Origin of the sequence: Atopostipes suicloacalis DSM 15692 (assembly GCF_900129085.1) — a bacterium.
Lineage (GTDB): Bacteria > Bacillota > Bacilli > Lactobacillales > Carnobacteriaceae_A > Atopostipes > Atopostipes suicloacalis.
Genome location: NZ_FQUF01000002.1, coordinates 1 through 42,585, shown reverse-complemented (window position 1 = coordinate 42,585; position 42,585 = coordinate 1). Strand labels below are relative to the sequence as shown.

General features: G+C 35.4%; 37 protein-coding genes and 1 pseudogene. 12 read left to right on the top strand and 26 right to left on the bottom strand.

Annotated elements, in window-relative coordinates; all coding sequences use genetic code 11:
- Window positions 1-335: 335 nt before the first annotated feature.
- On the top strand, window positions 336-971 hold the full coding sequence (locus BUB96_RS00195; RefSeq protein WP_073294385.1) for a YigZ family protein: 636 nt from the start codon (window positions 336-338) through the stop codon (window positions 969-971).
- Window positions 972-1,099: 128 nt separating this feature from the next.
- Window positions 1,100-2,176 (top strand): LCP family protein, encoded by a 1,077-nt coding sequence (locus BUB96_RS00190; protein ID WP_073294382.1) that lies wholly within the window; start codon window positions 1,100-1,102, stop codon window positions 2,174-2,176.
- A 176-nt stretch (window positions 2,177-2,352) separates the two neighbouring features.
- Here the strand turns inward: BUB96_RS00190 and BUB96_RS00185 are convergent, their stop codons facing one another.
- The 8 genes from BUB96_RS00185 to BUB96_RS00150 form a co-directional block, all read right to left on the bottom strand.
- The gene (locus BUB96_RS00185; protein ID WP_407639277.1) at window positions 2,353-3,069 is read right to left on the bottom strand and encodes a glucosamine-6-phosphate deaminase; all 717 of its coding nucleotides are present in this window, start codon (window positions 3,067-3,069) and stop codon (window positions 2,353-2,355) included.
- Window positions 3,056-4,192 carry an N-acetylglucosamine-6-phosphate deacetylase gene (gene nagA, locus BUB96_RS00180; RefSeq protein ID WP_073294378.1) on the bottom strand — a complete coding sequence of 379 codons (1,137 nt, stop codon included), beginning with the start codon at window positions 4,190-4,192 and terminating at the stop codon, window positions 3,056-3,058. The genes BUB96_RS00185 and nagA overlap by 14 nt, the downstream gene beginning before the upstream one ends.
- 12 nt (window positions 4,193-4,204) lie before the next feature.
- Window positions 4,205-5,035: an ammonia-dependent NAD(+) synthetase gene (gene nadE / locus BUB96_RS00175; RefSeq protein ID WP_073294375.1), complete on the bottom strand. Its 831-nt coding sequence runs from the start codon at window positions 5,033-5,035 to the stop codon at window positions 4,205-4,207.
- A 31-nt stretch (window positions 5,036-5,066) separates the two neighbouring features.
- Window positions 5,067-6,539, bottom strand: a complete 1,473-nt coding sequence (locus BUB96_RS00170) for a nicotinate phosphoribosyltransferase (protein WP_073294372.1) — start codon at window positions 6,537-6,539, stop codon at window positions 5,067-5,069.
- A gap of 183 nt (window positions 6,540-6,722) precedes the next feature.
- Window positions 6,723-7,169: a hypothetical protein gene (locus BUB96_RS00165; RefSeq protein WP_073294369.1), complete on the bottom strand. Its 447-nt coding sequence runs from the start codon at window positions 7,167-7,169 to the stop codon at window positions 6,723-6,725.
- 74 nt (window positions 7,170-7,243) lie between these two features.
- Complete coding sequence (locus tag BUB96_RS00160) at window positions 7,244-8,098, bottom strand: metallophosphoesterase (protein ID WP_073294365.1); 855 nt, start codon at window positions 8,096-8,098, stop codon at window positions 7,244-7,246.
- A 741-nt stretch (window positions 8,099-8,839) separates the two neighbouring features.
- A complete protein-coding gene (locus tag BUB96_RS00155; RefSeq protein WP_073294362.1) occupies window positions 8,840-10,045 on the bottom strand; it encodes an NAD(P)/FAD-dependent oxidoreductase in 1,206 nt (401 codons plus the stop codon).
- 18 nt (window positions 10,046-10,063) lie between these two features.
- Window positions 10,064-10,876 carry an SDR family NAD(P)-dependent oxidoreductase gene (locus BUB96_RS00150; protein ID WP_073294358.1) on the bottom strand — a complete coding sequence of 271 codons (813 nt, stop codon included), beginning with the start codon at window positions 10,874-10,876 and terminating at the stop codon, window positions 10,064-10,066.
- A gap of 325 nt (window positions 10,877-11,201) precedes the next feature.
- On the opposite strand from BUB96_RS00150, the gene BUB96_RS00145 reads away from it, so the two are divergent.
- Together BUB96_RS00145 and BUB96_RS00140 are read left to right on the top strand one after the other, a co-directional pair.
- A complete protein-coding gene (locus BUB96_RS00145; protein WP_073294354.1) occupies window positions 11,202-12,446 on the top strand; it encodes a quaternary amine ABC transporter ATP-binding protein in 1,245 nt (414 codons plus the stop codon).
- Window positions 12,439-14,202: pseudogene (locus tag BUB96_RS00140) on the top strand (ABC transporter permease/substrate binding protein). Before BUB96_RS00145 ends, BUB96_RS00140 begins: the two are co-directional and overlap by 8 nt.
- A gap of 180 nt (window positions 14,203-14,382) precedes the next feature.
- Here the strand turns inward: BUB96_RS00140 and BUB96_RS00135 are convergent.
- Window positions 14,383-15,252 (bottom strand): DegV family protein, encoded by an 870-nt coding sequence (locus BUB96_RS00135; protein ID WP_073294351.1) that lies wholly within the window; start codon window positions 15,250-15,252, stop codon window positions 14,383-14,385.
- A gap of 102 nt (window positions 15,253-15,354) precedes the next feature.
- Window positions 15,355-15,927, bottom strand: a complete 573-nt coding sequence (locus tag BUB96_RS00130) for a sugar O-acetyltransferase (protein WP_073294348.1) — start codon at window positions 15,925-15,927, stop codon at window positions 15,355-15,357.
- Window positions 15,928-16,159: 232 nt separating this feature from the next.
- Between BUB96_RS00130 and BUB96_RS00125 the strand changes: the two genes are divergently transcribed.
- The 4 genes from BUB96_RS00125 (at window position 16,160) to BUB96_RS00110 (ending at window position 20,055) form a co-directional block, all read left to right on the top strand.
- Complete coding sequence (locus tag BUB96_RS00125; RefSeq protein ID WP_073294344.1) at window positions 16,160-16,840, top strand: deoxynucleoside kinase; 681 nt, start codon at window positions 16,160-16,162, stop codon at window positions 16,838-16,840.
- Between the two features lie 232 nt (window positions 16,841-17,072).
- On the top strand, window positions 17,073-18,410 hold the full coding sequence (locus tag BUB96_RS00120) for a TrkH family potassium uptake protein (protein ID WP_073294341.1): 1,338 nt from the start codon (window positions 17,073-17,075) through the stop codon (window positions 18,408-18,410).
- 34 nt (window positions 18,411-18,444) lie between these two features.
- Window positions 18,445-19,101, top strand: coding sequence for a potassium channel family protein (locus BUB96_RS00115; protein ID WP_073294338.1), 657 nt, complete (start codon window positions 18,445-18,447; stop codon window positions 19,099-19,101).
- A gap of 102 nt (window positions 19,102-19,203) precedes the next feature.
- Window positions 19,204-20,055: a VOC family protein gene (locus BUB96_RS00110; RefSeq protein WP_073294334.1), complete on the top strand. Its 852-nt coding sequence runs from the start codon at window positions 19,204-19,206 to the stop codon at window positions 20,053-20,055.
- Window positions 20,056-20,134: 79 nt separating this feature from the next.
- Here BUB96_RS00110 and BUB96_RS00105 read toward each other — a convergent pair whose 3' ends face one another.
- Window positions 20,135-21,112 carry an aldo/keto reductase gene (locus BUB96_RS00105; RefSeq protein WP_073294331.1) on the bottom strand — a complete coding sequence of 326 codons (978 nt, stop codon included), beginning with the start codon at window positions 21,110-21,112 and terminating at the stop codon, window positions 20,135-20,137.
- A gap of 179 nt (window positions 21,113-21,291) precedes the next feature.
- On the opposite strand from BUB96_RS00105, the gene BUB96_RS00100 reads away from it, so the two are divergent.
- Window positions 21,292-22,254: a glutathione S-transferase family protein gene (locus BUB96_RS00100; protein WP_073294328.1), complete on the top strand. Its 963-nt coding sequence runs from the start codon at window positions 21,292-21,294 to the stop codon at window positions 22,252-22,254.
- Window positions 22,255-22,351: 97 nt separating this feature from the next.
- Here BUB96_RS00100 and BUB96_RS00095 read toward each other — a convergent pair whose 3' ends face one another.
- The 3 genes from BUB96_RS00095 to BUB96_RS00085 form a co-directional block, all read right to left on the bottom strand.
- A complete protein-coding gene (locus BUB96_RS00095) occupies window positions 22,352-22,597 on the bottom strand; it encodes a hypothetical protein (RefSeq protein WP_073294325.1) in 246 nt (81 codons plus the stop codon).
- A gap of 484 nt (window positions 22,598-23,081) precedes the next feature.
- Window positions 23,082-24,215 (bottom strand): ABC transporter ATP-binding protein, encoded by a 1,134-nt coding sequence (locus tag BUB96_RS00090; protein WP_073294322.1) that lies wholly within the window; start codon window positions 24,213-24,215, stop codon window positions 23,082-23,084.
- A 223-nt stretch (window positions 24,216-24,438) separates the two neighbouring features.
- Window positions 24,439-26,040 carry a Na/Pi cotransporter family protein gene (locus tag BUB96_RS00085; protein WP_073294319.1) on the bottom strand — a complete coding sequence of 534 codons (1,602 nt, stop codon included), beginning with the start codon at window positions 26,038-26,040 and terminating at the stop codon, window positions 24,439-24,441.
- Window positions 26,041-26,337: 297 nt separating this feature from the next.
- On the opposite strand from BUB96_RS00085, the gene BUB96_RS00080 reads away from it, so the two are divergent.
- Window positions 26,338-26,856, top strand: coding sequence for a thioredoxin domain-containing protein (locus BUB96_RS00080; protein ID WP_073294316.1), 519 nt, complete (start codon window positions 26,338-26,340; stop codon window positions 26,854-26,856).
- 60 nt (window positions 26,857-26,916) lie between these two features.
- On the opposite strand, the gene BUB96_RS00075 is transcribed toward BUB96_RS00080, so the two are convergent.
- The 9 genes from BUB96_RS00075 to xylB form a co-directional block, all read right to left on the bottom strand.
- Entirely contained in the window at window positions 26,917-27,105 is a 189-nt protein-coding gene (locus BUB96_RS00075; protein WP_073294313.1) for a YwbE family protein, read from the bottom strand.
- Window positions 27,106-27,311: 206 nt separating this feature from the next.
- Window positions 27,312-27,833: a cyclase family protein gene (locus tag BUB96_RS00070; RefSeq protein WP_073294310.1), complete on the bottom strand. Its 522-nt coding sequence runs from the start codon at window positions 27,831-27,833 to the stop codon at window positions 27,312-27,314.
- A gap of 130 nt (window positions 27,834-27,963) precedes the next feature.
- Window positions 27,964-29,097: an ABC transporter ATP-binding protein gene (locus tag BUB96_RS00065; RefSeq protein ID WP_073294307.1), complete on the bottom strand. Its 1,134-nt coding sequence runs from the start codon at window positions 29,095-29,097 to the stop codon at window positions 27,964-27,966.
- Between the two features lie 46 nt (window positions 29,098-29,143).
- On the bottom strand, window positions 29,144-29,983 hold the full coding sequence (locus BUB96_RS00060; RefSeq protein ID WP_073294304.1) for a carbohydrate ABC transporter permease: 840 nt from the start codon (window positions 29,981-29,983) through the stop codon (window positions 29,144-29,146).
- 6 nt (window positions 29,984-29,989) lie between these two features.
- Window positions 29,990-30,943 carry a carbohydrate ABC transporter permease gene (locus BUB96_RS00055; RefSeq protein WP_073294299.1) on the bottom strand — a complete coding sequence of 318 codons (954 nt, stop codon included), beginning with the start codon at window positions 30,941-30,943 and terminating at the stop codon, window positions 29,990-29,992.
- A gap of 77 nt (window positions 30,944-31,020) precedes the next feature.
- On the bottom strand, window positions 31,021-32,364 hold the full coding sequence (locus BUB96_RS00050) for an ABC transporter substrate-binding protein (RefSeq protein ID WP_073294296.1): 1,344 nt from the start codon (window positions 32,362-32,364) through the stop codon (window positions 31,021-31,023).
- Window positions 32,365-32,505: 141 nt separating this feature from the next.
- Window positions 32,506-34,110 carry a glycoside hydrolase family 43 protein gene (locus tag BUB96_RS00045; protein ID WP_073294293.1) on the bottom strand — a complete coding sequence of 535 codons (1,605 nt, stop codon included), beginning with the start codon at window positions 34,108-34,110 and terminating at the stop codon, window positions 32,506-32,508.
- A gap of 194 nt (window positions 34,111-34,304) precedes the next feature.
- On the bottom strand, window positions 34,305-35,630 hold the full coding sequence (gene xylA / locus BUB96_RS00040) for a xylose isomerase (protein WP_073294290.1): 1,326 nt from the start codon (window positions 35,628-35,630) through the stop codon (window positions 34,305-34,307).
- A gap of 19 nt (window positions 35,631-35,649) precedes the next feature.
- Window positions 35,650-37,146 carry a xylulokinase gene (gene xylB / locus BUB96_RS00035; protein WP_073294287.1) on the bottom strand — a complete coding sequence of 499 codons (1,497 nt, stop codon included), beginning with the start codon at window positions 37,144-37,146 and terminating at the stop codon, window positions 35,650-35,652.
- A 208-nt stretch (window positions 37,147-37,354) separates the two neighbouring features.
- Here xylB and BUB96_RS00030 point away from each other — a divergent pair, with 208 nt between their 5' ends.
- Together BUB96_RS00030 and proC are read left to right on the top strand one after the other, a co-directional pair.
- Window positions 37,355-38,506 carry an ROK family transcriptional regulator gene (locus BUB96_RS00030; RefSeq protein ID WP_073294284.1) on the top strand — a complete coding sequence of 384 codons (1,152 nt, stop codon included), beginning with the start codon at window positions 37,355-37,357 and terminating at the stop codon, window positions 38,504-38,506.
- A 49-nt stretch (window positions 38,507-38,555) separates the two neighbouring features.
- Window positions 38,556-39,353 (top strand): pyrroline-5-carboxylate reductase, encoded by a 798-nt coding sequence (proC, locus tag BUB96_RS00025; RefSeq protein WP_073294280.1) that lies wholly within the window; start codon window positions 38,556-38,558, stop codon window positions 39,351-39,353.
- A gap of 259 nt (window positions 39,354-39,612) precedes the next feature.
- Here proC and BUB96_RS00020 read toward each other — a convergent pair whose 3' ends face one another.
- The 3 genes from BUB96_RS00020 to BUB96_RS00010 form a co-directional block, all read right to left on the bottom strand.
- On the bottom strand, window positions 39,613-40,449 hold the full coding sequence (locus tag BUB96_RS00020; RefSeq protein WP_073294277.1) for an alpha/beta fold hydrolase: 837 nt from the start codon (window positions 40,447-40,449) through the stop codon (window positions 39,613-39,615).
- 123 nt (window positions 40,450-40,572) lie between these two features.
- On the bottom strand, window positions 40,573-41,361 hold the full coding sequence (locus tag BUB96_RS00015) for an MBL fold metallo-hydrolase (protein ID WP_073294274.1): 789 nt from the start codon (window positions 41,359-41,361) through the stop codon (window positions 40,573-40,575).
- Between the two features lie 93 nt (window positions 41,362-41,454).
- Complete coding sequence (locus tag BUB96_RS00010) at window positions 41,455-42,498, bottom strand: IS1595-like element ISBsp6 family transposase (RefSeq protein WP_076611814.1); 1,044 nt, start codon at window positions 42,496-42,498, stop codon at window positions 41,455-41,457.
- Between the last annotated feature and the right edge of the window lie 87 nt (window positions 42,499-42,585).

Here is a 42,585-nt window from a genome sequence, read left to right as displayed (position 1 = left end):
GCGGTAACTCAACTTGCGCGCACTTTTCGGAAATCTGTGGGCGGTAACTCAACTTGCGCGCATTTTCTGTGAATTTGTGGGCGGTAAACCAACTTGCGCGCACTTTTCGGGAATTTGTGGGCGGTAAATCAACTTGCGCGCACTTTCCGGAAATCTGTGAGCGGTAGCCTATCCAGCGCACACTTATTGGCAATTTATGCTTGGTAGAACACCTTCCTACATAAAGTCCAGACGATTCATCGTGTTAAGGATAGAAGAGGGCCGCTCTTAAAATGTTTAGAGATAGACAAAGCTAAGGAGTATCGCTATAATAAACCCAGAAAGTGTGATATGAGATGGAAGATTACCGGACAATACGAGAAAACGGGGTTCATGAGATTGAAATTAAAAAATCCCGATTCATCTGTCATTTGCGACGGGTGAAATCTGAAGAAGAGGCCCAATCTTTTATAGAAGAAATTAAGAAAGAACATTGGAAAGCAACCCATAATTGTTCTGCTTATACGATTGGTATGAATGATGAAATTCAACGGGCTCATGATGATGGGGAACCGAGCGGAACGGCTGGGGTTCCTATGTTAGAGATTTTTTTAAAGAGAGAATTAAAAAATGTGGCAGCGGTAGTTACGCGCTATTTTGGAGGGACAAAGCTCGGTGCTGGTGGTTTAATTCGGGCATATGGTGGAGCTGTAAATGATGCGGTTAATTATATTGGCGTGGTGGAGCGACAATTACAACAGCTTATTGACGTAACGGTCACTTATTCTCAAAGTGGAAGAGTAGAAAATGCTTTACGAGAAGCGAATTATATGATTCAAGATACTGTGTATACCGAAAATATTACCTATCAATGTGTGATCCCTTTAGAAAATAAAGAAAAATTTATTGAAGATGTTACTAATTGGACGAGTGCACAGGCGGAAATAGAGATCGGTCAACAAGCTTGGATTGAAATTCCTATCGATAAATAAGACTTTATTATGAATCTTATAAGCTTCATGGGATTTTCAATTGCAATTTAATTTGTTCTATAATACACTGTTTCCAGCGCTAATTTTTGCGGATTGGCTTAAACTCAATTAAAAGAAGAGATGATATAATGATGCGTTCCGAAAAATATATAGTAAAGAAGAAAAGAAAACGAAAAAAATTATATGAAACGATTTTAAGTCTTGTGCTTCTTCTTGCTATCTTTTTAGGTGCTGTGACCGGATATTATAGTAGTAAAATTATGAGCTTTTTAGACGGGATTAGTGCTGATAATAATGATAATGATATAGAAACACTTGAAAATTCGAAGCAACTGGAAGATTTGGAACCTTTTTCAGCCCTTATTTTGGGAATCGATATTGAAGAAGGTGGGGCTAGTCGAAGCGATACAATTATTGTAGCTACTGTTAATCCTAAATCCAAAGATATTAAAATGGTTTCTATTCCAAGAGATGCATTGGTTACTCTACCGAATGGCGTAGAAGAAAAAATTAACGCAGCTCATTCTGTTGGAGGTCCACTCCTTGCAAAAGAAATGATTGCTTCTTATCTAGATATCCCAATTCAATTTTATGCCACAATGGATTTTGACGGTTTGATTGAATTGGTTGATGCAGTTGGAGGGGTTGATGTTGATTCTGATTTAGCCTTTACCCAAGGGAATTATCGTACACCAAGTGAACCTGTTGAAATTACTGAAGGAGACCAACATTTAAATGGGGAAGAAGCTTTAGCTTATGCTCGTATGCGTAAAAAAGACCCTCGCGGAGACTTTGGTCGACAAGATCGTCAACAAGAAGTAATGATCAATATTTTAGAGAAATTAAGTTCATTTAATACGGTCACGAATTTAACTTCTATTCTAGATTCTATTGAGCCTTATCTGCATACGAATGCAACTGGCTCGCAAATGATTTCTGTAGCCTCTAACTATTCAATGACGATTACAAATATTGAACAATTAACACTGGATGGTTATGCTGAAACGAAATATTTCCCTCATTATGGGCTTGATGTGTACACATGGGAGCCTTACGAAGAGTCTTTAATCGAAGTCCAAGATGAATTAAAAACGCACTTAGGTTTAGAAACTTCTGACACGGAATCCATGCACCAACATGCCGATGAGTCTGAACATGCAGCTGAAAGTGAAATAACGATTGATGACGATACAAATGGATATTAAAGAGCCTTTAAAGAACAAAGATTAAAAGATCTAAATCAAACAAATCAAATATTTTTTCAGAGAGGACAGCTTGAAAGTTGACCTCTCTTTTTATAATCATTAGAATAAAAAAAGACTATGATCTCTTCTAGGATAAAGAGACCATAGTTTTTTCGTTCTAACTAAAAATTTAAAAATTATAGTTTGCTGGCAGCAGCTTCATCAACAATAAAAACAACATCTTTATGTTTTTGTAAAATACTTGCAGGGACCTCTTCTGTTACTGGTCCATTAACCGCATTTGCAACCGCTTCTGCTTTGTTTTCCCCATAAGCAAGCAACATGATTTTGTCAGCTGACATGATAGAAGCTAGGCCCATTGAGTAAGCATAACGAGGAACATCATCCGCAGATTCAAAGAATCGTTTGTTAGCTTCAATGGTCTCTTCTGTTAATTCAACTTTTCGAGTTAAGCTATCAAAAGAACTTCCCGGTTCATTAAAGCCGACATGCGCATTCGTCCCAATACCTAAGATTTGTAGATCAATCGGATGATCTTCAATGACTTTGTTGTAGCGAGCCGTCTCTTCTTCTTCAGAAGCTAAGCCATTTGGAATGTGTGTTTCTTTGAAAGGTTTTGCCTTAAATAGATTTTCATTCATAAAATATGAATAGCTTTGATCATGATCGCCAGGCAATCCAATATATTCATCCAAATTAATGGCTGTAACATTCGAAAAATCCAAATCACTATTGCGTAATTCAGTATACAGAGTTTCTGGTGTACTTCCTGTTGCCAACCCCATCACTTTCATACCTTCTTCTAAAGATTGCTTTACATATTCAAAAGCTTTCTTACCACCTTCTTGGGCATCTTTTACGACAACTACTTCAATATTTTTATTTGAATTCATGGACATTTCCTCCTAAAATCGTTTGTTCAACCGTTAGCTCATCATTTAAAACTAAAATATCGGCGTCTTTTCCAGTTTTTAATAAACCTTTTTCTTCTAAATTAAATTCTTTTGCTTGATTCACTGAACTCATCTTAACCGCTTCTTCAATGCTACAGCCAGAAAAACGAATCATGTTTTTAAAGGCATCATTAAAAGTCAGCACAGATCCTGCTAAAGAACCATTTTCTAAGCGTGCTTGCTTGTCTTTTACAAATACTTTTTGTCCACCTAACTCACTTTCACCTTCTGGAATTCCCTTCGCACGCATAGAGTCCGTGATTAAGACAATTCCATCCGCCCCTTTCGTTTTATAGGCGAATTTAACCATTGGTGGAACAATATGAAAACCATCAACAATTAATTCGACATGGACATCCTCTTTAAGTAAACCGAATCCAGCAACCCCAGCTTCTCGATGGTGGATACCTAATTGGCCATTAAATAAATGAGTAATATGTGATGCTTTTGATTCTTCCAATTGTTCATAAGTAGCGCCCGTGTGTCCCGCAGACAGAACAATCTCATGGTTTAAACAATATTCTTCAAACGCAGAAACATCTCCCATTTCAGGTGCATAAGTGACTAAACGAATATTTCCACCACTAATTTCATTCCAACGTTCAATCGTTTCAGCATCAGCTGCACGCATATACTTTTCAGGTTGAGCCCCTTTATATGCAGGCGAAACAAACGGCCCTTCTAAATGAATTCCTTGAATCATTGGGTTTGTTTTTTTTGCTTCTTTAATTCCTGCTAAGGCTTTTTCAATATTTTCATCGCTTTGGGTCATAGTAGTCGGAAAATAACTGGTTATCCCTTCCCGCAGCATTTTCTTGGCCATTTCATTAATCACTTCTGGATCAGCATCCATCGTATCCGATCCATAGCCTCCGTGACTATGAACCTCAATAAAGCCTGGGATAATCGTTTTTCCCGTCCCATCAATAACTTGTTCATCCTCTTTTTCTTCATAATGGTCCATGGAATCTACCACATTTACTTTTTCATCAAAGCGGATATATCCTTTTTCGAGAACCGTTTCTCCCGTATAAATTTTTGCATTCGTAATTACTTTACTCATTTTTACGTCCTCCTAAATTTTCCAAAAGCCATCAAATAGATTAATCGGTAAATGTCTTTTATGTTGTGACGTTAAATATAGTTGTTCAATTCGTTTTTTCGCAGACTCCGGAACTTCTTTTCCTTCTAAATAATCATCAATATGTTCATAATTCACACCCAGTTCCTCTTCGTCCGAAAGAGCAGGTCGATTATCTTGCAAATCAGCGGTAGGAATTTTTGTGTAAAAATGTTCAGGAGAATCTAGTTCCTTTAATAACTCAGCTCCCTGCCGCTTATTCAAACGAAACAAAGGCATAATATCTGCTGCGCCATCCCCAAATTTAGTATAAAAACCCGTCACCGACTCTGCCGCATGGTCCGAACCTAATACGACCCCTTGATTATCTCCAGCAATCGCATATTGAACAATCATTCGCTGGCGTGCCTTAATATTCCCTTTATTGAAATCCGACACAATCTGGCCTTGTTTTTCAAGTTCATTTACAACAGAATCGACCGCTCCCTTAATATTGACAACCATTTCTTGGTCAGGTTCAATCCATTCCATTACTTCTATGGCGTCCCGTTCGTCTCCTTGGACCCCATAGGGCAAACGAACCGCAATAAATTGATAGGTTTCATCCCCCGTATCCGCTCGGACCTCTTCAATCGCTAATTGGGCAAGTTTTCCAACCAATGTAGAATCCTGTCCACCTGAAATCCCAAGAACTAGCGTTTTTAAAAAAGGGAATTGCTTAAGATAATCTTTGATGAAATCAATCGATTTTCGAATTTCTTCCTGAGCATCAATTTGCGGTCGTGTACCCATTTCAGAAATAATTTTTTCTTGTAAAGTCGTCATTTATCTCTTCCTTTACTTTTAAAATATCGTCTTAACCTTCATTCATCCCCGCATCTATCGGCTTTTCCCGGTAATAATTAATCGTATCCACCTTTATGTCATAAAGCTCTTTGGATAAATCCACTGGATACTGTTCAGGGTTCAAAATACGACGATGTTCTTCATATTGTTCACTGAGTCGCTCTTTTGTATATTGTTTGATTTCTTCTAAACTTGGAAGATCTAAGACTTGCTTTCCATCGACAAAAACTTCTTTTAATAAAGGACGTGCAATAAAGTCCGTCACCGTCTTATTAATATATGTATATTGTGGATGAAACATAAATAATTCATCTTCTAAGTCAGGTCTTTCATGTTCTAACGTGACTAAATCGCCTTCTGGTTTTGTATCGTTATTTGAGCGAATACGCCAAATTTGTTTTTTACCAGGTGTTGATATTTTCGAAAGATTTGCGGTCAATTTTAAGGTTGGGTACATTTCTTCATCGTTGCCTTCAACGGAAACGATTTTGTAAACAGCCCCTAAAGCTGGCTGATCGTAAGCAGTGATTAATTTTGTCCCTACACCCCAAACGTCAATTTTAGCTCCTTGCATTTTTAAACTTTGAATGGTTGTGGCATCTAAGTCATTTGAAGCAAAGATTTTTGCCTCTGGATAACCGGCTTCATCTAGTTGTTCACGCACTCGTTTGGATTGGTAAGATAAATCGCCGGAGTCCAGACGAACGCCTACAAAATTTATCTTATCTCCAAGTTCATTCGCCACTCGAATCGCATTGGGTACACCAGAATTAATAGAGTCATAAGTATCCACTAAGAACACACAATCTTTATGGGTTTCACCATAGGCTTTAAAGGCTTTATATTCATCCCGATAAGCTTGAACTAAGGAGTGAGCATGCGTCCCTGAAGCAGGAATTCCAAAGACTTTGGATGCTCGAGTATTACTAGTTGATTCTACCCCACCAATATAAGCCGCACGTGCTCCCCAAAGAGAGGCGTCCATTTCTTGGGCTCTTCTCGCACCGAACTCCATTACTGTATCGCCTTCTGCAGCTGTTTTTACTTTTGAAGCTTTTGTTGCAATTAACGTTTGATAATTAATTACATTTAATAGAGCCGTTTCAATAATCTGACAATCTAAAATTGGCCCTTCCACCTGCATCAAAGGTTCTTCGGCAAACGCAATTTCTCCTTCATGCATGGAGCGAATCGTTCCTCTAAATTTCCAATGTCTTAAATACTCTAAAAATTCCTCTTCAAATCCGATTTCATTTTTTAAATACTCGAGATCTGAATCGGTAAACGTTAGGTTATTTATATAATCAACAATACGTTCTAACCCAGCAAATATGGTGTAGCCCATTCCAAAAGGATTCTCACGATAATAAACTTCAAAAACCGCTTTTTTATCTGCATTTCCTTTTTTCCAGTAGGTATAAGCCATATTGATCTCATACAAATCAGTATGAAGGGCTAAACTATCATCATCATATCTTATCATCTTAAACTCCCCATTTTGGTATAGTATGAATATATCTTCCCGTTTTTTACTTTAATTTTTTTATCACACTCTTGTATATTGTAGTACAAATTGCCTTATTGTTCCAGAATTTCCTAACGTGCTTGAAAATAAAATCCCCGACAGAAAAACTAAATAACTGTCGGGTTTTATTATATTTATGTTTTATTTTAAATTTAGTTCAATGATGGGTTGCCCATCTTCCGTATATGAATATTCCCTACACTTACTACTATCCCCAATCGCTTGAATTAAGCGATCGCGATAAGGCTCAGGTAATTCATCAAATATAAAGGCCGTCTCATCTAACTGATGCTTCGTCCGCAAGGCTTCAATTTCTCCTTTTGTTTTTACTTTATAAGCTCTTGAAGGTAGGGGATCATTGATTTCTCGACTTTCAATCCGATAATAATAATTGGCATCGCCATACAAAATCTCTAAAGCTCCTCGATTTGTACGTTCATAGGAAACATCTCGATTTTTTTGATTATGAATTTCCCACCAGGTTAATATCGCATCAATTGCTTCCTGTTCCGTTTCATAACTTCCGTGTTCTTTTTTTACATTATCACGCTCATTAATCCAATAATTCGTATATACTGTTTTTGCCATTCAACCTACACTCCTTATTTGATATGAAATTTATATATTCATTATAGCGTTTTCTTTTTCGGATGACTAATAAATCACTTTAAAAATAATGAGGAAGAATTAGTGATTTTATCCTCTAAATCCAAAATGACTAAGCTATTTTGGATTTCTTGATATAAATCCTTGCTTCGCCACTCTCTGCGATAACCTAAAGAATTAGTAATAAATTGTGTATCCTCTCTTGTTATCTTTTCTCGAAAATGAACATGACCCATTAATTGATGCGTAATCGGATATTTACGATGAATATTTTTCAAATCATCCGTGGCGATATACGCATTAAAAAAATCAAACACACGATGAGGCATAGGCATAGTATATTCTGGAATCGTCACAACATGCGTTTGTAAAATGATGCGGTCCGTTGTCACTTTTTCTAAATCTTTTTCAACAATCTTAGAAAAAGAACGTGAAACGTCTTGATCCGGCATTTTCCAATCTAGCCGCAACTTATCTTGCCAATACGCCCAACGGAATTTCCCATGCTCTACTTCCTCCGCTGTGAATTGTTCTTGATCATATACCGCATGATTATACCAAGCAGGATGACCTACCAAAGTATAGGTTTCATTTAGTTGTAAAGGATGCTCAATTAAACTCTGCGGATGATCTTTGTAGAGTTGGTAAATCCCTTGAGTATCTTTGGTGGCGTCTTGTTCTTCCCAGAAATCATGATTGCCTGGAATAAAAAATACTGGGATTTCTGCTTGATTTTGTAGTTCTTCGACGAAACGGATAGTTGTAGAGTAATGATTCGAAATATCCCCGCCAATCACAAGCATTCCTAGTTTTTGTTCTTTACTAATTTCAAGTAATGTTTTTAAATATTGAATAGACGAAACTTCTACGTTTCGATCAACATGTAAATCCGAAATAAACCCGACTCTCATCTATGAGCCCCTTTCTGTTTTTCAATGTCTTCTTTATTTTATCATTTTTTTCAAAAATAAAAACCCAAGAGGCTTTGCACCTTCTTGAGTTGATTTATAAGATTTTCTTTTATTTAGTTAAATGATCAAAAAGAAATTCTTAGTCTACATCTAAGCTACTTTCTACTACCCTTCCTTTTTATAATTTTTTAAGAAGATTTCTTTTTTGTAAAAAGTTTATCTTTCTTAGATGGTCTTAGCGTGTTGAAATTTGCGTGGCAAATTTCGTCCTTCTTGATTTAAGGGACAGATTTCGCATGGGGCGAAATCTGGACACCTTAGAGCTTACTTACTTAGTGTTTGTTAGTAAAATAAATCTGATTTTTATAAAGAACTGTTGATTTTTAGGAGCTCACACGCCGGCACTCTGCTCGGCGCGTGAGCTAGCTGCGCTCGCGTGCGGGCGATGTTCTCCGCACGTGAGCTCACGTGTTTTGGTGGAGCTCGCGTGCGGACGGCGTGCTCCACACGCGAGCTCAAAAAAATGGCTCACTTAGTTAGATTATCTTTGTATCTAACCAAGTAAGCCTAAAAAATATTCTCACTTGTCGCGATAGCTCCTATATCTGCCTAAGTAAACTTAAAAAACGACTCACTTAGACAGATTACTTTTTTATCTAAACAAGTGAACCTAAAAAACGACCTCACTTGGTTAGATTATTCACTCATTTCATCAATAAGCATTAACTTAGACTCTTTAAACTACTCCTCTTTTTGTTCTTTAAGTGCTCCGATTAAATCTTCTTTATTTGCGGGTGGTTGGTCAATGAGTTCTCGCACATCATCTAAGTCCACCTCGACATTCCAAAGAAGAATGCCTTTCAATTTATCTTCGTCTAAATAGAAGACAATCTCTCCATCCTCTCGATGATCAAAAAGGGTGTCCAGTGAAGGATCTAATGTCCCTACCGCTTCCCAATTTAATGAATAAAGCATAGAATATAAATAAGGGGTATGGGTATAAGCTTCTTTTGCTCCAGCCATATTTTTCCCTACTTGGCGACCAGAATGACGTGCATGATCCACATGTTCCAGACGTTGTCTTCCAAAAATAGCATCTGGATACGTAGCGATATCTGCTGCAGCCCAAATATTTTTATCGCTTGTCTGTAACCATTCGTTTACGACAACTCCTTCATCCGCCATTTCCAGACCACTCTCTTCTGCTAATTGGGTGCGTGGGGAAACACCTAATCCTATCACAATCGTGTCACCTTTCACTTCCGAATCATCATCTAGCGTCAAAACGACCTGTTCTCCTTCACGACGATAAGATTTTGCTTCCCGTCCATTGATTAACTCGACCCCGTGATCTTTAAACAATTGGTTGTATTCTTCTAATAATTCTTTAGGAAACATTTCCTCTCCCAAATGATTTTGAGGAAATACGATAGTTACTTTTGTGTTGTTTTGGGACAACGAAGCAGCCAACTCACTTCCAATATAACCGCCTCCGACTATAATGACTTCTTGATTTTCTCCCGAACGCTCCCTTAACTTTCGATAATCATCTAATTCGCGGAAAGTGAAAACCGCCTCATCTTCTGGACCATCAATACTCCTCGGTTCTCCACCGGTAGATAAGAGTAATTGGCCATAATCAACGACATCCCCATTTTCTAAAGTTACGGTTTTATCTTCTGGAGAAATTTTTGTAACTTCTCGTTCAAAAACAATCTCAACGTTTTCCTCTTCTGCACCAATTTTTGTATCATCTTCCTTAAACTCATCATCAATCCATAATTTTTTAGTTAAAGCGGGACGTTCATAAGGGACATGCGTCTCATTTGAAATAATTAAAATAGAACCGTCTTTATCCTGTTCGCGAATCCCTAATGTGGCAAAACCTGCACCCATACCGCCACCTACAAGGACATAGTCATATGTTTTATTGTTTAATTCTTTCATTCTATTCGCATCCTTTCATTAATTAATTGTCGCTACAGAGCCGCCATCAACCCGATAGTTTGCTCCATTGACAAAACTTGCTTTATCTGAACACAAAAAGGTAATCACAGCAGCAACTTCTTCCACTCTTCCACGTCGTTTAATGGCCATGAAAGGCTTCTTTTCATTGAGAAAGTTCTCAACAACTTCCTCTTTGCTTTTATCACTAGCTTTCATTTCTTTTTCAATCAACTCATCTGTCATCTCTGTCTTGATAAAAGCAGGAGAAACAGTATTTATAAGTAAACCTTCTTCTGCGTAAGTGTTGGATAGTCCCTTACTAAAAGCTAAAATAGCTGCTTTAGCCGCATCATAGGGTAACTCATCTTCATAAGGCTGAACAGCATTTTCTGAAGAGAGAAAAACGAGTCGCCCCCAGCCACCCGTTCGTAAATCTGATAAAAATTCTCGAACTAATCGAGTCGGTCCAAGCAAATCTGTTTGAATCGTCTTCAGCCAAACGTCATCTTCTAATTCATGAAATAATCCTTGTTCACCAGATATTCCCGCATTTTGTACTAAAATATCAATAACGCCAACTTCGCTGGTAATATAATCATGCATCTTCTTTAAATCCGATTGACTGACGATATCGGCCGGGTACGAATAGACTCTTCCCGAAAACCTTTCTATTTCATTTAACTTTTGTGCAGTCTCTTCCAATTGTTCTTTGTTTGTATCGTTTAATACGACAACAGCTTCTTCCTCGAGTAATTGTCGTGCAGTTGCTTCCCCAATCCCTGTTGCTGCTCCTGTTATTAATGCAATCTTTCCTTTAATCCCTAAATCCATGGGCTTCCTCCCTTTTTCGATTCTTTCCTTTGTCTATTATCTTTATAGAGTTCATCCAACCTTCTTCTATTGTTCTTCTCTACTTTAATATAGACAAAAAAATAAATACAACATTTTGCATAGGATTTCAAATTTAACTCATCTTGTTCTTCAAAGGGAAAAAATAATTTGATAATTTTTAAAAGGGATGATTCGAATACTTGTAAGCACAATCATTGCTAATACATGGATTTGTTAGAGTTTAATCATTTTACATGGCATGGGGTCTATGTTATTGTGGCTAGCGTGTGTTTTTTATAAAAACGACAGAAAGAGAGGAAATTCAGTGAGTAAATTACGAATTGAAAACTTAACAAAAATTTTTGGAAATAAACAAAAAGAAGCTTTAGATTTAATTGATGAAGGTAAAAATAAACGTGAAATTTTAGAAACAACAGGAGCAACTATCGGTGTCAAGCAAGCAACTTTTGATGTCGAAGAAGGAGAGATCTTTGTCATCATGGGGCTTTCCGGAAGTGGAAAATCTACATTGGTTCGGATGCTAAATCGCTTGATTGAACCGACAAGTGGAAACATCTATATTGATGAAGATAATATTTCTGTTATGGATACAAAAGCCTTACGCGAAGTTCGCCGTAAAAAGATCAGTATGGTCTTTCAAAACTTTGGGTTATTTCCCCATCGAACCATTTTAGAAAATACAGAATATGGATTAGAAGTCCAAGGAATCGATAAAAAAGAACGTCAGAAAAACGCAGAAGCAGCTTTAGAGAATGCCGGCCTTCTTCCTTATAAAGACCAATACCCTGATCAATTATCGGGAGGAATGCAACAACGAGTAGGTCTCGCTCGCGCTTTGGCGAATGACCCCGATATCTTATTAATGGATGAAGCTTTCTCCGCATTAGATCCCTTAATTCGTCGGGATATGCAGGATGAATTAATTGAAATGCAAAAAACGATGAATAAAACGATCATTTTTATTACCCATGATTTAAATGAATCTTTACGTCTAGGCGACCGAATTGCCATCATGAGAGACGGTGAGGTTGTACAAGTGGGTACAGGGCAAGAAATTTTAGCAAATCCTGCCAATGACTATGTGAAACGTTTTGTTGAAGATATTGACCGAACGAAAGTTTATACTGCTGAACACATCATGGAAAAACCAGCGGCTCTCTCGGGTGAAAGAGAAAAACCAGCCAATGTTCTTCGTATAATGAAAGAAAATAATATGAGCAATATTTTAGTCGTCGATAAAGAGGAACGTTTGCTTGGTTATGTTACGCGCGAAGATGTCGAACACTTATATGAAAAAGGTCATGAAAATATTTCTAAAATTATTAATAAAGATGTTCCTGAAATTGAACCTGATGTTTTAGTCGATGACATTTTCGATGTCGTCCATGAAACGGAAACACCCATTGTTATTACCAATGAACAAAGTGAAATCGAAGGAATTATCGTACGTAGTAACGTGATTGGTGCAATGACAACGGGCGTACAATACGATGCAATTGATCCAGATCAAAAAGCTAAAGAAACAAAGGAGGAGATAAATCATGAGTAGTTTATTAGATTTATTACCACAATTACCTGTCTCACATGGAGTGACAAAATTAATTGAGTGGATTACCGTTCATTTTAGTTTTTTATTTGATGCTTTAGAAAATGTGGGAACCAAATTTATGGAGTTTATGACGTCCTACCTTATGTTGATTCCACCTTTAATTTTTATTCTTCTAGTCATTGTCATTGCGTATTTTGTTAATGACAGAAGATATGGATTGCCCTTTTTTGCGGGAATTGGTTTATTGTATATTCAAAACCAAAATCTTTGGGGAAACATGATGAATACTTTAACCTTAATTATCGTCGCTAGTCTTATTTCTATTGTGATTGGGATTCCTTTAGGGATTTTGATGGCTAAAAGCTCCATTGCACAAAAGATTATTCAACCGATTCTAGACTTTATGCAAACAATGCCGGCCTTTGTTTACTTAATTCCAGCAGTATCTTTCTTTGGGATCGGTATGGTGCCGGGCGTATTTGCCTCCGTCATCTTTGCACTCCCGCCCATTGTCCGCTTCACAAACCTAGGTATTCGCCAAGTCCCTGAAGAATTAGTCGAAGCAGCGGATTCGTTTGGAAGTACCGGTTGGCAAAAATTATATAAAGTAGAATTACCAAATGCTCAATCCACCATTATGGCGGGCGTTAACCAAACGGTCCTTCTTGCTTTATCTATGGTCGTTACGGCTTCAATGATTGGAGCGCCAGGCTTAGGTACCAACGTACTAACCGCTCTACAACGTGGACAAGTGGGCTCTGGTTTTGTCTCTGGATTCGCTTTAGTGGTGCTTGCGATTATTATAGACCGTCTCTTACAAAGCGCGAATAAAAATCATAGGGAATAGATGGAAAGGGAAAATTAAATGAAGAAGAAAACTATTAATTGGATGATTGGATTCTTACTTGTTGTTTTATTCTTATCAGAAGCTATTTATAGTTTTAAACATACAAATTTTTCTGAACAACGATCCGGTGAAACCATTCAAATCGTTCATAATCCTTATGAAACAGAAATTGCTTCCTCTACTGTCTTAGGTTTAGTTCTTGAAGAAGCAGGATTTAATGTGCGGATGGTTTCCGTAGACAATGCTATTATGTATGAATCCATTGCAAATGGACAATCCGATGCAATGACGGCTGCTTGGTTACCTACAACTCATGGAACAACTTATGCTGAATATGAGGATAGTTTAGATAATCTTGGGCCTAACTTGGAAGGTGCTGAAGCTGGGTTGGCCGTTCCTGATTATATGGATGTTGATTCAATCGATGCGTTAGATGATGAAGCGGATCAGACAATCATGAGTATTGAGCCTGGAGCTGGAGTTACTGTTCAGACAGAAGAAGCGATGAAAATTTATGATAATCTTCACGGTTGGGAACTTGAAAGTCCATCCACAGGCGCAATGCTTGCTTCCGTTGAAAGTGCAGTACAAAATCACGAAGAAATCATAGTCAGTGCGTGGACACCTCATTGGATGTTTGATGAATATGGCTTGAAATTATTAGATGATCCAAAATTAGCCTATGGTGAAACTGAAAGTATTTATACGTTAGCACGAAAAGGCCTAAAAGAAGAACACCCTGAAGCTTATCAAATTATAGATAACTTTTATTGGGAAGCTGAAGATATGGATCGTGTCACTCACGCTATGGAAGCCGGAGCTGATGACCGCACTGCTGCTAAAAATTGGATTAATGAAAATCGAGAGAAAGTTGATTCATGGCTTGAAGGCGTCTTTGACGAAAAGTAAATATATATATAACAACGGAGAGGATACAGTTTATATGCTGTATTCTCTCTTTTTATTCAGCAACTATCCTTTATATCTATCTCAAGATATTTCGTGTTTTTGACCCTGATCTATTTCAGTTAAAAAAGACCCCTACATTTCTTTCAAAAGGTAAGGGGTCTTTTAATGGCTTATGTAAATTTAATAATCTGCAATTGGAATAGTTCCCATGCCTACTGTTCCAACGCCGGTATGTGTACCAATCACGGGACCTAATGTGCCCACTTCGTAGTCTAAATTTGGTAATTCTTTATGAACAACTTTAATCGCATCTTGTAATTTTTCTTTATCCACTGCATGCGCAAATTTTAACATCATTTGGCCATTAAATCGTTCAAAATCTTCGCACGCAATTTCAGCTAATCGTTGGTTTACCTTTTTATCGGTTCGGATTTTTTCTAAAAGTTCGACTTCCCCTTTTCCATTCACACATAGTAAGGGGCGGATTTTTAATAAACCACCGATTTTTGCGACAGCCTTATTGGCACGCCCACTTTTTGCTAAATTATCTAAATCGGAAACTGTTAAGTAAATGGTTCCATGTTTAGCGGACCATTCTGTTTTCTTACAAATATCTTCAAATGGAACTTCTTTTTCAATCATATCCAGTGCTTGTTCTACTAAGGCGCCAATAATTAATGAGACGCCTTTTGAATCAATCACGTGTGCCTGAATTTGGTTTTTATACTCACCAATCAGCATTTTAGCTGTTTGATAGGTTCCACTGAACGTTTGAGATAAATGGATACATAATAACTGGTCATACCCTTTTTCAATAATTTCTTCAATTAAAGCAATGTATTCTCCTAGTGCTGGCTGTGAAGTAGTCGGTATTTTATCTGACGTTTGTAATTTACTGTAAAAATCTTTTTGAACTTCAGGGTCTGTACTATCTAAAAACTGAGTGCCATCTTCAAATGTCGAGGTTAAAAATAACTCATAGACATCGGGATGGTTTCTTAATTCTTCATTTACATAAGCGGTGCTATCTATAATAATAGCTGTCTTCATCTGTCTATCTCCGTTTCAATCCGAAATAATCTTTTGATCTTCTAGTCTCATTCTAGTGAGTAATTGTGAATTTATTATAAATATAGTTGGAAATAATAGACATTAATCCAATGTTTCTTTCGTTTGGCGAATAACTCGGCAGGGATTGCCTACTGCCACTGAATGTTTGGGGATATTTTTGGTTACGACACTCCCCGCACCAATGACTGAGCCCTCTCCGATTGTAACCCCTGGCATGACCGAAACGTTTGCGCCAAGCCAGACATTCTTTTCAATAGTAATTGGAAGGGCTTTTTCTAATCCTTCGTTGCGCGATTGAATATTTTCTGGATGAGTATTCGTATAGAACCCACCATCTGGTCCAATAAACACATTATCTCCAATAGTAATATAATTTCCATCCATAAAATAAGAATTCGCATTGACAAAAACATTTTTCCCTAATTTTAAATGTTTACCATAGTCTACCCAAATAGGTGCGACCATCTCCACATTTTCTGGAACCTCTCCTAGAATCTGTTCTAATAATTCATTTCTTCTTTTTAAATCCGATGGTCGTGTTTGATTGTATTCAAAACATAAGTCTTGGACTTCTCTTCGAATCTTTATGAGGCGTTCATCATTATTCGCATCATACCATTTTTCTTTTAACATTCTTTCGTATTCATTTGTCATTATTTTTTATCCCTACCCTCTTAAATACACTTTGTCTTACCTAAATACACTTTATCATACCATAGAAGTCTCTTGTTTTGAAAGCTTATTATTACAACGTTTATAACCATATATAGTTTCTACCGAAAATTATAATACAATATATGGTGTTTTATGTTGAAGTTTATCGTCAATTTGAGTATGATAGACAAGCTGAATATTTAAAACGAAGCAAGTGAGAGGATAGGAGTGTATGAGTGTGATTGTAGTTGGTGGAATGATTGGGGCTGGGAAAACTTCAGTAGCCAAATTACTGGGTCAAGAATTGGGAAGTGATGTATTCTTTGAACAGGTAGATAATAATCCTTTATTGGAATTATTTTATACGGCCACTGAAGAAGAAGAACAAGAAAAACGTTACCCTTTTTTACTACAACTAACTTTTTTAAGTAGTCGTTTTCGCTCAATTAAAGAAGCATTAGTTGATAGAAATAATGTTCTTGATCGATCCATTTATGAAGATTGGTATTTCTGTAAAATAAATTACGATATTGGTCGTATTTCGGAATTAGAATTTAAAATTTATGAAGAATTATTAGAGAACATGATGGAAGAGTTGGATGAATTACCTAAAAAAGCCCCTGATTTAATGGTTTATTTACATGGTTCTTTTGAAGAAATTCTACGTCGGATTGGAACACGTGGGCGAGACTTTGAGCAAGATGAATCATTAATGGCTTACTACAAAACTTTATGGGAAGGTTATGATGATTGGGTGGACCATCATTATGACGCGTCGCAAGTTTTGAAAATTGATATTGATAAATATGACATTGTACATAATCCAAATGACGCTAAAGAAGTGGTAGATATGGTAAAAAAAGCCTTGGAAAAACGAGATGCACAGATGCTTGAAGAAAATCATTCCCTTTAGTAAAATACGACACACTCTTGTTTAAAGACTTGGGTGTGTTTTTGTTTTGCGATTTAGATGATATTTACTCTCCTTTCTTGTATATTTATAATAACCTTAAGTTTCTTTTATTTGGCTATTGCTTTATGATGACTTAAGGTATATTCTAATACGGTTCATTTATGTGGACAATTTTTCCCACAAAATATTGTGGCTTTACAACTAATTATTTTAAGGATTGTAGGGTGTTTTTATGTCAAATTTTCTAAAAAAATTATCTGTTGCACAGACCATTGTCATCGCTTATGCTTTTGTCATTACATGCGGTGCTCTTTTGCTTTGGTTTCCTTTTTCTTCAGCAAGTGGCGAGTGGACTTCTTTTATTGATGCGCTCTTTACGGCTACATCCGCTACTGCTGTTACTGGACAGGTAACGTTAAATACGGCAACCCATTGGAACTATTTTGGGAAGACGGTTATTATCACTTTAATTGAAATTGGTGGACTTGGGTTTATGACGATCTGGATGATCTTTTATTTTTATATTCTCAAGCATCGTCCAAATCTGAGACAGCGTCGTATTGCTTCAGAATCTTTATCGCTTAGCGCAGGAGATCAAATTCAACAAAAAGTCTTTTCAATTGTGCGCTTCGCCTTAACGGTGCAATTGCTTGGTGCGATTCTTTTAGGCTTTGTTTTTCTTCCTGAATTTGGAATTGGTAAAGGAATTTATTATTCTGTTTTCCATAGTATTTCTGCTTTTTGTAATGCTGGTTTTGATTTAATCGGAAATAGCTTAATTGATTATCAAAGCAACCCCTTTATTTTACTCGTTATTGCGAGTTTAATTATGGCGGGAGGTTTAGGTTTTATCGTTTGGGAAGATTTACTGAATTACCGCAAAACTCGTAAATTAAGTAATTATTCTAAAATCGTTTTGACAACCACTATTTCATTATGGATCTTAGGAACAATTCTTTTCTGGGTAACGGAACACAAAAATGGAACCTTTGCTCACTTATCATTGGGTGATCAATTAGCGAATTACTTTTTCCTATCTGTTACGCCACGTACAGCCGGTTACGCAAACGTTGATTATGCCAACTTAAGCTTGGGGAGTCTCTTTTTAACAACAGTCTTCATGTTTATTGGCGCTTCTTCCGGCTCTACAGGAGGCGGAATTAAAGTTACTACGTTATTTGTTATTGTCTTAGTCATTTATCGCTCGATCAATTATAACCATTCAAATGTTTTAAATCGTTCCATTTCATCAGACACAATTCGTCGTTCATTCTTTATCTTTTCATCTGGGATGTTGATTGCAAGTTTGGCGACTTTTATTCTATTAAACACCGAAACCATTCCCGATAGCTTTGGGATTGAATATATATTAATTGAAGTCTTTTCTTGTATCGGAACTGTAGGATTAACTATGGGCTTAACGCCTTCTTTAACCTTAATCGGTAAAATTATACTCATCGTGCTTATGCTCATCGGCCGTGTCGGCGTGATGACATTCTTATGGTCATTAACAAATGAAAAACGTGAATCCGGAATTATCTATCCAGAAATGAATTTACTTGTTGGTTAAAGATACAAACAATTATTATTAGAGGTGAAAAGTTATGTCAGTTTCAACAATTGGTGTATTAGGACTTGGGCTTTTTGGGAGTGCAGTTGCCCGTACACTTGCAGAAAATAATGTAGATGTTATTGCCATCGATAAAAACATGGACCATGTCGAAGAAGTTTTAGATGAAGTGCCCGTAGCTGTTCAGGGGGATTTCACAAAAATGGATCATTTGATGGAAGCAGGGTTTGCTGATTGTGATGAGGTGATTATTGCTACAGCAGAAAAGCTAGAAGATTCCATCATAGCAATTCTCAATTTAAAAAAATTAGGTGTCAATAAAATTACTGCGAAAACAAAAAATCAAGATTATCAAGAAGTCTTGCTCAAAGTGGGCGCTACACGTGTCATTTTACCTGAAGTTGAAATTGGTGTTCAATTAGGGATAATGCTCGCAAACCCAACCGTTCATGAGCTTTTGAAATTAGATAATCATTATAATGTAGTGGAATTTCCTTATCATCCAACATGGGTGGGTAAATCGATTGTTGATATCGATTTTCGTAACCAATACCAAACAAATATTATCGCCATTCAACCGGCAAAAACCAACGAATTTACAATTGAATTTGGCCCAGATTATATTGTTTCAAAAGGTGATATCTTTCTCGGTGTCACAACAGATGATTCTGTTAAAAAATTAGTCAATTAAATTTACTTCGTTCTATATAAACAACTAAAATAAGACGTTTTTCTTGAACTTACTTCGAATCCGAGTTATTATCCACTTGAATAATAACTAAAGGAGAACGATATGACAGTTACAGCTAAAAGTAAAACATCTATAGAAACAGAAAGGGTTCATTTAAATACTCAAAATCCTGAAAAGTTGGCCGATTTTTATCAAACAGCTCTTGGATTAAAAATACTAAATTCAACAAAAGACTCTTTTGCGTTAGGTACACCTAACGGGACAGTATTATTAGAAATTCACAGAACAGATCTTGCTCCTCGTGAAGATACGACGGGTCTTTATCATTTAGCTTTCTTAGTACCGACTTATAAAGATTTAGGAACAATTTTACGTCACTTAATCATAAATCAAATTCCAATAACCGGTGCAAGTGATCATGGATACAGTAACGCTCTTTATTTAAATGACACTGAAGGAAATGGCATTGAAATTTATTGGGATAAGCCAGAATCTGAATGGGATATTCGAAAAGACGGTTCTATTGCAGGAATTACAGAGCCAATGGATGCTGATTCAGCTTTAGAAGCTGCATCTACTTCATTTGATGGTATGCCTGATGGAACAACAATAGGCCATGTCCATTTACATGTGGATGACCTAGAAAGCTCTTTAGAATTCTATACTGATGTAATGGGACTTGGGCTAAAATATAAATTTGGTCCAGCAGCAATGTTTTTGGCAAGCGGTAATTACCATCATCATTTAGGAATTAACATTTGGAAATCTGGACAATTAATAAAACCTGATCGTTTAGCACCCGGGCTACGTACTGTTGAGTGGTCAGGTAATGAAGAGGATCTTAAATATATTGAAAATAAACTAAATGAAAAAAAGATCAAATACACAAACAATCATAATATTCTTATATTTAAAGATCCTGCAGGCATTGAGCACAGCATTTCAGCAAATTAATTCTTATAAAATAAAAAGCTCTCCTTCGTCTTTCTTAAAAAGACTGACAAAGGAGAGCTTTTTCAATACCTAAATTTATTTAATTGTGCCCCATTATTGCATGTGGAACGTAATGCTTTTCTAAAGCTTCGATATCTTCTTCATCTAATTTTACATCCAGCGCTCCTACAAAGTCGTCTAAGTATTTTTCTTTTGTAATGCCTACAATTGGAGCAACAACACCCTTTTCCCAAAGCCAAGCCGTTGCAATTTGAGCACGCGTTGCATCGTGTTTTTTAGCAACACGTCCAACTTCTTCAATAATTTTACGATCTGTTTCTTCTGTGCTATCATATTTCATTTTAGCCACTTTATCGGTTTTCATCCGCTCAGAGTCCGTATCCCATTCTCTGGCCAAACGCCCAGCTGCAAGTGGACTGTATGGCACTAATGCTACACCTGTTTCTTTTGTGTAAGGATTCATTTCACGTTCTTCTTCTCGATACACTAGATTATAATGATTTTGCATAGCCACAAACTTCGTCCATCCATTGATTTCGGCAACCTGCTGAGCTTTTTGGAACTGATAAGTATACATACTTGAAGCCCCAATGTAATGAACTTTCCCTGATCGCACTAAGTCATTTAACGCCTGCATCGTCTCTTCAATCGGTGTCTCGTAGTCCCAACGATGAATATATAAGATATCCACATAATCCATACCCAAACGTTCTAAGCTTGCTTCAACTTCGTGCAAAATGTGCTTTCTTGAAAGCCCCGCTCCATTCGGCCCTTCGTGCATTCGTCCATTTACTTTTGTAGAAATCACGACTTCTTCTCGATTTGCAAAATCCTTCATTGCACGACCAAGAAATTCTTCACTTACTCCAAGACTATAGATATTTGCCGTATCAAAAAAATTAATCCCTACATTCAATGCTTTTTTGATGGTTTTTCGAGATTCTTCTTCATCTAATAACCAATCATGCATCCATATATCTGGATCTCCAAAACTCATACAGCCTAAACAAATTTTTGAAACATCTAAACCAGTATTTCCTAATTTCTCATATTTCAAACGAATTCCTCCTCATTCTTTGAGAGCGTTCTATTTCTCATTATAGCAAATATTCTATGGATTGCTATTTCAAAAATTTCTTTCTTGGTCGTGTTTAACCGTAAACATTGAATAATTATGGATAAGCAAATATAATGAAGAGGAAGAAAAGACTAATTAGAGAAAGAAAGGAATGTGCTATGGGCTTATTAGTAGATGGAAAATGGTTTGATCGCTGGTATGACACTGAAGAGTCAGGAGGACGGTTTATTCGCTCAGATTCTCAATTTCGTAATTGGATAACACCGGATGGAAGTCCTGGTCCGACTGGAGATGGTGGATTTAAGGCCGAACCGCATCGATATCATTTGTATGTTTCGTATGCCTGTCCGTGGGCAAGTCGTGCTTTAATCATGCGGAGTTTGAAAGGACTCGAAGATATTATTTCAGTTTCTGTTGTGAATCCTTTAATGGCTGAGAATGGTTGGACTTTTGAACCTGTTGAAGGAGTGGTCGCAGATCCTATAATGAATGCGGACTATTTATATGAAATATATACAAAAGTTAAGCCAGATTATAGTGGACGTGTCACTGTACCCGTTCTTTATGATTTGAAAACAGACACAATTGTAAACAACGAATCTTCAGAAATCATGCGAATGTTTAATTCGGCTTTTCAAGGCTTAGGTGGTAGTGATTATGATTTCGCACCAGAAGAATTACTTCCAGAAATTGATGAGATGAATGAGCGTGTTTACGATTCTATTAATAATGGTGTCTACAAAGCAGGCTTTGCAACAAAACAAGACGTCTATGAAGAAGAAGTCACTAAGATTTTTGACGAACTAGATCGATTAGAAGAACATTTAGAAACAAATGAATACTTAGTTGCCAACAAAATCACGGAAGCTGATTGGCGATTATTTACTACGCTTGTGCGCTTTGATTCCGTTTATCATGGACACTTTAAATGTAACATAAAACAATTAATTGACTATCCAAATCTATGGCGCTATACTCGGGAGCTTTATAATTGGCCAGGGATAGCAAGTACTGTAAATTTTGACCATATTAAAGAACATTATTATCGAAGTCATGAAACTATTAATCCAAACGGCATCGTTCCAAAAGGCCCGGCGTTAGACTGGAGTTTAGATTACTAAATATTAAATAAAAAAGTTTCGTTAATCATGAACCAATCTGCCCCTGTCAAGTAGACAGGTAAGTAAATAAAATATTTTGTGCCATGTATGAGATTTCTTATACATGGTTTTTCCTTATGCTAGAATATTTAATCCAATTTTCAACGTCATTCGTTTCGAAACTCGTGTAGGTCTTCAAATGATACATTTCTTCTTTAATAATCCCCCAAAAAGTTCTCCATTGTCCCATTATCAATAGACTTACCCACACAAGACATACTCTGTAATAATCTTCTCTCACTTCACTTTCAAAGCCAGAAACGCCAAATGCATTCGATAAATTCTTTACTAAATCAAATTTCATAATTACTTTCCTTACGCTAATTAATTTGTTGTTCCGTCATATTATATTTATTTTATCTGCGAAAAACGGAATTAAATAGAATTAGCCCTTAAAATAACTATGAATGATGACGGACCGCAATGTTCCTATAATTAAGTATTATTCAAAGTAATTTCTTTTAATATTAGGATCTATCTCCCGAAGTAGACTTATATTTTTAGGCTAACTTCGGGACGTAAAAACACTTATCTTTAGGAGTAGGCTCATTTTTTCCGCATACTCCTTAGAATAGGACCGTTACCCTAAGAAGTAAGACCAATTTTTCCACATACTCCTTAGGATAGGACCGTTATCCTAAGAAGCGAGGCCATTTTTCTCAATCATTCCTTAGGATATAAAATCCATTCTCTAAAAATTAAAATCTTATACTCTCCTATACACGAAAAAAAGCCACTACTCTAAATCCATAAAATTTAGACTCGTCGCTTTTCTCAAGAAAAAATATTTAATTTGTAGATTTAATTTTTTTCTCATGCTTATTAATAACTTCTTCTGTTTCTTTATCAAAGAAATGAACCTTATTCATATCCATCATAATCTCGATTTCATAACCAGGTTCATGATAATCTTGAGCATCTACAATAGCTGTCATTTCAGTATCTCCAACCTTTAGATAAAGATTCGCATCGGAACCAGTCAACTCCGATACCGTAATCTTTGCAGGCATCGCTTCATCAGATGGAGTCTCTGAATCTTCCACATATTCATGAACATGCTCCGGGCGAATACCAAAAATAATTTCTTGCCCTTCGTAGCCATTTTCGTCTAAGTATTTTCGATTTTCTTCATCAACGGGTAAATTAAGTCCTTTTCCATCACTAATTTTACCATTGTTATAAGTAACATCATAAAAGTTCATCGCCGGAGAGCCAATAAAACTAGCCACAAACACATTATCTGGCGAGTTAAAAACTTCGTAAGGAGCGCCTACTTGTTGAATAACACCATCATTCATAATAACGATTCGAGAAGCTAAGGTCATAGCTTCCGTTTGATCATGCGTCACATAAATCGTTGTCGATCCCAGTTCTTCGTGAAGCTTCGCAATTTCAGTTCTCATCTTAACTCGTAACTTAGCATCCAAGTTAGAAAGAGGTTCATCCATTAAAAATAATTTTGGATTACGAACAACCGCTCGTCCCAATGCGACACGTTGTCTTTGCCCACCAGATAAAACAGCTGGTTTCCGGTCCAAGAATTCCGTTAAACCTAGTAACTCAGCAGCATTTTCTACACGTTCTTTAATACTATCTTTTTTCACTTTTCGTAATTTTAAACCAAAGGCCATATTATCAAAAACGGTCATATGAGGATATAAGGCATAATTTTGAAAAACCATCGCAATATCTCTTTCCTTAGGTTCTACATCATTCATCAAGTCCTCGTCAATATACAACTCACCGTCAGTAATTTCTTCCAGACCTGCTATCATACGTAAAGTCGTCGTTTTTCCACAACCTGAAGGCCCAACAAAAACAATAAATTCGTGATCGTCTATTTCAAGATTAAAATCTTCTACAGCATAATCGTCCGCTCCATCATAACGTTTAGACATCTTTTCCATGCTTACTTTTGCCATTAGATCTTCTCCTTTATTTATTGTTTTGAAACAATCCTTTTTAAAAATCTGTTCATTAAAAAATAAAAAACTAAAACATTGAGTCTACTGAAAATATAACATACCCTACTGTTCTATTCTAACAAGACGCTTATTGACCAACGCTTAAAACAAAAATCGCTAAACAAGAAGAATAAAAATCCTTGTTTAGCGATGGAAAAAATAATTTAAGTTGTTAATAAAATTAAAATGTATTCAAAATATAATCCGCAATGTTATTTGCATGATCGGATAATCTTTCTAAATTACTGAGAGCTTCTAAAAAGACCATTCCTGGTTTAGCACCGCATATTTTTTTATTCGAACGCTCAATATGCTTATTCCTATTATTTTCTTCTATTCTGTCGACTTCATCTTCTATTTCGTAAACTGTTCGCGATAAATCCGCATCTGTAAATTCAAAGGCCGTTTTTGTTGCACTAACTACTTGAATACATTTATCAAACAAATCTGTAAGACCTTCCATTGCTGGGTCAGTGAATGCTATATCATTTTCAACCATATACCGAGCCAGTTGTTCTAAATTATCAATATGGTCACCCATTCTTTCAATATCATTGACCGTATATAGGTATTTATTGATCTGATTTTGTTGTAAATCTGCTAAAGTCTCATTGGATAAATCCATTAGATAAGTTGTTATTTCTTGATCTAATTGATCAATCAAATTTTCTCGTTCTAAAATTTTATCTGATTGGCTCAAATCTTTATTAGTAAGAGAATCTTTCACTTCTACCAAGTTTTCTAAGACAAGATCAGTCATTCGCAATATTTCTTTATGCACTTGTCCTAAAGCAATGGAAGGTGTTTCAGTAATTCTTTTATCTAAATAAATAGTCGCTGTTTCTTCTTCTTCATCTTCTCCAGGAACGATCCAGTTTGCAATTTTTATAATGATATTAACGAATGGAAGCAGCAGAAGAACACTAATAATATTAAAAAGGGTGTGAGTATTTGCAATTTGGCGTGAAATGTTTGTAGGAGAGATGGCTAATACAAGCTTTCGAATCGGCATATCTAAAAATAGCATAAAAATAACAGTACCAGCAATTTTAAATATTAAATTAATAATAGCTGCCCTTTTAGCATTTTTCTTAGCACCTATACTAGAAAGCATACCAGTGGTTGTTGTTCCAATATTTCCTCCTAATAAAATAGGAACTGCACGGTTGATATTAATTAAACCTTCCGTACCTAATGCTTGTAATAAACCTACAGCCGCACTACTACTTTGTACTAAAGTCGTTAAAAGGAAGCCAAATAATACACCTAAAATAGGATTATCTAATGTGCTCATCACACGAACAAACTCAGGAAATGCTGATAAAAGAACTAAGCCACTACTCATCATATCCATACCTATAAATAAAATACCTACACCTATAATTACTTCAGCAAGGTCTTTCGTTCTTTTTTGAGGAGAGAACATTAAGAGTGCTACTCCTATAATTACAGCCAAAGGAGCATACTCGGATAAATTAAGAGCAATCAATTGACCTGTAATTGTGGTACCAATATTTGCTCCCATGATAACACCTGCAGCTTGTGTTAGGGACATAATTCCAGCATTCACAAATCCTATGACCATTACAGTCGTCCCACTACTACTCTGTATCAATACTGTAACTAGAGTACCAACTAGTATACCCATATAGATATTAGTAGTGAGTATTTCAATAATTTTTTTCAATTCATTCCCAGCTGTTTTTTGTAAGCCGGCACTCATCATGGTCATTCCATATAAAAATAATCCTAGACCACCTAATACAGTCAAAGCTATATCCATAATCAAACTCCTATACTATTTTGTTTTATAAATACAAAAGCACGTTAACAAAATCCTACTATAATAAAATAGAAGGATTTTGTTAACATTAAATTTAATTTTTAGAGCATTTTATCTTTTAAACGAGTTTTATTCTTTTCATATTTCTGAAGTTAATAATATTCATTGCCTCTATTTTACAATACTTTTATATAAAATACTAACTTTGATTTAAAATAAATTGATTTTTGGACAAAAATTGATTGTTTTCTTTTCATTTCAAGTATACTAAATACACAAAAATAGGAAGGTGATAAAATGTCTTTTAATTATTCAAAAATTACACTCGATGATAGTATTAAAATAGGATCAGATGAGGCCCCTTTAAAAATCGTCGAATATATTAATTTACGTTGCCCTGATTCCAAAAATTATGAAGAAAATATAGCACCATTTTTAGAATCCTATATTAAACAAGGCAAGATACAACGTATTTTAAAACATTTTGATAAGGAAAAATATCCATTAGAAGTTGGAAATGTATTCAATCAATATTTAAATTATGATACACCAGAAGAATCCTTTCATCTGATTAAAAAATTATTTAAGGAACAAGCAACTTGGGGGAAACAACGTCTTTCTCAAATTCCGCATATCGCTAAAGATTACGGACTTTCACTCCAGACAAAAAATCGCAAGCAAGCGTTGCGAATTGATGAAGAAGTACATTCGGTAAATGTGACAAACGTTCCAACGATTTTTGTAGGCGAAACAGCCTTTGTTGAAACCATCAATCTCGAAGAATTTAAAGATGCCGTGGAAGAATATTTTGAATAAAAAGAGGAAGGCGAACTTCTGTTAATTAGATGTCCGCCTTTTCTTATTTCCTATAAAATCCTACTCTTTCACACGTCCAACGACACCATCCTGTAACCTTACCTTAATTCCATGCGGATGCGTGGGCGAATTTGTTAAAATCTTTGAAACAATTCCTTCTGTCAACTTTCCTGAACGTTGATCTTGTTTTTGGACGACCTTGACCTTTGTTCCTACTTTAATATTTTCTCTTTTTGTCCCGTCTACCATAACTTCCTCCTTAAGTTTTTTAGCAATCTCTTCTTCGGTGTAATATAATTCTTTTTTTAAATCTGCAAAGCTTTCTTCAATTAACTTTCTGTCATGCTTTTTATTTGAATCCTCTGTATTAAGTATAATTTTGCTTATTTCAACCCTATATTCAACCGTATTTTTTTATTTTCATTAAATTATAACATTAAGTCCGACTACATTCCCTAACTTTGTACGATTGCAATAGCTCTCACTGGCGAGCCGTCACCCTTTTTTATTTTTAAAGGCAAACCGTAAAACGTAAAGGACGAGTGCTTTGGGATTTTATCTAAATTTACTAAATTGGTATAAGTAATGATTCCTCGTTTTAATAAGGCCCGTTCTAATTCTTCAGTAATCTCTCCCCCTACAAATTTTGGATTTGCTTCAAGGAATTGAGGTAAATAATTGAGGTCAACTTCCTCTGTAAAAAACAACTCTATATTTTTAGGCCATTCTTTTGAACATTCAACTACTTGGGCTTCACCAAAAAAGCTTTCCACAGATATTTCATCTAAAGAGTCCATTCCTTGATGCATATGAGAGAATGCATCGACGTGCGTTCCAGTATGACTTCCAAGATTTAAGTTTCTTAACTCCCAGCCATTCTTTTCATAGGTATGAGCAACCTCTATTTTTACCTCTGGATCTCCAGGAAAAACCTTCATCCCCGTTTCTAATGTTATCGATAAATCAATTATTTTCATCTTTTTCTTCTCCATTAATAATAATTACAAGAATCTTACCATAATATTGTGCATTTTTAGGCTTAAAATAAAAAATCATAAGAATAGATGTCTAAAATATAAACCATCCATTCTTATGATCGAACTCATTTTAATTCATAACTTTTTCTCGAGAAGGAGCCCCACTTCGGATCACTTCTTCGGTCTCTACATCAAAGAAATGAGCTTTATTCATATTAAAAGCCACTTCCATCTTATCGCCAGCTTGATGATAATCTCTGGCATCCACCACCGCAACCATTTCTGTTCCTCCAACGTCAATATATAAAATGGATTCGGCTCCGGTTAATTCTGCGACTGTAATTGTCGTTTCCACGACAGTTTCTGGTGACGCATCTAAAGCAATCTGTTCAGAATGAATATCTTCCGGACGAATACCAAAAACCACTGATTTTCCTTCATAACCTCTTTCATCGAGCACTCTTCTTGAAGGTTCACTGACCGCAAGATCAATACCTGAACCAGTAATTCTACCTTGACTGTAAGTTACTTCGTGTAAGTTCATCGCCGGCGAACCAATAAAACTGGCTACAAATGCATTGTTTGGTGAATTATACACTTCAAAAGGCGTACCCACTTGTTGGATGATCCCTTCGTTCATAATAACAATTCGATCAGCCAAGGTCATCGCTTCTGTCTGATCGTGAGTCACGTAGATCATCGTTGCTTCCAACTCTTCATGCAATTTCGCAATTTCCGTACGCATGTGCACCCGTAATTTTGCATCTAAGTTAGATAATGGTTCATCCATTAAGAAAACCTTTGGACTACGAACAACCGCACGTCCTAACGCGACCCGTTGTCTTTGCCCACCAGATAAAGCGGCTGGTTTTCGATCCAATAAATCGGTTAAACCTAACATCTCTGCCGCTTTCCCAACTCTTTCCTCAATTTCATCTTTCGGCATTTTACGTAACTTCAACCCAAATGCCATATTATCAAAGACCGTCATATGTGGATATAACGCATAATTTTGGAAAACCATTGCGATATCTCGGTCTTTCGGTGCCACATCATTTACAACCTCATCATCAATATACAGATCTCCCTCGGTAATCTCTTCAAGTCCTGCAATCATCCGCAAAGTTGTTGACTTCCCACACCCTGAAGGACCAACGAAAACAACAAACTCATGATCTTTAATTTCTAAATTAAAATCTTTTACGCTGTAATCTTCTGCCCCGTCATATTGTTTATATAAATTATTCATTGTAATTTCTGCCACTATTCATTCTCCTGTCTATTTTACTTTATGGTAAAAAAATAGTATTTTATCCTTTTATACCTCCTGCTGTAACTCCTCCAACAATTTCTCTTGATAAGAAAAGATATACAATTATAAGTGGTATAATGGCTAAACCTAAACCTAAATACATTGATCCATATTCAGTTCTATACGTATCGGTTGTTAATAACTGTACTAGCATAGGAAGTGTATATTTCCCACGATCGTTGATTAAAATCAATGGCATCAAAAAGTTATTCCATGATTGTACAAATGCAAAAAGAGACATCGTTGCAATTGCTGGCTTCATTTGAGGTAAAATTATACTGTGAAATATTTTAAGCTCTTTTGCTCCATCAATCCTAGCTGAATCAAGATATGCTGGTTGATATATAGTTTCTAGGTATTGTTGCATAAAAAACACATTAGATGCTGAGGCAATTGATGGAATAATTAAAGGTATATAACTGTTTAATAAATTTAATTGACCCATAAATCTATAGAACCCAATTATATTTACTTGAGGTGGCATCATAATTAAAAATAAAATGAGCCCATTAACAAATTTTTTCCCGCGGAAATCGTAGACAGTTATTGCGTATGCAGTTAAAGATGAAAAATACATACTTAAAATAGTAGAGCCAGCTGCTATTATAAAACTATTGCCGTATCCTTGGAAAATGTTAAAACCTTTACCCTTTAAAAATTGCCAATTTTTAATAAAACTAGAACCTGGTAATAATGAAAATCCTTGTTGTATTTGTTCAGTGGATCGTGTTGCATTAACTAATACTACCCAAAACGGAGCAATACTTAAAAAAGTTAACAACGCAAAAAATACATAAATCAGAATCCTTTGTGATTTCAATCTTTGTCTCTCTGTCAATTTTCTCTACTCCTTTTTTTCTGTATTAGAACTTCTGCGGAAATAAATAATTACTAATAAACTTGCTAACATTGTAATAAGTAGCAATACTACAGAGGCTGTTGATGCAATACTTATATTTCTTCCACCTTGAAAAGCTTGTTTATATATATATGTCATAATTGTGTCAACACTACCATTTGGTCCTCCATTTGTTAATAAAAGAGGTATATCAAACATTTGAAGTCCCCCAATTAATGAAGTAATCATCACGTATAATGTAATTGGTCGAATTAATGGAAGAGTAATTTTTGTGAAAGATTGCCAAGCAGTGGCACCATCTATTATTGCAGCTTCGTAGAGGCTATCATCAATACTTAATATTCCTGAAATTAATACTAGTGTTGTTTGACCATACCACATCCAAAATTGAATAAAGGAGACTATACCCCTTGTAAAAAACACATTTCTAAAAAAATCAAACGGTGTTTCTAGCACACCTATTCCAATTAATATCTGGTTTATTGGTCCTCTAGGATAGCTAAATAACGTATAAAATATTACCGCTACAGAAGCAGCAGTCATAATATTAGGAAAATAGAAAAGACTTTTAAATAGATTTTGTCCTTTCAATTTCAACCGATTGTTTGTGAACCAATAAGCTAGTATCATAGCTAAAGTTATTTGTGGTATGAAATTTACCGTCCATAAAATAGCAGTATTTTTTACAGATTGAATAAATACATTATTATTAAATAAGTTAATAAAATTTTGGAATCCTACAAACTTACCTACTATTTCAAATCCGGAAACATCTAGAAAAGATAATACAATTGTATACAATGTTGGGTACAAATTAAAGATCGCATACGTAATAAAGAATGGGGCTAGGAAATAATAAGCATATTTATTCACATCTTTTATTGAAGCTTTTTTTTGCAATGTCTTTCCCTTACCTTCTTTTTGTAATTCTGAATTCATATTTTAAGCTCCTTTATTTAAAAAGAAAAGAATAATAAATAAGTTGCTTATTATTCTTTTCCGCTATCATTCTAGATTTATTCGACAGTTAAACTAGGATAAGAGTTTTGTACTTGACCTTTAAAAGTATTAATTGCATCATCTAATTCAACTTCACCTTTTGAGAAGGGAGTCAAAGCATCATCTAAGAATAAAGAATTAATCTCTTGGTCATATTCAGTAATTATGTCAGTATTTATGTCATCAATCATTTCTGAAAATGCTGCATAATGGTTTTGTCCACCTAAAAATTCATCGCTGTATTCATCTTTGATTGCTTCAACAACTTTTTGGTTAGATACCACATCACCAGTATCTTTTGCCCATTGTGTTAAAAATTCTTCATCAGTTGCTACAAAAGTAATTAATTCAGAAGCAGCTTCTTTCATTTCAGAATTATCCAACATACCAATCCATGTACCACCACGGAAATAACTAGCAGGACCTTGTACCATTCTCCAATCACCAGCTGTATTTTCTGCATTAGGTTTTAACCAAAAATGTAAGCCCCAAGTTGGTAGTGTATAACCAAATATTTCATCACTGTTCATCCCAGCAAAGTATTCTTCTCCTTCGGCTTCTACATCTAGCATTAATCCTTCATCAATCATCATATTTGCTGTTTCCATCATTTCATAAACTTTATCATCAATAACTAATTCATCATCTACAACCCACCCTGTATCTCGAGAGCCTAAATATGGAAATCTTAAATCTGCACCACTACTTGAAATCATATATTTCTCTCCGTCTGAAGCTTCTTTCAATTCTCTCGCTGTTTCAATAAAGCTATCCCAATCTTTTATTTTTTCCTGCATTTCTTCTGGTGTAGAAGCATTCAAATATTCTTCTGCCATGCTTTGTCTATAGAAAAATGCTCCTGGAGCAGCTTGCCAAGCTGTGGCATTAAACACTCCATCTTCACTTGTTCCAATTCCTTTTACGTAATCATAGGTATCTTCAGATCCCTCAATTACATTACTAAATTGGGTTAAATCTGCTAATAGCCCTGATTCCACATACTTTTTAGCAAAGTTTTGCTCAAGTAATATAACATCTGGTGCATCATTTGTTGAGATAATTGGATCAAGTTTTGTTTCAAATTCTTCTGTTGGAATATTTACTATTTCTATTTTATATCCTAAATCAGGATTTGCTGGGACAAAATAATCTTCTACCATAGTATTAATTTCATCCGTAAAAGACCATACCTCTAATACTTCATCTCCCGATCCATATGTCTCTAATTCTACATCCTCATCTTCCGTAATATCAGAACTACTAGAATCTGAAGAACCACTATCACCACTGTCCCCGCATGCTGAGAGAACCAAAAGGCTTGCTATTCCAACTCCTAAAAATTTTTTCCAATATTTTTTCATTAGTTTTTCCTCCATTTATATTATGAACCGCTTACATGTATAGGTTATATTCATATAATTTAATATTTATACTGAGGACATCAAAGAACAAACTTAGGTAGATCTTTTTTAACTGATAGCGTAATTTCTAAGTTATATTTTTTAATTTTCCTTATATTTAAAATAATCAAAGTCTGCTGGCTTACGTCTTCCAGAAACATCAATACAACTCATACCAATAAATGCTCCAGTAAAGAATCCTTGCTCTTCAATATAATCATCTGATAATTTGTAGGTATCAAATAATACTGGCACTTCCTCCCAAGTTTCCCCATCAAATGAGTAATAAAACTGGTAATATTTCTTATTTACTTTCATTTTCAAATATACTGCTGTTACAGATTCTGGAATTACAATCTCATTATTTGCTATAGGTCTAGTGGTTTCAAAACGATCACATGAAGATATATCTAAGATTTTTCCTTTTTCTTCATTCCATGTTACATGAAAACTTGTCCAATTTTTAGTATTGTAGTAAGCAACCAATCCTGCTTGTTGTTGGAAAGTCTCTGGCTCAAATTCTATTTTTGTTTCCGCTTCAAAATCTAAACTCTGCCATCTTCTGGCTACTAACGATTGTGTAAATAAAGAATGGAAGGATTCTCTCCCATATAATCGCAGATAGCCTTTACGTTCTTTTAGTGATCCAATTTCCTCGCTAAATGGAATTCGTAGAGTTTGGAAATTAATATTCAAATCTGTAGAATCAAAATCATCAACAATCGGATAAGTACTTTCCCATTTTTGTTCAGTTAGATTTGGAGCTTCTACTTCAACACTTGGTTTATTACCACCAACGATATATGGCCAGTCATCTTCCCAATAAACTTTTTGAATAGCTGTTTCTCTTCCTAATGTTCCATAACCACGACTTTGAGATAATTTATTACCTTCAGCGTGGACAGGTCGAGTAGTTAAATGGGCAAAGTACCATTCTCCATCTTGTGTTTCTACAAAAGAACCATGGCCAGCTTTTTGAAGCTCTATTTGAGGGTAAGGAAATGACGTTATTAATGGATTTTCTGGATGTGTCTCATAAGGTCCTCTAATATCTTTAGATCGAGCTATAGTAGCTTGGTGCTCGAATTTGGTGCCTCCCTCAGCAGTTAACAAGTAATAATACCCATTTAATTTATAAAGATGTGGAGCTTCCACAAGTCCCCAGTCTGTACCTTTATAGATAATCTCTGGATCACCAACTAATTTTTCTTTTTCATGATCATATTCTTGCAATACAATTCCATAAAATTCATGATGATTACTTCTTGGATCCCAAAGCATATTTACCAAATATTTACGCCCGTCATCATCATGGAATAGAGATGGGTCAAATCCTGAACCATTTAAATATATCGGTTTACTCCATTCACCATCAATTGTTTCACTCGTTACCAGATAATTATAAACGTCTTTCCATGCTCCACCAGTTACCTTCACATCTGAATATATTAGCCAAAATTTATTATCATGATAACTTAGTTGAGGTGCCCACACTCCACCAGAATCTGGATTTCCTTTCATATCTAATAAATCAGTACGATCTAAAGGTTGAGCGACTAATTGCCAATTTATTAAGTCTTTAGAGTGATGAATTTGTACGCCAGGAAACCATTCAAATGTCGAAGTAGCTATATAATAATCATCTCCTACTCGACAAAAACTAGGATCTGGATTGAAACCTTTTAAAACAGGATTAATTATTTTCATTTATATCCTCCTCTTTTTATATAAGCAATTCCAAAAGTTTTTATTTTTCAACAGTCATTCACAATTCTTTGTAAGTTAGAATTTCATTTATATTTCTTCCTTATATATGAAAGTTTCTTATTGAAAATATTACTATATTTATTAGTAACTATACTTTTTATAAAACTTTTGGAATCACTTTTTTTATTTATTGTTTAATTAGCTGCTGCTCTCACTAGATATTGATTTAAAATGCCTTTAATGACTTCTAATTGTCCAGATTTATTTTGAATATCTGAAAGACCTAAGGCATAATCCGATAATTGTTTAAAATCTGTTTTTCCTTCAACAATTTCTTTTCCGATACCTTCCGTGTAGCTGCTGTATCGATCTGAAATGATATTTTCTAATACCTTATCTTCAAGCATTTGATGAGCAACTCTTAATCCTAATGCATAACTGTCCATACCGACAATGTGTGCTTTGAATAAATCTTCTGGTTCAAAAGATGTTCTTCTTACTTTCGAGTCAAAGTTTAAGCCACCTCGTCCGAGACCACCATTTTTTAGAACTTCATACATGGCTAATGTCGTCGTGTACAAGTCTGATGGGAATTCATCGGTATCCCATCCTAAGTGAGGATGTCCTTGGTTCGCATCTAGAGAACCTAACATATTATTAATTCTTGCGTAATGAATTTCATGTTCGAATGTATGACCAGCTAAAGTTGCGTGGTTGGCTTCAATATTAAATTTGAAAATGTCTTCTAACCCATAATTTTGTAAAAAAGCATGGCTTGTTGCTACATCATAATCATATTGATGAGTGGTTGGCTCTTTTGGTTTCGGCTCAATCAAGAACTGTGCATCGAAACCTATTTCTTTTGCATAGTCATTGGCCATATGGAAAAAGCGTCCTAGGTTATCTAGTTCTAACTTCATATCTGTATTGAGTAAACTTTCATATCCTTCTCGTCCACCCCAAAAGACATAGTTTTCGGCACCTAATTCTTTCCCAACTTCTAATCCTTTTTTCACCTTAGCTGCTGAATAGGCAAAAACATCGGCATTATTTGAGCTTGCTGCTCCTTGAACAAAGCGAGGATGTGAGAAATTATTCACTGTATTCCATAATAGTTTTACTTTACTATCTTTCATATAATCTTTAATCATTGCTACAATCGTATCTTGATTGTCAAAACTTTCTTTTAAACTGGAACCTTCAGGAGCAATATCAACATCGTGGAAAGCAAAATACGGAACGTTTAATTTTTCAAATAATTCAAATGCTGCTTCTACTCTTGCTTTTGCTTTGTCCATTGGATCTGTATGTTTGTCCCAAGGACGAATCGCTGTCCCTACTCCAAATGGGTCACTTAAATCCTCGGTAAATGTATGCCAATAAGCGACTGAAAATTTTAAGTGTTCCTCCATCGTTTTATCGCCTATTTTTTCCTCTGAATTATAGAATTTATAGGCCAATGGATTGGTTGAAGTTGCACCTTCAAATTTAATATTACTTACATTGTCAAAATATGCCATAATTTTTCTCCTTTTATTTTTATTCTAAATTTATTAATTGATGACTAATTTCTTTAATGGATGGATATACTTCGCGATAAACTTCGTAAATTTGATTATATTTTTCAACATTTTCTGCAATAGGAAGAAATTCATTGGTATAGTTTACGAAAATATCCGAACACGCTTTAAAATTCGGATACCAGCCCGCACCTACTGCAGCAATCATCGCAGCCCCCATTCCAGGTCCTTGTTCCGTTTCAAGGGTAATTACTGGGGTATTAAAAATATCGGCTTGCATTTGTAGCCAGTCTTGATTTTTAGCACCACCACCTACTGAAACAATTTGACTAAATTTTTTGTCCGTATATTTTTTCATCAGTTCTTGAGAATCTCGCAATGAAAAAGTAATACCTTCTAAGACTGCTCGAGCAAAATGAGTTCTCGTATGACTGATATCAATTCCTAAAAAAGATCCCCGAATTTTACTATCGGTATAAGGGGTTCGCTCTCCTGAAATATAAGGAGTAAATATAAGTCCTTCTGACCCTACAGGAATTTGATTGATATCTTTCAGTAAATCATTAAAGGTTTCTTCTTTTGCAAATTGATCTTTAAACCAGTTCAAACTATTTCCCGCTGCTAGTGTTACTCCCATTGAATAGTGCGCATTGGGAATTACATGGTTAAAGAAATGTAAATGTCCCTCATAATCTTTTTCTTTGTCTTCTTCATAAGTTAAAAATACCCCCGACGTTCCAATACTTGCCATCGCTTGATGTGGACGAACAATCCCTGCTCCGACTGCTGCGGAAGGATTGTCTGCTCCTCCAGCAAAAATAGGAATATCTTGTTCAAATTGGAATTGTTCTTTTAATTCTTCATTTAAAAAACCAATTTGAGCGGTCGATTCAACTAAAGGTGGACATATTTTAGGATCGATTTGGAAGGTCTTTAAGATCTCTGGACTCCACTCTTTTTTCTCAATATCGAGTAACAAAGTACCCGCTGCATCCGAATACTCCATCTGCATATTTCCTGTTAAGCGATAGCCTAAGTAGTCTTTCGGTAATAAAAACGTTGAAACTTTCGCCCAGTTTTCTGGTTCGTGTTCTTGGACCCAAAGCATCTTCGGCAAGGTGAAACCTTCTAATGCTTTATTTTTTGAAATATCAATTAATTTTTCACCGAGTTCGTTTGTAATTCGGTGGCACTGTTTCGTTGTTCGCACATCATTCCAAAGAATGGCATTTCGGATAACGTCGCCTCTTTTATCTAAAAGAACTAAACTATGCATCTGCCCCGAAAAACTAATTCCTTCTAATTGACTGGTTACATCAGGAACTTCTTTTATAATCTTTTCGAGTGTTTGTTTAGCAGCTATATACCAAGCTTCAGGTTCTTGCTCGCTGTATCCTTTTTGTGGGGTAATTAAAGGATATTCGGAAGTGACAGTGGTAATGATTTCTCCACTTTTATTCACTAAGAGTCCTTTTAATCCACTTGTCCCAAGGTCTAAACCAATTACATACGACAACTTAAATTCACTCCAATCTTGTTCAGTTAGTTAGTTTAACTTACATACTAACTTTCAATCATTATAATGCATAGATTTTAAACAAGAGTCAAGCGCTTTCAATAAGTATTTTTTCTTTTTCTTTTAATTTTTTTATAAATATGCTAAAGTTGGTTTAATAAAAAAACTAACTGCCTTTATTGCTTATTGGTTTTGAGGAGAATATATAATGTTACGTAACTTTTCTTCCATGAGAGAACAAAACACTCATGCAATTCTTTCCCAAATTATTAATCATCCTGAAATTTCTCGAGCAGAAATTTCAAAACAAACAAATTTAAATAAAGCCTCCGTTTCAGAAATTGTTCGAAATTTAATTGACGAACAATACGTAGTAGAAACAGGTATTGGAAAAAGCTCAACGGCTGGCGGACGGAAGCCTATCTTGCTTAAAATTAACAAAAAAGCAGGATTTTCTTTTAGTTTTGATGTCAGGTATGACAGACTTAGCTATATGGTCACCTATCTCAATGGCGAAGTTCTCACTTTTGAATCTGTAGATATGAATATTGATCAGTCAAATATTGTTTCGGTTGTTGAAAATATTATTCGAAATTTTCAACAATCGATGGAAAACTCTCCTTTTGGGATTATTGGCATTGCAATTGCGATTCATGGGGTTGTTTCAAAAAATAAAATTATCTTCACCCCCTACTATGATTTAAGTCAAATTGATTTAGCCAACGAACTAGAAAAGCGCCTGCATCTTCCGATTTATTTAGAGAATGAAGCGAATCTTACTGCCTTAGCTGAAGCTTCGATGGACGCGACCCACAAAAATTTAATCTCCGTTAGTATCCACACAGGGGTCGGAGCGGGTATCATCATTGAAGAGAAACTGTATCACGGATTTGAAGGCCGCAGTGGTGAGATTGGCCATACGACCCTTTATCCTGATGGGATCGCATGCCCTTGTGGAAATAAAGGATGCCTTGAACAGTACTGCTCTCAAAGCTCAGTGCTAAATGCTTATCGAAACGCGATGGAGAATGAGCTTCTAACCGTTGATAATTTAATTATGGATTATAAAAATGGAGAAAATATAGCTGTTAAAATAATAGAGGATTTCGCAAAAAATCTAAGTATTGGGATGACCAATCTTATGGGGACATATGGGCCAGAAATCATTTATATTAATAATAAAATCATTAAAGATATTCCTTCTATTATCGTAAAAATTCGTGAACACTTGGACCAAACTATGTATAAAAAAATCCCTGTAGAAATTTCTCAAGTTGCCCAACAAGCGAGTTTATATGGTGCTACGGCTATGAACATTCAAAATTTCTTAGGAGTGAAAACATTTAATTTTTTTAATTAAGAAAAAGAACAGATGAAATATTTTTTGAGAACTATTGGAGGAAATAAAAATGATACTTGATCAACAAAAAATTGGATTTATTGGCTTTGGAAACATGGCCCAAGCAATTGCCAAAGGATGGCTTGATTCAGGCAAAGTAAGTACTAATCAGCTCTATGCGAGTGCTCGTAATCAAGAACGGTTAAAAGAGAATACAGAGCGTTTAGGAATTACTGCAATAAAATCCAATCAAGAATTAGTCGAAACCGTAGATATTGTAATTGTTGCGGTGAAGTCCTATCAAATTAAAGAACTTTTTGAACCCTTAAAAGAAATCCTTAAAGATAAAATAATCGTTTCTTTAGCCGTGAATATGTTATGTGGCGATTTTGAAGAAATTTTACTTGAAGGAACTCAACATCTAAGCACCTTGCCCAACACACCCGTTACGATTCGAGAAGGAATTGTCCTTTTTGAAGAACAGCACACACTAACACCAAAAGTTTTAAATTTAATAACCAAACTCTTTAAATTATTAGGACATGTGGAAGAAATTCCAACAGAACAAATGGGAATCGCTGGTTTGATTAGCGGTTCCGCTCCCGCTTTTGTTGATTTATTCATTGAAGCTTTAGGCGATGCAGCTGTAAAGCATGGGTTAGATCGACAAACCGCTTATAAACTGATTAGCCAAATGATTTCTGGAACAGGAAAATTGCAATTGGAAACGGGTAAACATCCTGGTGAGCTAAAAGATGCGATTACTTCTCCAGGTGGGACTACAATTAAAGGCATTTCCGCTTTAGAAAAAAATAATTTTAGAGGCGCTATTATTGAAGCCGTCGACTCGATTTTGTCTGGGTCTTAATTATAAATATAGCTAAACCCTCTCGCTTCGCAAATGAACACGATTGAATGAATCCTACTCTAAAAAACCAAAAACCGCATTTCTTCGTTCTTTACATAGAAGAACTTAAGAAATGCGGTTTTAAAATTTATTTATCTATTAGGCTATGTTAAAGTTTATTGTTGATATAAGGTAAAAAATTAGAACTTCCATTTTTCTGGAAGTTCTATTAAATAATAATGTTTTAATCAACTAAAGCACCATTTAGTGCAATAAGAAATCAATCTTTAATAAAATTCAAGATAGCATCCCTGAATTTTAATTGGTTTTCAATGTAAGGGTGATGGCTTCCGTCTATGACGCTTGTTTTAGAGTTTGGAAAGTTAAACAATTGGTGATGTTTTGGACCAACAGCATTATCATCTTCTCCAGCAATAATTAATACTGATTTAAGAATATCGCTTGATAATGAGGTGAAGTCTTGTAAGTATTCCCCTGAAGAGAACACGTATTGTTGGAATTTAGGATCACTATTTAATCCGTATTGGTCAATTAAATCTACTCTCTTTTTGTTCTCTAAATTGGTAAATTGAAATTTATAATACACTTCTTTATCAAGCAATTGCGTGAGAATAGAGAAATAGGAATCCATAAATGAACTTATATCGTCTGTAGATAAATCCCTAACTTCTAACCCTAATAAATTTGCTCCTTTATTCAGTTGATGCCCAAAAGAATCAACCATATGAAGTGTTGCGTTTGATAATATTATTCCTTTCGTTCCTTCAGGAAACCGTTCGGCATAGTTGACTGCAAGTATTCCGCCAAATGAGTGTCCCATCACATACCATTCCTGAAACCCAATGAATTCCCTAAGTTCTTCAATGTCTTCTATTAACCTATTTAAAGAATAATCTTGCGTAGGGCTGTGTTCGGAACGCCCACATCCTCTTTGATCCAAATATACCATTTCCAATTTCTCTTCTAAAAGTTCTTGCGAAAAGTATTGAAATGATTTACTCCAATAACCTGGGCCACCGTGAAGATATACACAAGGAACTCCTTTTCCACTCTTATCGTAATATAATTCTAATCCATCACTTGTTATAAACTTCATCTATACTATTTCTCCCTTGGTTTAGAGTAATTCCTGATTCAACAACCCTGTTCTTTATTTATTCAACAAGAAAGGGTGCTAATCCTTCTTTAAGATAAGCACCCGTTCGTATATTAAGAATAATTAGAACTGCAAACTAAAACCTTTGAACTTATGAATTCCAGTTCCAAATCTCACCAGTTCTTTTTCTTCAAGTTCCTTAACTGCATTTTTTACTTCTGCTAAAAGACTTGATGGAAGACCTATTGTATTATGCCCGCCATAAATCCTCGTCACATTTGATAAGTTGGCTATTTTCTTTAATGATTGCACTAACTTAACAGGTTCTGTCGTAGGAAAAAAAGCATATACTGGAGTCCCATCATAAAGTAAATCACCTGTAAATAAATAGCCTGTGCTATTATCTAAAATTGAAATATGCCCTGGAGAATGCCCTGGAGTATGGAATATAGTCAATGTTCTATTTCCTATCTCTATTTCATCTCCATCATTTAAAAGTCCAGTGGGATGCCCTTTAAATGGCATATATGTTTCTGGATTAAAACTCTTCGGAGTAGGGATTGTAATATCACGACTTACATCTTTTCTAATTTGCTCGATGGGAAGCCCCTTGATACCTTCTATAAGCCAATCTTCTTCATCTTTATGTACATATATATTATCAAATTCACCGTGGCTTCCAATATGATCCCAGTGGACGTGTGTTGTCAGAACAATAATTGGTAAGTTTGTCAGCTGGTCTGTAATTCTCTTTATGTTATCAATTCCAAGCCCAGTATCAATTAAGGCTGCTTTTTCCTCACCAATTAATAAGTAGGAATGAACTTTTTCCCAATGTCCATATTCACTAATAGCAAAAGTTTTATCATCAATTTGTTGTAATGTAAACCACGAATCTTTAATTTCAACCATTCAAAAGTTCCTCCCTTCTTGGTTAGTTTCTATATAGTTTTTAAAAATCCTTCTTCCACTAAACTGCCCCGTTAGTTGAATAAGAAACACTGTTTAAACAGCAAATTTAGTTAACCTAATTGTATCATAAGTTTCTGAATTCTGTACTAAATTCCCTCTGATTATCAAATCATTCATTGTTACTTCATTTCTTTGATGTTGGATACTTTCTAAGACCTGAAACCAAGCAAGGTAATTGTTTAAATACTTGGTCGCAACACCATTAAATCGTTGTATCCAACCTTTTAGTCTTCTATGATAATTATTCACGTTCTGGATGTGGTAAAGCCCCTTTGTACGAATTTTACCATCGGACTTGAATTGGTAAATATCCATTCCCTTTTCAGCAGCATATGTTTTAAATGCACGCCAAGAATCCGTGCATAGTATATTTTCATTTGAAAGCTTATGCCCGATGGCTTTATCTAACTGTACTTTCGTTAATCTACCCATACCTAATATCTGCGAAATAGTGGTCTTGTCACGGTCTCTTGCAACTAATACACACACTTGTTCATTACTTATGCCACGTTTCTTTGCTGAACCACCACGTTTGCGAGGTTTTCTACCTTTAATTTTTCTTTGTCCTTTTTCTGAGTACAAGAAATAGGTCTCGTCCATTTCAACGATACCTTCAAAATTTGGTATTTCCATTTGCTTTAACGATGATAATAGTTTGTGCCTCCAATAAAATAAAGTGACGTGAGTAATGTTGCCGATTAAGTTAGCAGACTTCCGAAGAGAATAACCTTCAATCATACACTCAATAAATTTAATCCACTGGTTAAGGTGACGAGTTCGATAGAGAACTGTATTTGTGAGGTCGGTAAATGTCTTTTTACAAGCCTTACAGCGATAGCGTTGCTTTTTAACTTCTTCACCATCAACGATTGTTGTATATTTACCGAAGCGAACAATATGTTCTGATGTACAATCAGGACATTCATACCCATTCTTATTCTTACGTTCAGATATTTCGTGAAGAACGGTTCCAGTCGAACTTGATGCTCTTAGTGCATCAATTAAATATTCACGCAATCTGTGCTTCTCTGCGGGATTTAGTTTTTGAATGGCTTTAAGGATTTCAGTCGCTCTCACAATCATCACCAACCCTAATGTAGTTAGTTCAATTATAGAACATTCGTTCTTTAAAATCAATTATCAACAACTAACTTTAACAGAGCC

Excerpts from the sequence above, each read along its gene's own strand:
- BUB96_RS00015 (WP_073294274.1), bottom strand. The coding sequence starts at position 41,361 with ATGGTTGAAATTAAAGATTCGTGGTTTACATTACAACAAATTGATGAT.
- BUB96_RS00085 (WP_073294319.1), bottom strand. The coding sequence starts at position 26,040 with ATGGATATAGCTTTGACTGTATTAGGTGGTCTAGGATTATTTTTATAT.
- BUB96_RS00070 (WP_073294310.1), bottom strand. The coding sequence starts at position 27,833 with ATGAAAATAATTGATTTATCGATAACATTAGAAACGGGGATGAAGGTT.
- BUB96_RS00165 (WP_073294369.1), bottom strand. The coding sequence starts at position 7,169 with ATGGCAAAAACAGTATATACGAATTATTGGATTAATGAGCGTGATAAT.
- xylA (WP_073294290.1), bottom strand. The coding sequence starts at position 35,630 with ATGGCATATTTTGACAATGTAAGTAATATTAAATTTGAAGGTGCAACT.
- BUB96_RS00150 (WP_073294358.1), bottom strand. The coding sequence starts at position 10,876 with ATGGATTTAGGGATTAAAGGAAAGATTGCATTAATAACAGGAGCAGCA.
- BUB96_RS00120 (WP_073294341.1), top strand. The coding sequence starts at position 17,073 with ATGTCAAATTTTCTAAAAAAATTATCTGTTGCACAGACCATTGTCATC.
- nagA (WP_073294378.1), bottom strand. The coding sequence starts at position 4,192 with ATGAGTAAAGTAATTACGAATGCAAAAATTTATACGGGAGAAACGGTT.
- BUB96_RS00115 (WP_073294338.1), top strand. The coding sequence starts at position 18,445 with ATGTCAGTTTCAACAATTGGTGTATTAGGACTTGGGCTTTTTGGGAGT.
- nadE (WP_073294375.1), bottom strand. The coding sequence starts at position 5,035 with ATGACGACTTTACAAGAAAAAATTATTTCTGAAATGGGTACACGACCG.
- BUB96_RS00090 (WP_073294322.1), bottom strand. The coding sequence starts at position 24,215 with ATGGCAAAAGTAAGCATGGAAAAGATGTCTAAACGTTATGATGGAGCG.
- BUB96_RS00095 (WP_073294325.1), bottom strand. The coding sequence starts at position 22,597 with ATGAAATTTGATTTAGTAAAGAATTTATCGAATGCATTTGGCGTTTCT.
- BUB96_RS00195 (WP_073294385.1), top strand. The coding sequence starts at position 336 with ATGGAAGATTACCGGACAATACGAGAAAACGGGGTTCATGAGATTGAA.
- BUB96_RS00050 (WP_073294296.1), bottom strand. The coding sequence starts at position 32,364 with ATGAAAAAATATTGGAAAAAATTTTTAGGAGTTGGAATAGCAAGCCTT.
- BUB96_RS00190 (WP_073294382.1), top strand. The coding sequence starts at position 1,100 with ATGATGCGTTCCGAAAAATATATAGTAAAGAAGAAAAGAAAACGAAAA.
- BUB96_RS00055 (WP_073294299.1), bottom strand. The coding sequence starts at position 30,943 with ATGAATTCAGAATTACAAAAAGAAGGTAAGGGAAAGACATTGCAAAAA.
- BUB96_RS00185 (WP_407639277.1), bottom strand. The coding sequence starts at position 3,069 with ATGAATTCAAATAAAAATATTGAAGTAGTTGTCGTAAAAGATGCCCAA.
- BUB96_RS00030 (WP_073294284.1), top strand. The coding sequence starts at position 37,355 with ATGTTACGTAACTTTTCTTCCATGAGAGAACAAAACACTCATGCAATT.
- proC (WP_073294280.1), top strand. The coding sequence starts at position 38,556 with ATGATACTTGATCAACAAAAAATTGGATTTATTGGCTTTGGAAACATG.
- BUB96_RS00020 (WP_073294277.1), bottom strand. The coding sequence starts at position 40,449 with ATGAAGTTTATAACAAGTGATGGATTAGAATTATATTACGATAAGAGT.
- BUB96_RS00170 (WP_073294372.1), bottom strand. The coding sequence starts at position 6,539 with ATGATAAGATATGATGATGATAGTTTAGCCCTTCATACTGATTTGTAT.
- BUB96_RS00160 (WP_073294365.1), bottom strand. The coding sequence starts at position 8,098 with ATGAGAGTCGGGTTTATTTCGGATTTACATGTTGATCGAAACGTAGAA.
- BUB96_RS00075 (WP_073294313.1), bottom strand. The coding sequence starts at position 27,105 with ATGGTAGACGGGACAAAAAGAGAAAATATTAAAGTAGGAACAAAGGTC.
- BUB96_RS00135 (WP_073294351.1), bottom strand. The coding sequence starts at position 15,252 with ATGAAGACAGCTATTATTATAGATAGCACCGCTTATGTAAATGAAGAA.
- BUB96_RS00080 (WP_073294316.1), top strand. The coding sequence starts at position 26,338 with ATGTCTTTTAATTATTCAAAAATTACACTCGATGATAGTATTAAAATA.
- BUB96_RS00110 (WP_073294334.1), top strand. The coding sequence starts at position 19,204 with ATGACAGTTACAGCTAAAAGTAAAACATCTATAGAAACAGAAAGGGTT.
- BUB96_RS00130 (WP_073294348.1), bottom strand. The coding sequence starts at position 15,927 with ATGACAAATGAATACGAAAGAATGTTAAAAGAAAAATGGTATGATGCG.
- BUB96_RS00155 (WP_073294362.1), bottom strand. The coding sequence starts at position 10,045 with ATGAAAGAATTAAACAATAAAACATATGACTATGTCCTTGTAGGTGGC.
- BUB96_RS00100 (WP_073294328.1), top strand. The coding sequence starts at position 21,292 with ATGGGCTTATTAGTAGATGGAAAATGGTTTGATCGCTGGTATGACACT.
- BUB96_RS00045 (WP_073294293.1), bottom strand. The coding sequence starts at position 34,110 with ATGAAAATAATTAATCCTGTTTTAAAAGGTTTCAATCCAGATCCTAGT.
- BUB96_RS00125 (WP_073294344.1), top strand. The coding sequence starts at position 16,160 with ATGAGTGTGATTGTAGTTGGTGGAATGATTGGGGCTGGGAAAACTTCA.